This window comes from Pelomonas sp. Root1217 (genome assembly GCF_001425705.1).
Classification (GTDB): domain Bacteria; phylum Pseudomonadota; class Gammaproteobacteria; order Burkholderiales; family Burkholderiaceae_C; genus Pelomonas.
Genome location: NZ_LMDC01000027.1, coordinates 59888 through 116432, shown reverse-complemented (window position 1 = coordinate 116432; position 56545 = coordinate 59888). Strand labels below are relative to the sequence as shown.

The 56545-nt window shown below is 68.0% G+C and carries 51 protein-coding genes, 1 tRNA gene and 1 pseudogene (2 of these 53 cut by a window edge); 21 read left to right on the top strand and 32 right to left on the bottom strand.

What is annotated here, in order from left to right; genetic code table 11:
* Positions 1 to 1860, bottom strand: partial view of a DNA internalization-related competence protein ComEC/Rec2 gene (locus ASC95_RS18275; protein ID WP_235537968.1) — the 5' portion only. 546 nt of this gene lie to the left of the window's left edge; only the first 1860 of its 2406 coding nucleotides appear in the window; its start codon is at positions 1858 to 1860; its stop codon lies off the left edge, out of view.
* Between the two features lie 81 nt (positions 1861 to 1941).
* Between ASC95_RS18275 and ASC95_RS18270 the strand changes: the two genes are divergently transcribed.
* Entirely contained in the window at positions 1942 to 2409 is a 468-nt protein-coding gene (locus tag ASC95_RS18270) for a RidA family protein (protein WP_057299151.1), read from the top strand.
* Complete coding sequence (locus ASC95_RS18265) at positions 2409 to 2903, top strand: disulfide bond formation protein B (protein ID WP_057299150.1); 495 nt, start codon at positions 2409 to 2411, stop codon at positions 2901 to 2903. Before ASC95_RS18270 ends, ASC95_RS18265 begins: the two co-directional genes overlap by 1 nt.
* Here ASC95_RS18265 and paoC read toward each other — a convergent pair.
* The 8 genes from paoC to ASC95_RS18225 form a co-directional block, all read right to left on the bottom strand.
* Positions 2886 to 5078 carry an aldehyde oxidoreductase molybdenum-binding subunit PaoC gene (gene paoC / locus ASC95_RS18260; RefSeq protein WP_057299149.1) on the bottom strand — a complete coding sequence of 731 codons (2193 nt, stop codon included), beginning with the start codon at positions 5076 to 5078 and terminating at the stop codon, positions 2886 to 2888. The two genes, ASC95_RS18265 and paoC, sit on opposite strands and share 18 nt — an antisense overlap.
* A 173-nt stretch (positions 5079 to 5251) precedes the next feature.
* Positions 5252 to 6202 carry a xanthine dehydrogenase family protein subunit M gene (locus tag ASC95_RS18255; protein ID WP_057299148.1) on the bottom strand — a complete coding sequence of 317 codons (951 nt, stop codon included), beginning with the start codon at positions 6200 to 6202 and terminating at the stop codon, positions 5252 to 5254.
* Positions 6199 to 6828: an aldehyde dehydrogenase iron-sulfur subunit PaoA gene (gene paoA, locus ASC95_RS18250; protein ID WP_057299147.1), complete on the bottom strand. Its 630-nt coding sequence runs from the start codon at positions 6826 to 6828 to the stop codon at positions 6199 to 6201. The genes ASC95_RS18255 and paoA overlap by 4 nt, the downstream gene beginning before the upstream one ends.
* A 90-nt stretch (positions 6829 to 6918) precedes the next feature.
* Positions 6919 to 8679 carry a gamma-glutamyltransferase family protein gene (locus tag ASC95_RS18245; RefSeq protein ID WP_057299487.1) on the bottom strand — a complete coding sequence of 587 codons (1761 nt, stop codon included), beginning with the start codon at positions 8677 to 8679 and terminating at the stop codon, positions 6919 to 6921.
* Positions 8680 to 8707: 28 nt separating this feature from the next.
* Complete coding sequence (locus ASC95_RS18240; RefSeq protein WP_057299486.1) at positions 8708 to 10084, bottom strand: DUF1501 domain-containing protein; 1377 nt, start codon at positions 10082 to 10084, stop codon at positions 8708 to 8710.
* 10 nt (positions 10085 to 10094) lie between these two features.
* The gene (locus tag ASC95_RS18235; protein ID WP_082567907.1) at positions 10095 to 11816 is read right to left on the bottom strand and encodes a DUF1800 family protein; all 1722 of its coding nucleotides are present in this window, start codon (positions 11814 to 11816) and stop codon (positions 10095 to 10097) included.
* A gap of 153 nt (positions 11817 to 11969) precedes the next feature.
* The gene (locus ASC95_RS18230) at positions 11970 to 12608 is read right to left on the bottom strand and encodes a 3-oxoacid CoA-transferase subunit B (RefSeq protein ID WP_057299146.1); all 639 of its coding nucleotides are present in this window, start codon (positions 12606 to 12608) and stop codon (positions 11970 to 11972) included.
* 1 nt (position 12609) lies between these two features.
* Positions 12610 to 13317, bottom strand: coding sequence for a CoA transferase subunit A (locus ASC95_RS18225; protein ID WP_057299145.1), 708 nt, complete (start codon positions 13315 to 13317; stop codon positions 12610 to 12612).
* Between the two features lie 78 nt (positions 13318 to 13395).
* Here ASC95_RS18225 and ASC95_RS18220 point away from each other — a divergent pair, with 78 nt between their 5' ends.
* Both ASC95_RS18220 and ASC95_RS18215 read left to right on the top strand, forming a co-directional pair.
* On the top strand, positions 13396 to 13950 hold the full coding sequence (locus ASC95_RS18220; protein ID WP_057299144.1) for a LuxR C-terminal-related transcriptional regulator: 555 nt from the start codon (positions 13396 to 13398) through the stop codon (positions 13948 to 13950).
* Positions 13947 to 14906 carry a DUF3667 domain-containing protein gene (locus ASC95_RS18215; protein ID WP_057299143.1) on the top strand — a complete coding sequence of 320 codons (960 nt, stop codon included), beginning with the start codon at positions 13947 to 13949 and terminating at the stop codon, positions 14904 to 14906. The genes ASC95_RS18220 and ASC95_RS18215 overlap by 4 nt, the downstream gene beginning before the upstream one ends.
* On the opposite strand, the gene ASC95_RS18210 is transcribed toward ASC95_RS18215, so the two are convergent.
* Both ASC95_RS18210 and yaaA read right to left on the bottom strand, forming a co-directional pair.
* The gene (locus ASC95_RS18210) at positions 14907 to 15749 is read right to left on the bottom strand and encodes a 2OG-Fe(II) oxygenase (RefSeq protein ID WP_057299142.1); all 843 of its coding nucleotides are present in this window, start codon (positions 15747 to 15749) and stop codon (positions 14907 to 14909) included.
* Positions 15746 to 16525 (bottom strand): peroxide stress protein YaaA, encoded by a 780-nt coding sequence (gene yaaA / locus ASC95_RS18205; RefSeq protein WP_057299141.1) that lies wholly within the window; start codon positions 16523 to 16525, stop codon positions 15746 to 15748. Before yaaA ends, ASC95_RS18210 begins: the two co-directional genes overlap by 4 nt.
* Before the next feature lie 24 nt (positions 16526 to 16549).
* On the opposite strand from yaaA, the gene ASC95_RS18200 reads away from it, so the two are divergent.
* Positions 16550 to 17347: an MBL fold metallo-hydrolase gene (locus ASC95_RS18200; RefSeq protein WP_082567906.1), complete on the top strand. Its 798-nt coding sequence runs from the start codon at positions 16550 to 16552 to the stop codon at positions 17345 to 17347.
* Here the strand turns inward: ASC95_RS18200 and yedA are convergent.
* A complete protein-coding gene (gene yedA, locus ASC95_RS18195; RefSeq protein WP_057299140.1) occupies positions 17344 to 18246 on the bottom strand; it encodes a drug/metabolite exporter YedA in 903 nt (300 codons plus the stop codon). The genes ASC95_RS18200 and yedA overlap by 4 nt on opposite strands.
* A gap of 108 nt (positions 18247 to 18354) precedes the next feature.
* On the opposite strand from yedA, the gene ASC95_RS18190 reads away from it, so the two are divergent.
* Positions 18355 to 18870, top strand: coding sequence for an Lrp/AsnC family transcriptional regulator (locus ASC95_RS18190; RefSeq protein WP_057299139.1), 516 nt, complete (start codon positions 18355 to 18357; stop codon positions 18868 to 18870).
* A 24-nt stretch (positions 18871 to 18894) separates the two neighbouring features.
* On the opposite strand, the gene ASC95_RS18185 is transcribed toward ASC95_RS18190, so the two are convergent.
* From ASC95_RS18185 to ASC95_RS18175, 3 genes are all read right to left on the bottom strand, one after another.
* Complete coding sequence (locus ASC95_RS18185; protein WP_057299138.1) at positions 18895 to 20241, bottom strand: TolC family outer membrane protein; 1347 nt, start codon at positions 20239 to 20241, stop codon at positions 18895 to 18897.
* 143 nt (positions 20242 to 20384) lie between these two features.
* On the bottom strand, positions 20385 to 21038 hold the full coding sequence (locus ASC95_RS18180; protein ID WP_057299483.1) for a protein-L-isoaspartate O-methyltransferase: 654 nt from the start codon (positions 21036 to 21038) through the stop codon (positions 20385 to 20387).
* Between the two features lie 47 nt (positions 21039 to 21085).
* A complete protein-coding gene (locus ASC95_RS18175; protein ID WP_235537967.1) occupies positions 21086 to 21721 on the bottom strand; it encodes a TetR/AcrR family transcriptional regulator in 636 nt (211 codons plus the stop codon).
* Between the two features lie 117 nt (positions 21722 to 21838).
* On the opposite strand from ASC95_RS18175, the gene ASC95_RS18170 reads away from it, so the two are divergent.
* From ASC95_RS18170 to ASC95_RS18145, 6 genes are all read left to right on the top strand, one after another.
* Complete coding sequence (locus ASC95_RS18170; RefSeq protein WP_057299137.1) at positions 21839 to 22663, top strand: undecaprenyl-diphosphate phosphatase; 825 nt, start codon at positions 21839 to 21841, stop codon at positions 22661 to 22663.
* 12 nt (positions 22664 to 22675) lie between these two features.
* Complete coding sequence (gene map, locus ASC95_RS18165; RefSeq protein ID WP_057299136.1) at positions 22676 to 23497, top strand: type I methionyl aminopeptidase; 822 nt, start codon at positions 22676 to 22678, stop codon at positions 23495 to 23497.
* Positions 23498 to 23500: 3 nt separating this feature from the next.
* Positions 23501 to 26089, top strand: coding sequence for a [protein-PII] uridylyltransferase (locus tag ASC95_RS18160; protein ID WP_057299135.1), 2589 nt, complete (start codon positions 23501 to 23503; stop codon positions 26087 to 26089).
* Between the two features lie 103 nt (positions 26090 to 26192).
* Positions 26193 to 26987 carry a DUF2189 domain-containing protein gene (locus ASC95_RS18155; RefSeq protein ID WP_057299134.1) on the top strand — a complete coding sequence of 265 codons (795 nt, stop codon included), beginning with the start codon at positions 26193 to 26195 and terminating at the stop codon, positions 26985 to 26987.
* Between the two features lie 3 nt (positions 26988 to 26990).
* A complete protein-coding gene (locus ASC95_RS18150; protein ID WP_056193383.1) occupies positions 26991 to 27209 on the top strand; it encodes a DUF2788 domain-containing protein in 219 nt (72 codons plus the stop codon).
* A complete protein-coding gene (locus ASC95_RS18145) occupies positions 27206 to 27826 on the top strand; it encodes a YitT family protein (RefSeq protein ID WP_057299133.1) in 621 nt (206 codons plus the stop codon). Before ASC95_RS18150 ends, ASC95_RS18145 begins: the two co-directional genes overlap by 4 nt.
* Positions 27827 to 27876: 50 nt before the next feature.
* Here ASC95_RS18145 and ASC95_RS18140 read toward each other — a convergent pair whose 3' ends face one another.
* Complete coding sequence (locus tag ASC95_RS18140) at positions 27877 to 28767, bottom strand: alpha/beta hydrolase (RefSeq protein WP_200960164.1); 891 nt, start codon at positions 28765 to 28767, stop codon at positions 27877 to 27879.
* A gap of 61 nt (positions 28768 to 28828) precedes the next feature.
* Here ASC95_RS18140 and ASC95_RS18135 point away from each other — a divergent pair.
* From ASC95_RS18135 to ASC95_RS18105, 7 genes and pseudogenes are all read left to right on the top strand, one after another.
* Positions 28829 to 28904 (top strand) — tRNA-Ala (locus tag ASC95_RS18135).
* 147 nt (positions 28905 to 29051) lie between these two features.
* A pseudogene (locus tag ASC95_RS18130) lies at positions 29052 to 29432 on the top strand (IS1595-like element ISPels1 family transposase); the annotation flags it as partial.
* Between the two features lie 106 nt (positions 29433 to 29538).
* Entirely contained in the window at positions 29539 to 29808 is a 270-nt protein-coding gene (locus ASC95_RS18125) for a hypothetical protein (protein ID WP_162250801.1), read from the top strand.
* Complete coding sequence (locus ASC95_RS18120; RefSeq protein WP_235537966.1) at positions 29786 to 30766, top strand: hypothetical protein; 981 nt, start codon at positions 29786 to 29788, stop codon at positions 30764 to 30766. Before ASC95_RS18125 ends, ASC95_RS18120 begins: the two co-directional genes overlap by 23 nt.
* A gap of 985 nt (positions 30767 to 31751) precedes the next feature.
* A complete protein-coding gene (locus ASC95_RS18115) occupies positions 31752 to 32411 on the top strand; it encodes a sigma-70 family RNA polymerase sigma factor (protein ID WP_057299130.1) in 660 nt (219 codons plus the stop codon).
* A gap of 43 nt (positions 32412 to 32454) precedes the next feature.
* Positions 32455 to 34977, top strand: coding sequence for a serine/threonine-protein kinase (locus ASC95_RS18110; protein ID WP_057299129.1), 2523 nt, complete (start codon positions 32455 to 32457; stop codon positions 34975 to 34977).
* A gap of 198 nt (positions 34978 to 35175) precedes the next feature.
* Positions 35176 to 35955, top strand: coding sequence for a LuxR family transcriptional regulator (locus ASC95_RS18105; protein ID WP_057299128.1), 780 nt, complete (start codon positions 35176 to 35178; stop codon positions 35953 to 35955).
* 85 nt (positions 35956 to 36040) lie between these two features.
* On the opposite strand, the gene ASC95_RS18100 is transcribed toward ASC95_RS18105, so the two are convergent.
* The 14 genes from ASC95_RS18100 to sctV form a co-directional block, all read right to left on the bottom strand.
* Complete coding sequence (locus tag ASC95_RS18100) at positions 36041 to 41002, bottom strand: hypothetical protein (RefSeq protein WP_057299127.1); 4962 nt, start codon at positions 41000 to 41002, stop codon at positions 36041 to 36043.
* Between the two features lie 107 nt (positions 41003 to 41109).
* Positions 41110 to 42141, bottom strand: a complete 1032-nt coding sequence (locus ASC95_RS18095) for an EscU/YscU/HrcU family type III secretion system export apparatus switch protein (protein WP_057299126.1) — start codon at positions 42139 to 42141, stop codon at positions 41110 to 41112.
* On the bottom strand, positions 42134 to 42928 hold the full coding sequence (gene sctT / locus ASC95_RS18090) for a type III secretion system export apparatus subunit SctT (protein WP_057299479.1): 795 nt from the start codon (positions 42926 to 42928) through the stop codon (positions 42134 to 42136). The genes ASC95_RS18095 and sctT overlap by 8 nt, the downstream gene beginning before the upstream one ends.
* Positions 42928 to 43413 carry a hypothetical protein gene (locus tag ASC95_RS18085; RefSeq protein WP_057299125.1) on the bottom strand — a complete coding sequence of 162 codons (486 nt, stop codon included), beginning with the start codon at positions 43411 to 43413 and terminating at the stop codon, positions 42928 to 42930. The genes sctT and ASC95_RS18085 overlap by 1 nt, the downstream gene beginning before the upstream one ends.
* A gap of 1 nt (position 43414) precedes the next feature.
* Entirely contained in the window at positions 43415 to 44743 is a 1329-nt protein-coding gene (gene sctN / locus ASC95_RS18080) for a type III secretion system ATPase SctN (RefSeq protein WP_057299124.1), read from the bottom strand.
* Entirely contained in the window at positions 44743 to 45378 is a 636-nt protein-coding gene (gene sctL / locus ASC95_RS18075; protein ID WP_057299123.1) for a type III secretion system stator protein SctL, read from the bottom strand. Before sctL ends, sctN begins: the two co-directional genes overlap by 1 nt.
* A complete protein-coding gene (locus tag ASC95_RS18070) occupies positions 45360 to 46061 on the bottom strand; it encodes a SctK family type III secretion system sorting platform protein (protein WP_057299122.1) in 702 nt (233 codons plus the stop codon). Before ASC95_RS18070 ends, sctL begins: the two co-directional genes overlap by 19 nt.
* The gene (sctJ, locus tag ASC95_RS18065; protein WP_057299121.1) at positions 46061 to 46831 is read right to left on the bottom strand and encodes a type III secretion system inner membrane ring lipoprotein SctJ; all 771 of its coding nucleotides are present in this window, start codon (positions 46829 to 46831) and stop codon (positions 46061 to 46063) included. The genes ASC95_RS18070 and sctJ overlap by 1 nt, the downstream gene beginning before the upstream one ends.
* On the bottom strand, positions 46824 to 47213 hold the full coding sequence (locus tag ASC95_RS18060; RefSeq protein ID WP_057299120.1) for a hypothetical protein: 390 nt from the start codon (positions 47211 to 47213) through the stop codon (positions 46824 to 46826). Before ASC95_RS18060 ends, sctJ begins: the two co-directional genes overlap by 8 nt.
* Positions 47214 to 47287: 74 nt before the next feature.
* The gene (locus tag ASC95_RS18055) at positions 47288 to 47482 is read right to left on the bottom strand and encodes a hypothetical protein (protein WP_056193332.1); all 195 of its coding nucleotides are present in this window, start codon (positions 47480 to 47482) and stop codon (positions 47288 to 47290) included.
* Positions 47483 to 47593: 111 nt separating this feature from the next.
* Positions 47594 to 48733 (bottom strand): FHA domain-containing protein, encoded by a 1140-nt coding sequence (locus ASC95_RS18050; protein WP_057299119.1) that lies wholly within the window; start codon positions 48731 to 48733, stop codon positions 47594 to 47596.
* Positions 48730 to 50457: a type III secretion system outer membrane ring subunit SctC gene (sctC, locus tag ASC95_RS18045; protein ID WP_057299118.1), complete on the bottom strand. Its 1728-nt coding sequence runs from the start codon at positions 50455 to 50457 to the stop codon at positions 48730 to 48732. The genes ASC95_RS18050 and sctC overlap by 4 nt, the downstream gene beginning before the upstream one ends.
* The gene (gene sctS / locus ASC95_RS18040; RefSeq protein WP_057299117.1) at positions 50457 to 50723 is read right to left on the bottom strand and encodes a type III secretion system export apparatus subunit SctS; all 267 of its coding nucleotides are present in this window, start codon (positions 50721 to 50723) and stop codon (positions 50457 to 50459) included. The genes sctC and sctS overlap by 1 nt, the downstream gene beginning before the upstream one ends.
* A complete protein-coding gene (gene sctV, locus ASC95_RS18035) occupies positions 50720 to 52834 on the bottom strand; it encodes a type III secretion system export apparatus subunit SctV (RefSeq protein ID WP_057299116.1) in 2115 nt (704 codons plus the stop codon). Before sctV ends, sctS begins: the two co-directional genes overlap by 4 nt.
* Positions 52835 to 52965: 131 nt before the next feature.
* On the opposite strand from sctV, the gene sctQ reads away from it, so the two are divergent.
* Together sctQ and sctR are read left to right on the top strand one after the other, a co-directional pair.
* On the top strand, positions 52966 to 54042 hold the full coding sequence (sctQ, locus tag ASC95_RS18030) for a type III secretion system cytoplasmic ring protein SctQ (RefSeq protein ID WP_057299115.1): 1077 nt from the start codon (positions 52966 to 52968) through the stop codon (positions 54040 to 54042).
* A gap of 142 nt (positions 54043 to 54184) precedes the next feature.
* A complete protein-coding gene (gene sctR, locus ASC95_RS18025) occupies positions 54185 to 54847 on the top strand; it encodes a type III secretion system export apparatus subunit SctR (RefSeq protein WP_057299114.1) in 663 nt (220 codons plus the stop codon).
* Here sctR and ASC95_RS18020 read toward each other — a convergent pair.
* The gene (locus ASC95_RS18020; RefSeq protein ID WP_057299113.1) at positions 54838 to 55803 is read right to left on the bottom strand and encodes an ABC transporter permease; all 966 of its coding nucleotides are present in this window, start codon (positions 55801 to 55803) and stop codon (positions 54838 to 54840) included. The genes sctR and ASC95_RS18020 overlap by 10 nt on opposite strands.
* A protein-coding gene (locus tag ASC95_RS18015) for an ABC transporter permease (RefSeq protein WP_057299112.1) crosses the window boundary here: on the bottom strand, positions 55800 to 56545 show its 3' portion. Its footprint extends 217 nt past the window's final position; 746 of the gene's 963 nt are visible here — the last part of the coding sequence; its start codon lies off the right edge, out of view — the gene reads right to left on this strand; its stop codon occupies positions 55800 to 55802. The genes ASC95_RS18020 and ASC95_RS18015 overlap by 4 nt, the downstream gene beginning before the upstream one ends.

The window sequence follows — 56545 nt, the reverse complement described above, 5'->3', positions numbered from 1 at the left end:
GCGCTTCGCGGGCATCGGGGTGCGCAGCAGCGGGTGGCCCGGCTCCAGTGAACTGCGCAGCTCGGACACGGGCAGGGCCTGCATCAAGGTGGCGGCGCCACCGACGTGATCAACGTCGCGATGGCTGAGCACCAGCATGTCCACGCGGTGCACGCCCAGGCGACGCAGCAGCGGCAACAGGACGCGTTCGCCGGCATCCGAGCCGGGCGCGTACACCGGGCCGGTATCGAAGAGCAGGGCATGCCCATGCGTGCGGATCAGCACCGCGTTGCCCTGGCCGATGTCCGGGGCCAGCAGTTCGAACTCGCCCGCCGGCGGGTGCGGCACGGCCGGCCACAGCAGCGGCAACGTCATCAGCAGCCCGGCAGCGCGCAGCCGCCAGGGCAGCCTCAGCGCAACCAGCACGGCGCCCAGCAAGGCCAGGCCCTGGGACCACAGCGGCGCCGCCGGCAGCCACCACACCGCCGCCGGCCAGGCGATCAGCAGCTTCAGCCAGGCCATCAGGGCCTGCGTCAGCAAGGCGGCCAGCGCCCACAACGGCGTGAACAGGCCGCCCATCAGCGCCAGCGGCGTGATGACGAAGGTGATCAGCGGGATAGCGACGAGGTTGGCCAGCAGCCCGACGAGGGACAGCTGCGAGAAGCAGATCAGGCTCAGCGGCGCGAGGCCCACGGTGGCAATGGCCTGGGTTCGCAGCGCCGCCTTCAGGCGTGCCCGCCAGCCTTCTGCGTGCTCGCCACCGGCGGCCATCAACAGACCGACAGCGCCGAAGGACAACCAGAAGCCCGGCTGCATCAGCGCCCAGGGGTCCACCGCCGTGACGATGACGGCCGCCGCCAGCAGCACCAGCGGCCAGGGCCAGCGCAGGCCAACGCTGCGCAGACCGGCCAGCGCGGCCAGCATGACGACCGTGCGCTGCGCCGGCACGCCCCAGCCCGAGAACAGCGCATAGGCGAAGGCCACCGCCACGCCCACCCAACGTGCCGCAGTGGGCGCCGGCAGGCGCAGGCAGAGCCAGCGGCTGCGGCGCCACAGCGGCGACACGAGCGCGGCGGCCATCCAGCCGAGCAGGACGACGTGACTTCCTGATACCGACAAGAGATGACTCACGCCTGTGTCACGGAACAGGTTCCAGTCACTATGAGCAATGGCGTTCTGGTCGCCCAGGCTCAACGCCGCCAGCACGCCAGCCATGCCGGGGTCGGCCACGCGTTCACGGATGGCCGTGCGCAGGCGCTGGCGCGCGGCGTCCAGGGACCACCAGGACGCCGCTTGCAGGCGCTCGGCCGTGCGCACGACACCGCTCGCGCGCAGCCCCTGCTCGAACAACCACAGTTCGACATCGAAGCCGCCCGGATTGGCCAGGCCATGGGCGCGCTTGAGGCGGGCGGTGAAGCGCCAGCGCTCGCCGGCTGTGATGGGCTGCGCACTGTCGTAGGCGAGCAGCATCACCCGCCGCGGCACTTCGGGCGGCAAGGCCGTGCCGGCTGGTCCCACCGATTCGACGGCAAACTCGAAGCGCCAGCCGGGCATGCCGCCCTGCCCCGTGATGGCGATGGGCAGCGAATCGACCCGACCGCTCAGCACCAGGTCGCGGCCTTCCCAGGCTGGATGCAGTTCGGGCTTCATGCGCATCTCGGCGCGAAGCCCGGCCTGCACGAAAGCGAACACCGCAACCGCTGCAGCCAACGCCAGCCAGTGGCGGCGGTGCAGCAGCAGGAGCAGCACGAACAGCAAGCCCAGCAGCGCATATTCCGTCGCCGTTGGCAGTCGCTCGCAGCATTGCAGCAGGGCCACGCCGGCCAGCCAGGCCAAGCCGGTTGCCACCAGTTCGCGCACGCCCCACGGCCGCTGAGCCAATGCCCCTCCCCTGTCCCGCCTTATTGGGACGCGGGGTGTAGCATGCCGCGGTTTTTCGCTTGCGCCACCGCGCTTTTACGCATGAGCTCCTCCGCCATCCAAGCCAAGCTCGCCGAACTCGGCATCACCCTGCCGCCGCTGGCCATTCCCGCTGCCGCCTACCTGCCGTTCACGCGCACCGGCAACCTGCTGTTCCTGTCCGGCCACATCGCCAAGAAGGACGGCAAGCCCTGGGTCGGCCAGCTGGGCAAGGATGTCGACACCGCCACCGGTCAGGCCGCGGCACGCGCCGTCGCCATCGACCTGCTCGGCACGCTGCAGGCTGCCACGGGCGACCTGGGCAAGATCGTTCGCATCGTCAAGGTCATGAGCCTGGTGAACAGCACGCCTGACTTCACCGAGCAGCACCTTGTCACCAACGGCTGCTCCGAGCTGTTCGCCGCGGTGCTGGGCGAAGCTGGCAAGCATGCCCGCAGCGCCTTCGGCGTGGCCCAGATCCCGCTCGGCGCCTGCGTCGAGATCGAGCTCATCGCCGAGATCAAAGATTGATGTTCACCGCCCCTTCCAAGCTGCCGGCCCGCGCGCTGGCCGGCATGGCCGTGGCGAGCTTCGCCGCCGTCGGCATCGCCTTGATCGCCCAGCACCAGTTCGACGTCAAGCCCTGCCCCTGGTGCGTGCTGCAGCGGGCCATCTTCCTGGTGATCGGCGCCGTCTCGCTGCTGGGCTGGCTGGTGAGCGCCAAGCGCGCGCTGCGCCAGGCGGCCCTGGTCGTCGTGCTGATGCTGTGTGCAGCGGGCCTCACGGCGGCCGTTTTCCAGCATGAGGTGGCCTCGCAGAGCGCCAGCTGCGCCATGGGCCTGGCCGACAAGGTCGTCACGGCGCTCGGGCTGGAGGAGCTGTGGCCCTCCGTCTTCATGATCACGGCCAACTGCGCCGAAGCGGCGGGCTACCGGCTGCTCGGCCTGCCCTACGAGATCTGGAGCGGCCTGCTGTTCGCCGCGCTGGCCGCCCTGGGGCTCGTGGTTTTAAACCAGCGCAGGTAGACCGGCCAGCAGCTTGTCCAGCGTCAGCGGGTAGTCGCGCACTCGCACGCCGGTGGCGTTGTAGACGGCGTTGGCTACCGCAGCGGCAGCGCCGCAGATGCCCAGCTCGCCCACGCCCTTGGCCTTCATCGGCGACGAGATCGGGTCGGTCTCGTCCAGGAAGATGACGTCCTGGTGCGGGATGTCGGCATGCACCGGCACCTCGTAGCCGGCCAGGTCGTGGTTGACGAAGAAGCCGCGGCGGTGGTCCACCTTCAGGTCTTCCATCAATGCCGCACCCACACCCATGGTCATGGCGCCGATGACCTGGCTCCGCGCTGAGGTGGGGTTCAGGATGCGCCCCGCCGCGCACACGGCCAGCATGCGGCGCACGCGCACTTCGCCGGTGACCGCGTCCACCGCCACTTCCGCGAAATGCCCGCCAAAAGTGGACTGCTGGTAGCGCTTGTCGAGGTCGCCGTATTCGATGCCGTCCTCGGCCACCAGGCCGGCGAATGATTTCAACGGCGCGGCCTTGCCGCCGCCACGCACCTCGCCGCCAACGAACTCCGCGTCGGCCATGCCCGCCTTCTGGGCGACCATGCCGCGCAGCTTCATGCAGGCCGCATAGACGCCGGCGGTCGAGTTGTTGCCGCCCCATTGCCCACCTGAACCGCAGGACACCGGAAAGCTCGAATCGCACAGGCGCACGACGACCTTGTCCAGCGCGACACCCATGGTTTCGGCGGCCGTCTGCGCAATGATGGTGTAGCTGCCGGTGCCGATGTCGGTCATGTCGGTCTCGACGATGACGCGCTCGCCTTCCAGCCGCACGCGCGCCTTGGACTTCATCAGCAGGTTGTTGCGGAAGGCCGCCGCCATGCCCATGCCGATCAGCCAGCCGCCCTCGCGCACCTGCGCCGGCTTGGGTGACCGCCGATTCCAGCCGAAGCGCTCCGCGCCTTGCCTCATGCAGTCCACCAGGCGGCGCTGCGAGAAGGGACGCTGCGGCTTCTCGGGGTCGACCTGCGTGTCGTTGCGCACGCGGAACTCGATGGGGTCCAGACCGAGCTTCTCGGCCATCTCGTCCATCGCGATCTCCAGCGCCATCAGGCCCGGCGCCTCGCCAGGCGCGCGCATCGCGTTGCCCTCGGGCAGATCCAGCACAGCCAGGCGCATGGCGGTGTAGCGATGCTCGCCGGCATAGAGCAGCCGCGTCTGCCCCGTGGCCGTCTCTGGGCCGCCGCCCGGCAGGTTGCCGGACCAGCTCTCGTGTGAGATGGCCTGGATGCGGCCGTCCTTGTTGGCGCCGATGCGGATGCGCTGGATGGTGGCCGGCCGGTGCGTTGTGTTGTTGAACATCAGCGGGCGTGTCAGCGCGATCTTGACGGGCCGGCCGGCGGCCTTCGCCCCCAAGGCGGCAAGCACGACGTCGGCGCGCAGGAACAGCTTGCCGCCGAAACCGCCGCCGACGAAGGGCGAACGCACGCGCACGTCCAGCTTGGGAATGCCCAGCGTCTTGGCAAGGTCGCCGACGGCCCAGTCCACCATCTGGTTGGACGTCCACACCGACAGCTTCTTGCCCTCCCACCAGCCGATGGTGGCGTGCGGCTCCATCATGGCGTGGCCCTGGTCGGGCGTCGTGTAGCTCGCATCCAGTTGTACCGGCGCCTTGGCGAATGCGGCTTCGAAGTCGCCATGCTTGGTCTCGGCCTCGCCACCGAAGCCATCGCTCTTGGCCACCGGCGCATGCGGTTTCTCGGCGGCAAGGTCGAAGCGCCCCTTGGCGGCCTCGTAGCGGATGTCGATCAACGCCGCGGCGGCGCGCGCTTGTTCGAAGCTCTCGGCGACGACCACGGCCAGCGCCTGGTGGTAGTGGTCGATCTGCGGCCCGCCGAGCAGCTTGGCGGTGTTCTTGCTGCCCTTGCCGAGTTTGCCGGCGTTCTGAGCCGTGACGATGGCCAGCACGCCCGGCGCCGCGCGGGCTGCACGCAGGTCCATGGCGGCCACGCGGCCCTTGGCAATGCCGGCACCGACGACATAGCCGACGGCCGGCGTCGGCTTCAGGTCGTGGTGCTCGTAGGCATAAGGCGCCGTGCCGGTGGTCTTCAGCGGGCCATCGATGCGCGGCGTGGGGCGGCCGATGACCTTGCCCTGGTCGACGGGGTTGGTGGTGGCGGGCTGGTCGAAACGCATCTCATTGACTCCATCGGGCTGCGAGCAACCCAGATCTCACTGACTTTGCGGGCCGAGCGCCGGGCCGCTCCCAAGCAGGCCCGGCCTGGCGATGTGCTTGCCGGTCGATCCGGCAAGCATCGCCGTCCCCTCGGGGGACCGGCCAAGGGACTCCTTGGACGAGGGGCTCCACTTCATGCTCTCCGGTCAGGGTGGAGCACGTCGACAAGCAGCCGCTCGGCCAGCTTGAGCTTGAAGGCGTTGTCCTGCTGCGGCGAAGCACCCTTGAAGGCCTGGCTGAAGTAGGTGTGAACGCCACGCGAGAGTTGCGGCTCCGCGCTTTCGATGCGCCAGGGCTTGTGGGCCACGCCGCCAAACGCCAGCCGCGCGCTGCCGTCTCGCTGCACGATGGCGGCCAGCGACACCAGGGCGAAGGCGTACGACGCGCGGTCACGCACCTTGCGGTAGACCTGGGTACCTCCCACGGGCGGCGGCAGCAGCACCGAGGTGATCAGCTCGCCATGGGCCAAGGCGTGGTCGATGTGGGGCGTATCGCCGGGCAGTTTGTGGAAGTCGGCGATGGGGATGCGGCGCACCTGTCCGTCGGGTTTGACCGTCTCGACCTGGGCATCCAGCACGCGCATGGCGACGGCCATGTCGCTCGGATGGTTGGCGATGCAGGCAGGGCTGGTGCCGATGACGGCCAGCGAGCGCGTGACGCCGCCGATGGCCGAGCAACCGCTGCCGGGCTGGCGCTTGTTGCAGGGCTGGGCCGTGTCGTAGAAGTAGGGGCAACGGGTGCGCTGCAGCAGGTTACCGGCCGTCGTCGCGCGGTTGCGCAGCTGGCCCGAGGCACCGGCCAGCAGCGCGCGCGACAGCACCGGGTAGTCCTTGCGCACACGGGCATCGCTGGCAAGGTCGGCGTTGCGTACCAGGGCACCAATGCGCAGCCCGCCTTCCGCGGCCTCGATGCGGTCCAGGGCCAGCGGATTGACGTCGACCAGGTGGCCAGGCGCCTCGATCTGCAGCTTCATCAGGTCCAGCAGATTGGTGCCGCCGGCGATGAACTTGGCGTCGGGCCGGCCAGCGACGGCCGCTGCTGCCTCAGCCGGCGTGCGCGCTCGCTCGAAGCTGAATGCTTTCATGCGGCCTCCTTGGCGACGCTGGTGATCGCCTCGGCAATGTTGGAGTAGGCGCCACAGCGGCAGATGTTGCCGCTCATGCGCTCGCGCAGCTCGTCGGCGCTCAGCAGCGGCTTGGCGGCCAGATCGGCGGTCACATGGCTGGGCACGCCGTGCTTGAGCTCGTCCAACATGCCCACGGCCGAACAGATCTGCCCGGGCGTGCAGTAGCCGCATTGGTAGCCGTCATGCGCGACGAAGGCGGCCTGCAGCGGGTGCAGCTTCTGCGGTGTGCCCAGGCCCTCGATGGTGGTGACCTTGGCGCCCGGCGCCATGACGGCCAGCATCAGGCAGCTGTTGATGCGCCGGCCGTCCAGCAGCACGGTGCAGGCGCCGCACTGGCCGTGGTCGCAGCCCTTCTTGGTACCGGTCAGGTGCAGCTGCTCGCGCAGCAGGTCGAGCAGCGTCGTGCGGGTGTCGACGTCGACGGTGTGCGCCTGGCCGTTGACGTCCAGCGTCAGGCGGCTCGTCGTGGCGTTGGACATGGCGGGCTCCCGGTCTGCGGCCTCGACGACCGTGGCGGCTGCCGTGCCCGCGCCGGCGATCAACACGTCCCGGCGTGAAAGAGAACATCCTGGCACATCGTCCATCGCTGACTCCGCGGCTCACAAGCTAACCAGCCTAGTGGGCGGCAGGTGGGAAGTGGTGTCAGACAAGATGCCGCGGCGCGGCAGGACGAATTACTCCCCGCGCACGACACCCTCGCGGCGCGGATCGGCGCCGCCGACCCAGCCCTCCTTCACGCGCATCAGCACCTGCAGGCCGCTGGTCAGATCGGTCTCGTTGACCTGATGGCCGCGGGCGCGCAGGTCAGCCAGTTGTTCGGCCGTCAGTGCACCTCGCTCGACGAAGAGGGCACCACTGTTGAAGTGACCGTAGTTCGGCAAGTCCACCGCCTGCTGCACCGGCAGGCCCCAGGCAAGGGCGCCCGTGATCACCTTGGCGACGTAGTGGATGATGACCGGGCCGCCGGGCGAGCCGGCCACCATGACGAGCTTGCCGTCGCGGTCGAAGACCAGGGTTGGCGCCATGCTGGAACGCGGCCGCTTGCCCGCTTCGACGCGGTTGGCCACCGGCTTGCCGTCGGCACCCACCGGGTTCAGCGAGAAGTCGGTCAGCGTGTTGTTCAGCATGAAGCCGCCGGCCAGGCCCGTGCCGCCGTCACTCATGACGCGGTTGCCGAAGGCGGCCTCGACGCTGGTCGTCATCGCTACGGCATGGCCTTCGGCGTCGACGACGCTGACCTGGCTGGTGCCGTATTCCAACTGCTCAGCCTGCGGCGCCAGGGCCTGCCTGACCTGCCCCGGCTGGCCGGCCGTCGCCACACCGCTGGCCTTGGGCCCGATCAGCGCACCGCGCTGCTTCAGATAGGCCGGCGCGATAAGGTTCTGCCAGTCACCGCCTGGCGCGGCGACATAGGCCGGATCGCCGATGAACTGGGCACGGTCGGCAAAGGCCAGCTTGGCGGACTCGGCGTAGGCATGCATCCAGTCCGCCGTGATGCCTTTGGCCGCCAATGCCGCCGGCTGGGTGTCAAGGAGGCCGAGGATCTGCATCAGCGTCAGATGGCCCGAGGTGGGCGGGCCAAAGCCGCAGACGCGGTAGCTGCGCCAGTCGTTGCACAGCGGGGGGCGGGCCAAGGCTTTGTAGCTGGCCAGGTCGGCCGTGCTCAGCAGGCCCGAGCGGGCATGCCCTTTCACGCGGCGCACGATGTCCTCCGCCACGGCGCCCTCGTAGAAGGCTTTCGGCCCTTTGCTGGCGATGCCGCGCAGCACCGCGGCATAGGCGGGGTTCTTCAGCACGGTGCCGACCGGCTTGGCAGCGCCAGTGGCATCAAAGAAGTAGGGCCCCGCCTGCGGGTCGCTTCGCAACTGCGCCTCGGCCGAGGCCAGCTCAAACAGCCGCGGGCTGATCGCGAAGCCCCGCTCGGCCAGGCGGATGGCCGGCTCGAAGAGGCGGCTCCAGGGCAGCTTGCCGTGCTGGCGGTGCGCCTCGGCCAGCATGGCCAGCACGCCCGGCACGCCGGTGGACAGGCCGCTCATGATGGCCTCGCGCATGGGCAGGGGCTTGCCGTCGGCCTTCAGGAAAAGCTCGGGCGTGGCTGCGGCCGGCGCGGATTCGCGGCCGTCCAACGTCTGCACCTGGTGGCCATCCCAGTGCATCAGGAAGGCACCGCCGGCGATGCCGCTGGACTGGGGTTCGACGAGGCCGAGCACGGCCTGCACGGCAACGGTCGCATCGACCGCCGAGCCGCCGGCATTCAGTATCTCGATGCCCGCATCCACGGCCAGCGGATTGGCGGCCGTCACGGCAAAGCGCTTGGCCGGGACCGTCAGGCTGCCCTGCTTGGCGGTGCGGGTGGTGGCGGCCTCGGGCTGGTCGAGGGCGTGGGCCGGCGCCAGCAGGCTGGCCAGCAGAAGAGGCGTCAGGAGGCGGAGCATGGCGGCCATCTTAGGCACGCTCCGACGTTCAGAAGTAGCCCATGTCCTTCTGGCTGTAGTTGACGATCTGCGGCACCACGCGCGGCAGGTCGGCAGTGCTGACGCCCATCCAGGTGGCCAGCGTTGCGCCGAGCTGGTCCACGCCCGTGGTCGGCAGCAAGCGGCCCTGGCCGACGTCGTCCGGCCCGTTGATGCTGACCGAGGGCAACGTGCCCCAGTATTTGCCGCCTTGCACCGCTCCGCCCAGCACGAAATGGTGGCTGCCCCAGCCGTGGTCGGAGCCATCGCCATTGCTGGTCAGCGAACGGCCGAAGTCGCTGGCCGTGAAGGTGGTGACCTGGTTGGCCACGCCCAGCTCGACCGTGGCCGCGTAGAAGCTGGCCAGCGCGTCGTTGACGGTGGTCAGCAGGCCCGGGTGCTCGTCGAGCAGGAAGTCGTGGGTGTCGAACCCCCCCAACGACACGAAGAAGACCTGGCGCGTGGCGCCCAGGGCCTGCCGCGCGCCGATGAGCCGGGCCACCATCAGCAGCTGGCTGGACAGGGAGCTGGCAGTGTCGAAGGGCGTCTGCAGCGCCGGCACGCCGGCCAGGCCGGATGTGACGACACCCTGGGCGCTGACCGAACGCGCGACAACCTTGTTCAGCTCGGCCTCCATCCAGTGCGTGCGGTCGGCTGTGATGAGGCCCCGCAGTGCGTCGGCACAGGCCTGGGAGCCATACAGCGGCTTCAGGATGCCGTTGATGGGTACGGCGCCGCTGGTGGACACCTGGTACTGCACCGCCTGCTTGCCGGCCATGAAGACGGCATTGCCTGCAGCATTGATGCAGGTGAAGGTCGCCGTGCCGTTGTCGCCCAGGAAGAGGTCGCCCATGCGGCCACCCCAGCCCGAGGTGGCGCCCTCGGGCGAGCTGCTTTGCCAGACGGATTGCTGGTCGTTGTGCGAGAACAGCTTGGGCGGCAACGGCACGCTTCTGGCGTTGTACTGGGCCAGCGTCGTCGGCTGGATCAGCGTGCCGACATTGAGCTGGATGCCCAGCCGCCCGCTGTCCCACAGGCCCTTGAGCTTGCCGAGTTGCGGCGCCAGTGCCATCTGGCGGCCGCCGACATTGATGCCGAGTACGGTTGCGGCGAGTTGCTCGCGCGGCGTGGCCAGGGTCTGGCGGATGCCGGCATAGGCGTCGTAGCTGGCCTGGTCATAGGGCACCAGCGTGTTGCCATGGTCATTGCCGCCGTAGAGGAAGACGCAGACAAGGGCCTTGTAGTCGCCCGGCGCGGTGGCTGCAGCGGCTTCGCCGAGGGCGGCGAGGTTCAGTGCCCAGGGCGCGGCGGTGCCCGCGATGCCCAGGGCGCCGGCGCGGCGCAAGAACTCGCGGCGCTGCAGTTCGGGGAGTCGGTTGAGCTTCATCGTCATCCCCTCATTTCTGGATCTGGTATTCCGGGCAGGCCATCAGCATCAGGATGGCGGCCTGCACACGGTTGGCCTTGCCGGTGTCGCTGGCGGCGGAGATGCTTGCCACCGCGGTGCTGATGGTGGCCTGCGTGGCGGCCGAGATGCCGCCGCCGCCCAGCCGGGTGGCCAGGCTCGCGACCAGGCCCGGCGCGTCCCCCGCCAACGCGAGCTCGACGGTGTAGCCGGGCTTCACATCGTTGATGCCGTCGGCAATGGCCTTCTGCATGTAGTTGATGTAGCCAGCCACCGTGCTCTCGTTGCAGAGCTGGAACTCGGGCGCCGTGACGTCGTTCGTGCCCAGTTGCGAGTTGGGCGGCACATAGCCGGGGCGGAAGAAGTTGAAGACCGAGGGGCTGCGCAGCGGGCTCTGGCCGAGACGCGTGCCGGCGTCGCTGGTATTGCCGATGTTCCACAGGCCGTTCGGTGAGGTGACAGCGAAAGACCGGCCCCACTGGATGAAGCGCTGCAGCGGTTCGCGCAGCTTGCCGGCGCCGGGCGCCATGGACGGGGTGCGCGCTTCGGTGTCCAGCAGGATGGCCTTGATGACGGCCTTCAGGTCACCGCGCGCACCGCTGCCGTTGTCAGCCCAGACCGCCGAGATGCGGCCGATGTAGGCCGCACTCGGGTTGCTGGCGACGAGGCGCTGGATGAGCTGGCGGCCGATGAAGGGGCCGACGTTGGGATGGCTGGCGAGCGTGTCCAGCGCAACCTTCAGCGCGGCCGGGCCATCGGCCGACGCTGGGATGTCCACGTCCAGCACCTTCTTCGCGCCGCTAGAGAAGCGCGACGCGATGTTGACCATGGGCTTCTTCATGAAGCTGGGGTCGCTGCCGCTGTAGCCGTCGAAATCCCAGCCGGTGAAGACGCGGGCCAGGTCGGTGATGTTGGCCTGGGTGTAGGTCTCGATGGGCTTGCCGTTGCCGTCGAGCTTGAGCGTGCCGTCAGCATTGAGCTGGTAGAGGCCGATGCTGAACAGCTGCATGACCTCGCGGGCGTAGTTCTCGTCGGGCACGCGGCCGGTGTTCACGTCCTCCTTCAGGTTGCCCCGTGTGGCGAGGTAGACGCCCATGCCGTTGGACAGCGTGACGGCGTTGAGCAGCTCGCGGTAATTGCCAAAGCAGCGCTGCTCCAGCATGTCCACGTAGCAAGCGATGGCGAAGCCACGCCAGGGCATGGGCAGGCCGCTCATGGAGATGACGAAAATCTCACTGAGCGCCAGCACGACGCGCTGGCGCAATGAGTCCGGCGCGGACAGCAGCTTGCGCCACAGCGTGTTGTCGGCGCCGCCGAAGTCGTTGCGGTGGTCGACGATGGCATAGCCGTTGGCGACCATCCAATCGAAGTGACCGTCGCTGACGGGCAGCGCGAACTGCGCGTCCAGCCAGCCGGCATAGCCATTGGCCTTGACGGTGGCAATGTCGGCCGTGCTGGCCGCAAAGCCGGCCTGGGCGAGGAAGCGGGCGGCTTCGGCGTCGGTGATGCCGGGGGGTGGCGGAGGCGGAGGCGGAGGTGGTGGAGGCGGTGGTGAGGGCGATGGGGTCGGCGCGTCGCCTCCCCCTCCTCCACCGCAGGCAGCCAGCAAAGCGGCTGCCGCAGCGGCTGCCGCAATGCCGCCGGGGTTCAGATCTGCACTTGTCTCGAGTGCGGGGGCGATGGTCTCGACTTCAGGCGTCGGTGGTGCGCGCATGGTGGCCTCGCTGTTGTTCGAAGAACGGGCCTAATAACCCCACGGCAATGGGGCGCATTGCCGTGGGGTTATTAGGCCCCCCGCAACGAAAACGGGCCAGCTTGCGCTGACCCGTGGAGGCCCATGAACTGGGGGTGTGAGGCTTGATTTACCTCAGAGCAACGGAACCCCTGTCTTGCTTTGCGCAAATTCACGCGTGACGCCCTCGGCCAGCTCGACGACGCTGATGCCGTGGGGCGTGACGTCGAAGACGCCGAGGTCCGTGATGATGCGGTCGACGACGCCCACACCCGTCAACGGCAGCGTGCAGCTGGGGATGATCTTCATGTCCTCGGTGCCGTCCTTCTTCTTGGCCACGTGCTCCATCAGCACGATGACGCGCTTGACGCCGGCGACGAGGTCCATGGCGCCGCCCATGCCCTTGACCATCTTGCCGGGGATCATCCAGTTGGCCAGGTCGCCATTGGCGCTGACCTGCATGGCGCCAAGGATGGACAGGTTGATCTTGCCGGCGCGGATCATCGCGAAACTGTCGTGGCTGCCGAAGATGCTGCTGCCAGGCAAGGTGGTGACGGTCTGCTTGCCGGCATTGATGAGATCGGCATCGACTTCGTCCTCGGTCGGAAAGGGGCCGATGCCCAGCATGCCGTTTTCGCTCTGCAGCCAGACTTCCTTGTCCGCCGGCACATGGTTGGCCACCAGCGTCGGGATGCCGATGCCGAGGTTCACATAGAAGCCGTCTTCCAGCTCCTGGGCCGCGCGGGCAGCCATCTGATCTTGGGTCCAGGGCATGTCAGGCCTCCTTCTTCGGGGACAAGGTCATCTTCTCAATCCGCTTTTCCGGATTGGCATTGACGACGATGCGGTGCACGTAGATGCCCGGCAGATGCACGTCGTCCGGGTCGATGTCGCCGGTCTCGACGAGGTGTTCGACCTCGACGACCGTCAGCTTGCCGGCCATCGCCGCGGCCGGATTGAAGTTGCGCGCGGTGCGGCGGAAGACCAAGTTGCCGCTCTTGTCGGCTTTGTAGGCCTTCACCAGCGACACGTCCGGCACCAGGGCCTTCTCCAGGATGTAGGTCTCGCCGTCGAACTCACGGCTTTCCTTGCCCTCGGCGATCAGCGTACCCACGCCGGTACGTACAAAGAAGGCCGGGATACCGGCGCCACCGGCGCGCATCTTCTCGGCCAGTGTCCCTTGCGGCGTGAACTCCAGCTCCAGTTCGCCCGCCAGGTACTGGCGCTCGAACTCCTTGTTCTCGCCGACATAGCTGGAGATCATCTTCTTGATCTGCCGCGTGACGAGCAGTGCGCCCAGGCCAAAGCCGTCGACGCCGGCGTTGTTGGAGATGACCGTCAGGTCCTTGACGCCGCTGTCGCGCAGGGCCGTGATCAGCGCCTCGGGGATGCCGCACAGGCCGAAGCCGCCGACTGCGAGCATCTGTCCGTCCTTCACGACGCCGCGCAGCGCTTCCTCAGCGCTCGGGTACACCTTGTTCATGCCGTCTCCTGCCTTTCGGGTGAAGCGCGAAGGGTACTATCGCGCGCCTTCCGAAGTCGATTAAGCGAATTCGCCTAAGTGGAACCCGCCGCCCTCGATTACCGCAGCGCCTTCCAGCTCGCCCCGATCGGCCTGGTGCTGTCCGCCCAGCGCCAGATCGTGGACTGCAACGAGCGCGTGCTGCAGATGTTCTCGGCCACGCGCGAGCAACTGCTGGGCAAAAGCTTTGCGGTCATGTACCCCAGCGCCATCGAGTTCGAACGCACCGGCGCACGCATCGTCGCCAGCCTGGACGCCCAGGGCCACTATGCCGACGACCGCGTCATGCGGCGCTTGGGGAGCAGCGAGCTGTTCTGGTGCCACGTGACTGGCCGCGCGCTGGACCCGGCCGACCCCCATGCCCGCGGCATCTGGAGCTTCGAGGATCTGTCGGCGCGGCGCCAGATCACGGCCGAGCTGACGCCGCGCGAGCGCGAGATCGCCGCCCTGCTCGTCGAGGGCCAGACCAGCAAGCTCATCGGCCGTCGCCTGGGCGTGAGCCCGCGCACGGTGGACATCTACCGCGGCCGGCTGATGAAGAAATACCAGGCGGGCAGCACGCCCGAGCTGATCAACAAACTGCTGTCTGCATGAGCCGTCATTCCCACTCCGGCGCGCCCGAGCTGCCCTACTGCCGCAACTGCCACTTCACGCTGGCAAGGCCGCGACCCGTCTATTGCGGCCACTGCGGCCAGGAGACCGACCTGCACCCTCCCTCGGTGCGCGAGATGTTCACCGAGTACCTGGGCCACTACGTCGCCTTCGACGGCCCGCTGTGGCGCACGCTGTGGGCGCTTGTCTGCCTGCCGGGCCATCTGACCAATGCCTATTTCCGTGGCCAGCGGCGCCGCTATGTGCTGCCGTTGCGGGTCTACCTGAGCGCCAGCTTCGTGTTCTTCGTCGGCTGGGCGCTGCTGCCCCAGGGGCCTGAGCAGATCGTGGAGACCGGGCCGGCGGCCGCTGCTGGCGAGGGGTCCGGCAAGTCGGCGCGGGTGCGCTTGAAACGCGACATGACACCCGCCCAAGCCGCTGCAGCGGCCGATGCCCTGGCCAAAGGGAGCAGCGAGCCGCAAGGCGTCAAGGTCAGTACCAAGCTCGGCGAGTGCGATCTGGCCCACCCCGAGACCTGCAGCCGCTCAGAACGTTGGCTGACCGGCCTGCTCAATAAAGCCGAGTCCATGACCTTCGAGCAGTGGAAGGCACGCAGCCGGGCGCTGGCGCCCTACGCGATGCTGGCCCTGCAGCCGATCTTCGCGGCGCTGCTGCTGGCGATGTTTGCCGGCAGCGGTCGGCGCTACGCCGAGCACTTCGTGTTCTCGCTGCACAGCCACAGCCTGTGGTTCCTGGCGCTGCTGGTCGCCATGGCGGCCGGGCTGGAGGGCTTGGTGATGTTCGCTGTCTTCGGCCATGGCCTGGCCGCGATGCGGCGTGTCTACAGGCTGAGCTGGTGGGGCGCGGTATGGCGTGGCAGCGTGCTCAGCTTCTTTTACTTCGTGTTGTTGGGCTGCGTGGCGCTGGCCTTGGTGGCATTGATCGCCGTCACGGCATGATCAGGTGAACACGCCCTGTCGCAGCCATTTCGTCGCCACCCATTTCGCCCCCTCCAGCACCGGCGAGCCGCCATGCAGGGTCTGCGTGGCGGGGTGGGGCCGGTCGTAGCTGAAGAAGACGGCGTTGCCCTTGACGGGTGCGACGTCCAGGCCGATGTCCGGGAAGATCGTGGAGCCGCCAGCGGTGGGTGTGTTCAGGTACATGACCAGCGTCGCCACCCGCTGGCCACCACGCTTGAGGATGGCCGGCGTGCTGACGTGAGCCGGGTCGAAGTAGTCGTAATGCGGCTGGTATTCGGCGCCCGGGCGGTAGTGCAGCACCTGCAGGCCCTCGCCGTGGTCCAGCGGCCAGCGCAGCAGCGTCGCGATGCGCGCCTCGACGGTGCGGATCAGTTCGGTCTCGCAGCGCTCGAAGAACATGCCGTCGCTGGTGCGTGCGGCATTCACTTCGCTGCCCTCGCCGCCGGTGGCCACGGTCTCGGAGCGCGCCAGGCGTTTGGTCGCCAGCGCGACGATGCCGTCGCACTCCTCTTCCGACAGCAGATCGCCAAACACGATGACGCGCGGCTGCCGCAAGGCCATCAAGACCTTGACCTGGCGGTCGCCGGCATCGATGACGGGCGAGAAGCGGCTCAGCTCGGGTTCGGGCAGCCCGACCGTTGCGCCGGGTGGCGGCGTCAGCGTGGCCGACTGGCCCAACGTGCGCGCCAGCGCCTGGCGGGCAACGGTTTCATCCCAGCCACTGCCCAGCATCGCGGCCAGGATGCTTTCTGACGCGTGGCCGGCACGGCTCTGCTCGCTGATCCATTCACACAGCTCGGGGGTGATGACTTGTTGGCTCATGACTTGCGGCGGAAGACGAGTCGGTCGGGGGAAGACACCTCAGGGGCCAGACGATAACCGTCCAGGTTGAAGCCTTTCAACGCCTCGGGCGTCTCCAGGCGATGCTGGATGGCATAGCGCGCCATCAGGCCACGGGCACGCTTGGCAAAGAAGCTGATGATCTTGTACTCGCCGTTCTTCCAGTCCTCGAACTGGCAGTCGACGACCCGGGGCTTGAGCGCCTTGCGGTCCGCAGCGCGGAAGTATTCCTGCGAGGCCAGGTTGACGATGACCGGCGCCTTCTCGCCCCGTGCCAGTTTGTTGAGGTGCAGGGCCAGGCGGTCGCCCCAGTAGTCGTAGAGGCTGGCGCCATGGTCGCCGGCCAGTCGAGTGCCCATCTCCAGGCGGTAGGGCTGCATGCGGTCCAGCGGCCGCAGGATGCCGTACAGGCCCGACAGCATGCGCACGTGCTGCTGCGCCCAGGCCAGGTCATCGGTGCTCAGCGTCCTGGCATCCAGGCCGTCGTAGACATCGCCGTTGAAGGCCAGCACGGCCGGCTTGCTGTTGTGCTCGGTAAAGCGCGGCCGCCAAGCGGCGTAACGGTCGACATTGAGCTGGGCCAGCGGCTCGGACAGGTCCATCAGCCCACGCACGTCGTCCACGCTCTTGGTGCGCAGGATGTCGATGAGGGCGGCCGTGTCGTCGAGGAACTGAGGGCGGGTCAGCACCGGCGCCAGTTCAGCGGGCGTCGGCGTGTCGTAATCGAGGGACTTGGCGGGCGAGAGCAGAAACAGCATGGGCGCGGATTTTGTCCTAGGAGAATGCGCCTCATGCCAATCGCCATCGAGGGCTTCCACGACCCCATCACCGGCACGGTCAGCTACGTGGTGCACGACCCGGCCACCCGCCAGGCCGTCGTCATCGACCCGGTGCTGGACTACGACCTCACCGCCCAACGCGCCAGCACGGCCAGCGCCGATGCGCTGCTCGCCTATCTGAGCGCGCATAGCCTCAACCTGCAATGGATCCTGGAGACCCACGTCCACGCCGACCACGTCTCCGCCGCTCGGTACCTGCGCGCCCAAGCCGGCGGGATGATCGCCATCGGCGAGCACATCCGCGAGGTGCAGGCGACGCTCGGCCGCCTGCACGGCTGGCCGTCCGAAGACGACGGCTTCGACCGCTTGCTGCGCGACGGCGAGTCATTTCCCGTCGGCAGCATCGAGGCCACCGCCCTGCTCGTGCCCGGCCACACGCCGGCCGACCTGGCCTACCGCATCGAGGGCGCCGTCTTCATCGGCGACACGCTGTTCATGCCCGACGGCGGCAGCGCCCGTGCCGACTTTCCGGGCGGTGACGCCGCCGCGCTCTACCGCTCGATTCGCCGCCTGCTGGCGCTGCCGCCCGAAACCCGCCTCTTCGTCTGCCACGACTACCCGGCGGGCCGCGAGGCACGCTGGGAAACGACCGTGGCCGAGCAGCTCGCGGCCAACATCCATGCGCACGACGGCGTCAGCGAGGCTGAGTTCGTCGCGATGCGCCGTGCACGCGATGCGACGTTGGCCGCACCACGGCTGATGAAGCCAGCCCTGCAGGCCAATATCCGCGGCGGCGGTTAACGGTTCCTGGCCCGCCCCATCAACAGCAGCACGACGCCCACGAGCACGACGCCCGCGGCCAGCCACTCGTGCCCGCTGATCTGCTCGCCAGCCAGCGTGACGCCGAGCAGCATCGCGATGACGGGATTCACGAAGGAATAACTCGACGCCAGCCCCGCCGAGGCTTGCGCCAGCAGCACCATGTAGGCGTTGAAAGCCACCAGCGAGCCGAACACAACCAGATAGGCCCAGGCCCACAGCGCCTGCGGCTCGATGTGGCCGGGCAAGGTCTCGCCGCTGACCAGGCTCAGGCCCATCAGCAGCAGGCCACCGGCCAGCATCTCGCTGGCAAAACCCATGGGCCCCGGCGCCAGCGGCAGGCTGCGCTGCGACAGCACGCTGCCCACGGCCCAGCTCGCGCAGGCGACGCTGATGGCCACGAGGCCGGCGGGCGATGCGCCAAAGCCCTGGCCCTGCGTCAGCAGCAGCACGCCCAACAGGCCGAGGGCGATGCCCGCCGATTCCAGCCGCGTCGGTTTCTCGCCCCACAGCAGGTTGAGGCCAGCAATCATCAGCGGCATCACGGCGATGAAGGCGACGACGAGGCCCGAGCCGACGGTCTGCTCAGCGGTGGCCGTGCCACCCATGCCGCCACCCAGCATCAGCCCGCCGATGACAAGAGCATGCAGCCACTGGCGCCGGCTTGGCCAAGGCGCGCCGCGCCAGCGCATCCAGCCCGCCAGCAGCACCCCGGCGACGAGGAAGCGGCTGCCCATCTGGAAGAAGGGCGGCAGGCTGACCAGCGCGATCTTGATGGCCAGATAGGTCGAGCCCCAGACCAGCCAGGTGGCGGCCAGGCAGAGCAACAGCAAAGGGCTCAGACCGGGGGCGTTCTTGAGGGGCAGCGTCGTCGTGTTCATGGCCGGCATGGTAGGAATTTCGGCTCACCGGCGACATGGGCACTTGAAGGTTGAATCACGCCTTCGCCTTAATATTCAAGAACCTTCCAGCAAGTTGAAGAGATTTCCATGGCCACCGAGCTTGATCAGCATGACCATCGCATCCTGGCCGAACTGCAGGCCGACGCTCGCCTGACGATGGCGGAGCTGGGGCGGCGCGTGCATCTGAGCCAGCCGGCCGTGACCGAGCGGGTGCGCAAGCTGGAGGACGGCGGTGTCATCCGCGGCTACCGCGCCGTCGTCGACGCAAGCAAGCTGGGCTATGGCATCCGTTCCATCATCCGCATCGGCAATCTCGACGAGGGCGAACTGATGCGAGCCCTGGAGTGCAGCCCGGAGGTGACTACGGCCTATGGCGTGACCGGCGAGGACAGCTGGATCCTCGAGATCGCCGTGCGCGACGTGGCGCATCTGAGGGCGACGCTGTCACGCTTTTGCCAGCAGGTGCCGACATCGACCGCCATCATCCTGAATGCCGTCCGCGAACACGCGCCGATCAAGCCGTTGCCAACCACCGCCGAGCCTGAACCCACGCCCGTACTGGTCGCCGCCGCCAAGAAAAAGCCCCGCCAGAGCAGGGCTTGAGGTGGCTTGACCGGAGCGCTGAACTCAGCGAGCCAGCAGCGCGTTGGCCGCGGCCACGTCCTCAGGACGCAGCTGGCCCGAAGCCTGGCGCAGCCTGAGGCTGTTGACGACGACGTCGTAGCGTGCCTTGGCCAGGTCACGCTGGGTCGTGTAGAGCTGGGTCTGGGCGTTCAGCACGTCCAGGTTCACCCGCACGCCGACCTTGTAGCCCAGCTGCGTGGCTTCCAGGGCCAGCTTGGTGGACGACTCGGCCGCCTCGTAGGCGCCAACCTGGGCCTTCAGCGACTGCACGCCGAAGAAGGCGCGGCGCGTGTCCTCGGCAACCTTGCGACGCGCAAAGTCAAAGTCATTGCGGGCCCTCTCCTCCAGCACCAGGGTTTCCTTGATGCGGTTCTGCGTCGCGCCACCGGTGTAGAGCGGATAGCTCAAGGTCAGGCCGATGCTGGCATTCTTGGAGGTGCCGGCTCCGGCCTGCGCAGCGGCGAGGCCACCCAAGCTGTTGTGCTGGTTCTGGCCACCCAGGGTGGCGCTGGCGTCCAGCGTCGGCTTTTCGCCGGCCCGGGCGATCTGCGTATCGAGCTGTGCCATTTCCAGGCCCAACCGCGCCTTGCGCACGCCGGGATGCTGGTCATCGGCCGTCGCGACCCAGGTGTCGACGTTCTCGCTGGGCAGTGCCGGCAGCGCGACCGGCACGGCCAGGCCCTTGGGCTCGACGCCGACGCGGCCAACGAACTGGTCCAGCGTCACGCGCTTGACGCGCAGGTCGTTGTCGGCCGCCAGCTCCTGCGCCACGGCAAGGTCATAGCGGGCCTGAGCTTCACGCGTGTCGGTGATCGTGGCGGTGCCGACTTCGAAGTTGCGTTTCGCGGACGCGAGTTGCTCGGCGATGCCGGTCTTGTTGGCCCGCGAGGTCGTCAACGCATCCTTGGCGGCCAGCACATCGAAATAGGCCGTGGCCAGCCGGACGATGAGATCCTGCTCGGCGAGGTCCAGATCGGCCTGGGCCACCGCATAGGCTCGGCGGGCCTTGTCAATGGTCGGAATGTTGCTCGCGTTGTAGACGGAGTATTTTCCCTGCAGGCCAGCCGTCAATGTCCTCGTATTGAAGCTCGCAGACGAAGGCGGGTCGGTTTGCGCCACGGTGCCCGAGCCGGACAGGTAGAGCGACGGCCGGATCAGCGCCTCGGCCTGGGCGGCGCGCGCCGCAGCCGCATCGGCGCTGTTGCGCGTCGCCAGATAAGTCGCGTCGTAGCCCCTCGCAGCGTCATAGAGCTCCTGCAGGCTCTGGGCCTGGGCCACGCCGGCGAGCAGGAGGCTGGCGGCGAGGGCCAGCGGTTGCAGGATCAGGCGGGGTGCTGTGACGAAGGGCATGGAATTCCTTGACTTGGGCAATGTAGTGAGCGCGGCCGGGTTTATAGAGGCAAAGCCCGCCGGTGACTGAAGCCATGTGACGACCTGCGCCCAAACGGGGAGCAACGGTCGTTTTACGGCGACGGGCTGCATCTGGTCCGGCTTCAGAAACTGAAGGCCGGCGCTTCGGCGAAACCCGGAAGGCGCCCGGCCACCGTGTCGAACAGCTCGACGGTGCGGAAGTCGCTGGCACCTGTGCGCGTGACGAGCACGGCACGCATGACCGGCTCCTCGCCGACGATGGCCGCGAGGCGCCCGCCGACCTTGAGCTGGTTCAGCAAGGCCTGGGGCACCGACGCGACCGAGCCGGACAGCAGGATCACGTCAAAGGGTTCCTCGGCCGGCAGCCCCGCGGCGCCGTCCTGGTTCAGCACCGTGGCGTTCAGCACGCCAGCGCGCTTCAGGTTGGCCGTGGCGGCAGCGGCCAGGCCGGCATCCGCTTCCAGTGCGATGACGCGCTGCGCCTTGTGGCCCAGCAGCGCGGCCAGGTGACCCGTGGCGGCGCCGATCTCCAGCACCTTCTCATGCCGCTGCACCTTGAGTTCCTGCAGCAGCCGGGCCTCGACCTTGGGCGCCAGCATGCGGCGCGTGGCGGTCAGCGGCAGCTCGGTGTCGACGAAGGCCTGGAGCTTGTGAGCCTCGGGCACGAAGTCCTCGCGGTGCACGACGCGCAACAGCTCCAGCACGCTGGGGTCGAGCACATCCCAGGGGCGGATCTGCTGCTCGATCATGTTGAAGCGGACTTGTTCGAGGTTCATCTTGTTCTCCGGGGCGCGGTCGACGGCAAAAAGCAAAATTCTAGAGGTCAGCCCGGCGAGGCGAGCAAGCCATGCAGCAGCAGCGACATCTGGGCGTCCAGCAACTCCTCGGCGCCCATGGTCTGGTGGCAGATGTCGTGCTCGCCAAAGGAGTGCTCGTGCAGCAGCATGTGCAGCATGGGCGCGATCAACATGTGCACCGTGGCTTCGACGGGCACCGCGCGGAACTCACCGGCGTGGATGCCACGCTCGATGAGGCCGCCGATCAGCGCCTGTGACGGCCGGATGACCTCCTCCACATAGAAGCGCGCCAGCTCGGGGAAGTTGCGCGCCTCGACCATCATGATCTTGCAGACCACGCCGGCATTGCCATGGCCGACCTTGGCCCACCAGGCCTGCATCATCTGGCTGAGCAACTCGGCGATGGAGCCCTGGTACAGCGCCGCCTGGGCAGCCGATTCGGCGATGTGCACGGACAGGTTGTCGCGCACCATGGCCTTGAAGAGCTCGTCCTTGCTGGGGTAGTAGCGGTAGAGCGTGCCCTTGGCCACGCCGGCGCGCGCCGCGATTTCCTCGCTGCGCGTGGCGGCGAAGCCCTTCTCGACGAAAAGCGCCAGGGCGGCGTCCAGCAACTCTTGCGGGCGGGCGTCCTTGCGGCGTTGGCGGGGGGTGGCGGTGGCCAAGATGGCGAAGTTAATGACCGGAGGGTCAGTAATGTAGCCCGCCGGGCCAGGCAGCGGCAAGGGCACGCCCTGCCCGCTGGCTACACTGCGCGGCTTTGTTCGCCCCGGAGCCGCTACGTGGATGTCATCCTGCTGATCAAAGCCGCCGTCATGGGCATCGTCGAGGGACTGACCGAGTTCCTGCCCGTCTCGTCCACGGGCCATCTGATCCTGACCGGCAGCCTGCTGGGCATGACGGACGCCAAGTCCAAGGTGTTCGACATCGCCATCCAGAGCGGCGCCATCCTGGCGGTGCTGATCGTCTACTGGGCGCGCATCCGCGAGGCCCTGGGCGGCATCACCAACAGCGCCAAGCAGCAGCGCTTCGTGCTGAACATCGCCATCGGCTTCCTGCCCGCCGGCATCGTCGGCCTGACGGTCTACAAGGCCATCAAGGCCCACCTCTTCAATGCGCCGGTCGTGGCCGGCGCCTTCATCGTTGGCGCGCTGATTATCCTGTGGGCCGAGAAGCGCGCCGAGCCGGTCGCCCGCGTGCAGACGGTGGACGACATGACGGCGCTGGACGCGCTCAAGGTCGGTCTCGTGCAATGCGTGGGCATGATCCCCGGCACCAGCCGCTCGGGCGCCACCATCATCGGCGGCATGCTGCTGGGCCTGTCGCGCAAGGCGGCGACCGACTTCTCCTTCTTCCTGGCCATCCCGACGTTGATCTCGGCCGGCGGCTACAGCCTGTGGAAGGAGCGGCACGCGCTGTCGATGGCCGACCTGCCGATGTTCGCGGTCGGCTTCATCGTCAGCTTCCTGGCCGCCTGGGCCTGCGTGCGCTGGCTGCTGCGCTACGTGGCAACCCACAACTTCGTGCCGTTTGCCTGGTATCGCATTGCTTTCGGCATCGTCGTGCTGGCAACCTGGGTCACGGGTACGGTCATCTGGGCGGACTGAGATAATTCAGGCATGGCCATCACGATCAAGACCGCTGCCGATGTCGAAGGCATGCGCATCGCCGGGCGCCTGGCGTCCGAAGTGCTCGACATGCTCACGCCGCACGTCAAGCCGGGCATCACGACCAATGAGCTGGACAAGCTCGCGCACGACCACATCGTCAACGTGCAGCAGGGCATTCCGGCGCCGCTGAACTACTGCCCGCCCGGCTACATCCCCTACCCCAAGTCGATCTGCACGTCGGTCAACCAGCAGGTCTGCCACGGCATCCCCAACGACAAGCCGCTGAAGAACGGCGACATCGTCAATATCGACGTCACCGTCATCAAGGACGGCTGGCATGGCGACACCAGCCGCATGTTCGTCGTCGGCGAGGGCTCCATCGCAGCCAAGCGGCTGTGCGCCTTCACCTACGAAGCCATGTGGAAGGGCATCGCCAAGGTCAAGCCCGGCGCGCACCTGGGCGACATCGGCCACGCCATCCAGACCTTTGCCGAGAATGCCGGCTTCTCCATCGTGCGCGAGTTCTGCGGCCATGGCATCGGCCAGGTCTTCCATGAGGAGCCGCAGGTGCTGCACTACGGCCGCCCCGGCACGCTGGACGAACTGGTGCCGGGCATGATGTTCACCATCGAGCCCATGATCAACGCCGGCCGCCGCGAGATCCGCGAGCTGGGCGATGGCTGGACCATCGTCACCAAGGACCGGTCCCTCTCGGCCCAGTGGGAGCACACCATCCTCGTCACCGATACCGGCTACGAGGTCATGACGCTGTCGGCCGGCAGCCCGCCGCCGCCCGCCTTCATCACGCAGGCCGCTGCGGCGACCGCGTAAACCGTGGCCACGCTTGCCGAGCTCCGCCAGCAGTTCAAGGCGGGCAAGCAGTCGCTGATTGACGACTTCCTGGCCGCGCGCCCGACGCAGGCCGGCGCGCAGACGCTGCTGCGCCGCCTGGCCCGCCATGTCGACGACACGCTGCGCACGCTTTGGGACGGCGCCGGCATGCCCGCGGGCTCCTGCCTCGCGGCCGTCGGCGGTTATGGTCGCGGTGAGCTCTACCCGCATTCCGACGTCGACGTGCTCGTGCTGCTGCCCGACGGCATTGAGGCCCATGTGCCGGGGCCGGTCAAGTCGGCCATCGAAAGCTTCATCACGGCCTGCTGGGACCTGGGGCTGGAGATCGGCTCCTCCGTGCGCACGCTCGGTGAGTGCCTGTCCGAGTCCCAGGGCGATGTGACCATCCAGACGGCCCTGCTCGAGGCCCGGCCGCTGGCCGGCGACGCCAAGCTGTTCAAGCTGATGGCCAAGCGCTTCATGGCGGCCATGGACGCCAAGGCGTTCTTTCGTGCCAAGACCCTGGAGAGCCTGCAGCGCCACACCAAGTTCGACGACACGCCCTACGCGCTGGAGCCCAACTGCAAGGAAAGCCCCGGCGGCCTGCGCGACCTGCAGATGCTGATCTGGATCGCTCGTGCGGCGGGCCTGGGCAAGACCTGGAAGGCCCTGAGCGCACGCGGTCTCATCACCCCTTTCGAGAGCCGCCAGCTGCAGCGCAACGAGGGTCAATTGACGCTGATCCGCGCGCGCCTGCATGCCGTCGCCGGCCGGCGCGAGGACCGCCTGGTGTTCGACCTGCAGACGGCCGTCGCACAGAGCTTCGGCTTCGAGAGCACGGCCTCGCAGCGTGCCTCCGAGGTGTTGATGCGACGCTACTACTGGGCAGCCAAGGCCGTCACGCAGCTGCACCAGATCCTGCTGCTGAACCTGGAGGAGCAGATCAATGGCTCCCAGCAGGGCTTGCTGCGGCCCATCGACGGCCACCCGGACTTCCTTGACCGCGGCCGCATGCTGGAGGTCGCCAGCGACGACCTCTACCAACGCGACCCGCACGCCATCCTGCGCACCTTCCTGATCTACCAGCAGACGCCAGGGATCAAGGGCCTGTCGGCGCGCACGCTGCGAGCGCTCTACAACGCCCGCGGCCTGATGGACGCGGCCTGGCGTCGCGACCCGGTCAACCGGGCCACCTTCATGACCATGCTGCGGGAGCCCGAGGGCCAGACGCATGCCTTCCGGCTCATGAACCAGACCTCGGTGCTCGGCCGCTACCTGTGGGTGTTCCGGGCCATCGTCGGCCAGATGCAGCACGACCTCTTCCACGTCTATACCGTGGATCAGCACATCCTGATGGTGCTGCGCAACGTGCGGCGCTTCTTCGTGCCGGAGCATGCCCACGAGTACCCGTTCTGCTCACAGCTGGCCGCGCAGTTCGACCAGCCCGAGCTGCTCTATATCGCCGCCCTCTTCCACGACGTGGCCAAGGGCCGCGGCGGCGACCACTCCGAGCTCGGCGCCACCGAGGTGCGGCGCTTCTGCCGCCAGCACGGGCTGAGTGCCGAAGACACGGCCATGTGCGTCTTCCTCGTCGAGCACCACTTGACGATGTCGCGCGTGGCGCAGAAGGAAGACCTGTCCGACCCTGGGGTCATCGCCGCCTTCGCCGCCAAGGTGGCCGACGCGCGCCAGCTGACGGCCCTGTATCTGCTGACCGTCGCGGACATCCGCGGCACCAGCCCCAAGGTCTGGAATGCCTGGAAGGGCAAGCTGCTGGAGGACCTCTACCGCATCACGCTGCGGGCGCTGGGCGGTGCCAAGATCAACCTCGACGCCGAGATCGAGGCCCGCAAGGCCGAGGCTCGCCAGGACCTGGCGTTGCACTCGCAGCTGCCCGGCACCGAGGAGCCGCTGTGGAAGACGCTGGCCATCAGCTATTTCGCACGCCATGAAGGCGCCGAGCTGGCCTGGCACGCGCGCTCGCTGTGGCGCCATGTCGAGACCCAGGTGCCCGTCGTGCGCGCCCGCCCCTCGCCCATCGGCGAGGGTTTGCAGGTGCTGGTCTACGCGCCCGACCAGCAGGATCTGTTCGCCCGCATCTGCGGCTACTTCGACAGTGCCGGCTTCAGTATCCTCGACGCCAAGGTGCACACGACGCGCAAGGGCTATGCGCTGGACACCTTCCAGGTCATCCGCCCCGAGGCCGATGTGCACCACCGCGACCTGGTACCGCTGGTGGAGCAGAAGCTCGGCGTGGCGCTGCAGGCCGGCGGCCCTCTGCCCGAGCCGCGCCGCGGGCGCCTCTCGCGCCGCGTCAAGAGCTTCCCCTACACGCCGCGCATCTCACTGCGCCCGGACGAGCGCGCGACGGCCTGGTTGCTGACCATCTCCACCAGCGACCGCGCCGGCCTGCTCTACGCCATCGCCCGTGTGCTGGCGCGACACGGCATCAACCTGCAGCTGGCCAAGATCTCGACGCTGGGCGAGCGCGTGGAAGACACGTTCTTGCTCGACGGCCCGGCACTCCAGCAGAACAAGGCCCAGCTGCAGATCGAGAGCGAGCTGCTGGACGCGGTGTCGCTGCCGGCCTGACAAGCCCACCCCTACCGGCTTCGCTGCCGTGGCCGCCCAACGCAGCACGGCTTGAGCCGCATCAAGGCAGCCGGCGGCCGAGCACGCCACACTTGGCACCGCCATGCCCAACCGCTACAGCGAAAAGGCCCTGAGGGAGTCCCAGGGCTTCGGCGTCCGTGCCATTCCCGTGCTGCGCCCTCTGGGCTGGCTCGCGCGCGGCTGGCAGGACCTGTGGCAGGCCCCGCTGGCCTCGCTCGCCCACGGCCTGGTCATGGCCACGTTCGGCGCCCTGCTCTTCGCGCTGGCGCGAGACCGCTTCTGGCTGCTGGCAGGCGCCTTCACCGGCTTCCTCATCGTCGCGCCCATCCTGGCCACCGGCCTGTACGCGCTCAGCCGCGAGCTGGACCGGGGCGGGCAACCCAGCTGGCGCACGGTGCGCGACGCCTGGCGCCCGCGCGACGGCCGGCTTATCGTCTTCGGCGTGTTGCTGGCCTTCGCCGGCACGGGCTGGGTGCTGTGCTCCGCGGCCTTCGTGACCGGCTTCGCCACCGACCCTGTCCACAGCCCGCGCGACTTCCTGCTCAAGGTCGTGCTGAACGACGAATCCCGGCTCTTCGCGACCTGGCTCATGCTGGGTGCGGTGCTCGCCGCACCGGTGTTCGCGTCCACAGTCGTGGCCATCCCGGCGCTGGTGGACCTGCCCCCGCACAAGCTGGGCGTGCTCGGCGCGGTGTTCACGAGCTGGAAGGTCGTGCTGGCGCACCCCGCCCCGATCGCGCTCTGGGCCGCCCTCATCCTCGCGCTGACGCTCGTCGGCATGGCCACCGCGCTGCTGGGCCTGATCCTCGTCGTGCCTTGGCTGGGCCATGCGAGCTGGCACGCCTACCGCGACCTTGTCACCCGCCGCCCGGACTGAACCATGTGGGGCTACACAGAAGCCGAGATCGCGCAGTTCGGCCTGACCTTCGGGGTTGGCGCCTTCATGCTCTACATGGTGTTCATCATCCTGCAGCTGGCGCGCGAGTCCAAGGCGGGGCGCTTCGGTACCTTTGTGCTGCTGCTCGGCCTGGGCTTTGGTCTCGTCGGATTCGCGGCCAAGGGCGTCATCAAATACTTCCTGTCCGGAGCCATCGGATGAAGCCGCCATCGACGGCAAGCCGCACCCTGAAGCACAGCCATTTCGAGGACGCCCAGGCGCTACTCACCGGCACGCTGTTCGCCGCGCTGGGCGTGGCCCTGTTCAAGCAGGCCGGCCTGCTCAGCGGTGGCACGGTCGGCATCGCCTTCCTGCTGCACTACGCCTTCGGCTGGTCGTTCGGCCTGCTGTTCTTTGCCATCAACCTGCCGTTCTATGCGCTGGCCTGGCGTCGCATGGGGCCGGCGTTCACGGTGAAGAGCCTGCTGGCCGTCGCGTTGCTGGCGGCGCTCGCCGAGGCCTTGCCCGGCTGGCTGAGCATCAGCCAGCTCAACCCCTGGTTTGGCGCTGTCGGCGGCGGGCTGCTCGTGGGCGCGGGGCTGATCATCCTGTTCCGCCACCGGGCGTCCCTCGGTGGGCTCAACGTGCTGGTGCTGTGGCTGCAGGAAACGCGCGGCTGGCGTGCCGGCTATCTGCAGGCAGGCCTGGACACGGCCATCCTGCTCGCCGCCCTGCCCCTGGTGCCGCTGGATCGCATCGGCCTGTCGCTGCTGGGCATGGCGGCCATCAACGCGGCCCTGGCCATCAACCACCGGCCCGGCCGCTACGTGGCGACCTGAGCGTCAAGTCGCAGCCCAGCTCACGTTCGCACCGCCTTGCTTCAATGCACTCATAGCAGACCGCTGTACCAGCGCAAGCCAAGCAGCTGGCGCGCGAGCTGGTGGGAGCGCCCCTGCGGGTCGGCCAGGTCGTGCAGCACAGTGAAATGGTTGCAGCCTGGCAGCTCTTCGCAAACCGGTACCGCACGAGCGCCCCAGGCCTGGCGGATCAGCTGGTTCTGGCGCCGGTATTCCTCGCTCTCCTGGGCACCGACGACGGCGAACAGCGTCTGCGGCGAGCGTGGCGGCGGAAAGTGGATGGGGCTGAGGCGGCGCGTGGCGGCGGCATCCAGGCGCAGGTCGGCCTGCAGAAAGGGTACGCGGCGCAGCGGCGCGAGATCGTGCAGACCCGACACCGACATCGCGCCCTGCACGAGGCGCCGCGGCAGGTCCTTGCCGACACGCTTCCAGTCGCAACAGCTCAGCATCGCCGCCAGATGACCCCCGGCCGAATGGCCGACGAGGACGATGCGGCTGGGGTCGCCACCATGCTCTGCCGCGTGCCGCCAGGCCCAGGCCACGGCTGAAGTGAGCTGCATCGCGATGCGCTCGATGCCGACGCCGGGGCACAGGTCGTAGTTCGGCACGACGACGAGGGCGCCTTCGTCCGTGAAGCCTGCGGCCAGGAAGGAATAGTCCGACTTGTCCAGGGATCGCCAGTAGCCGCCATGGACGACGACCAGAACCGGCGCGAAACCGCCGGCGAATGCCGGATCGGGCGTGAAGACATCCAGCGTCTGCTTGGGATCAGGCCCGTAGCGCAGGTCCAGATGGCAGTTGGACCGCTCGCGCACCAGTGCAGACGCCAAGGCCCAGCGCTCGAGGATGTCGGCACTGTCGGTCACGCGCTGGCGGTTGTTGTACTGAGCCTCAAACCAGGCCATCGACTTGCGGGGCGTCATGGGCGAAGACGATAGCAGCCGACCGCAGCCTTGAGGCGGGGCTATACTTTTTCGGTCGCGTGGGGGGGTAGCTCAGCTGGGAGAGCGCCGCGTTCGCAATGCGGAGGTCGGGAGTTCGATCCTCCTCCTCTCCACCACAGACACCCGGGGGGGGTTACACCGCAAGGTCGCAACCCCTTGTTTTTGGCTCTTTGCGCATTGATTCGTGATGGCTCACGTGTTGAGCCTGTGGGAAGGGATATTGGCTCGCACGGCCCCGGAGTCTGGGGCGACGGGAGTCACAGATGCGCAGCCGAGAACTCAAGAGGATGCTGGCCGAGGTATCGAAGCTGACGCCGGGGCAGCGGCAGGAGTTGATGCAGGCCTTGAGCGGCGCCGACGAGGTCGTGCAGGTCGTACAGACGGTGCAATCTCGTCCGCTGGCCTGTCCGCACTGCCAAGGTGAGCGCGTGGTTCGCAATGGACACGCCAGCGGGTTGCAGCGCTACAAATGCCGCAGCTGCACCAGGACCTTCAACTCGCTGACCGAGACGCCGCTGGCTCGGCTGCGGCACAAGGGGAAATGGGAGCGCCAAGCCCAAGTGCTGCGCCAGGGCTTGAGCGTGCATCAGGCCGCGGACACCCTGTCGGTGGCTCCCAGCACGGCCTTCCGCTGGCGTCACCGCTTACCACCGAGCGAACGTCGAAGCGGCGCAGCGTGACGAAGGGGCTTGGATCGCTACGCCGGAGCCCTCCACGGTGCCCGCGGTGGTGCCCCAACCCTGTGAGGACTTGCCGCCGCAGGACAAGCCGGCCGAGGCGCTGCGGCTGCGCGACGTGTTCACCCTCTGGTCCACCAAGAGCAAGAAGCCGTCGACCAAGGCCATCGACACCGCGCGCCGGGTCGTAGAGGCCTTCGAGCAGGTCTGCGGCGACCCGCCGCTCGCGCAGTTGACCCGCAAGCACGGGTTGATGTTGCGGGATCACTTCCTCACCCAAGGCATGTCCGCCAGGACCACCCGCGACCGTATCGAGCTGGGTGACCACGCTGCTGCGCTATGAGATGGCCGAGGGACAGCGCATCACCTCTGACCCCTGGACGAACATCCGTGTGGAGGGGGCCACTGAGCCCGTCATCGAGCGCAAGGCCGTGACAGCGGCACAGCTCCGCCCGCTCTTCGCCCGCGAGCCCTTCCAGACCTACACCCTCCCGACGGCGCGCAACGCGGGCCGGGATGCAGCCTACTGGCTCCCCATCCTCGGGCCCAGTACTTGTCCGATACCCCCTCGAAAATTTGCGGTGAACATCCGGGATGATTGGGTGCCCCTACAACTGAGCGCATCCATGAACCTCTCCAGTCTCGTGACACGGGTCGATGAAATCCTGGCGATGGGTCATGCCACTGCGGCGACGTGTCGGGCGAGCGGGGGCCACTTCAGCGAGAACGTGGTGGCATCGGACAAGATGGCTGGCTTCCGTTCCGCGGGCCTTTCGTTCATCGAGAGGGTGTTTTCGAGCGAGCAGTCTCACTACGTTCAGTTCAAGGCGAAGACCGGCCGTGACTTGCTGGAACATGCACAGGCCGGCATTGCGATCCTGGGAGCGATACGACAGGAGATAGCCGGCGGCTGGCTGTTCACTGTGAAAGGTCTTGTAGCGGCTGAACTGTTCGCCGACTTCATGTCGATGGCCGAGCACCTGCTGGAAACAGGCTACAAGGACCCAGCGGCTGTGATGGCCGGGTCGGTCCTCGAAGAGCACCTGCGTCAGCTATGCGGGAAGCATGGCGTGGACGTGGAGGAAGAACGAGACGGAAAGCTTGTGCCTTTGAAGGCCGACCGGCTGAATGCTGAGCTGGTCAAGAAGGGCGGCTACAACAAGCTCGACCAGAAGCTCGTCACCGCCTGGCTTGAAGTTCGGAACAACGCAGCACATGGCAAGTACGAGCTATACACCAGGGACCATGTCGCACAGATGATCCCGGGCGTCCTTGGGTTCATGAGCCGCGTTCCGCTCTGAAGTTGCGTCGGGCTCTGACCGGAACTGACCCTTTCGGCCGCCAACGGGCCTGCAGGTGCACCCCACGTTGCAGGACGGGATGGAGCCCGCGATGGCGTCAAGGTCGAGCCGCTGTTGGCCCTGACCGAGAAGTGGTAGCGATAGGGTGGCCCAGATGACGAGGTCCTCGCCGGCCACTCTCAACGTAGGTGCGGCCTAAACCCCAAACCCTGATTACGCTGTCGCCGGCCCAGCCGCTGCGCGGCGCCTTGATGACGGAGCCAATGCTCGGTCGTAAGAGCGACAACGCTGCCGTTCCAGATCGTGAACAGGTGCAGCGCTGACCACAACAGCCTGCACCTGGTCCCGGCGTCCTCGGTCATAGCGACTCCCGGTAGAAAAGTTGGCGCCGAGTTGTCCAAGGTTCATAGCGCTGACCTTCAGCATCCGCATTGCTTTGCAATTGGCAGCGGGCACGCCGCGATGTAGGCCGCATCGGCAATGTCATCAGATGTAAACCCAAATGACATCGATAACATTCCTCTGCACAGTATGGACCACGACAGTCCGGCGGACGGCCGCGCCGGCTCTCGAAAACGCCCATAACGACCCGGGGAGACAACCCATGCACTGCGACCGAGCCACATCCCTCAACGGTGATTGCCCCAGCGACGACCTCTTCCGCCAGCACGCTCAGGCCGAAGCGGCGCGCATGACACTCAGGGCCCTTCCGCCCGGACGCCAGCTTCAGAAGCGATGGCCGAGTTAGCAATGGCGCTTCATCACTGATTGCAGGCATGCCGCCGCTGGGTCTTCAGTCCAGCGCAGAGCGGCGAAGAATGTCTGGGTCGAGAGAGCCAGGTCACTGCGCAGTTGCACACCACCGGCGTGTAAGCGATTTCAATGTCCCTGAAATGAGGCTGCTGCCAAAAAACGGTGCATCGATCGCCGTTTACAGACGTAGGCTGCGCACCCCGATCAGTTTGAGCAAGGAGCAAGTTGCATCATGACGAGCGGACCCGTTGACGAGATGGCCCACGGCCCGGTAACGCAGTTGCTTCGACAGTGGTCCGACGGCGACGGCCAGGCATTCGAGCGCCTGATTCCGCTTGTGTATGACGATCTGCGTCATCTCGCGCGCCGCCATCTGCGGGGCGAGCGCTCGGGCCACACCCTGCAAGGCACCGGCCTGGTCCACGAGGCCTTTCTGCGCTTGGCCAAGGAACGGGAAGTGCAGTGGAAGTCGCGCTCGCAGCTGTTTGCGCTGGTCTCCAAGCTGATGCGCCACATCCTGGTCGACCATGCCCGTGCACGCCAGACAGGCAAGCGAGGCGGCGGCCAGATCGCCGTGAGCCTCGAGGAACTTCACGAGTTGCCCACGGATTGGGACCAATCGATCCAGGCGGGCGAGCTGGCACTGAACATCCTGACGCTCGACCAGTGCCTGCAGCGGCTGGAGCGCCTCGACCCGCAGCAGAACCAGGTCGTTGAACTGCGCTACTTCGGCGGGCTCAGCATCGACGAGACCGCCGAGGCGCTGGGGATTTCTCCGGCCACGGTCAAGCGGGAATGGGTGACGGCGCGCGCCTGGCTGCTGCGTGAAATGGCGCGGCCTGCTGCGGGCGCCTCGCGCCGGCCGGTTCTTTCCGCTGTAGCGCCGGCATGAGCCTGCATCGCCGTCTCGGGAGGCCACGCCATTGAGCGCATCAATGGAAGCCGAGCTGTGGCAACGGGCCAAGGCAGTCGTGGCCGACGCCATGGAGCGTCCGGCGAACGAGCGCAAGGCTTTCGTGCGGCACGCCAGCGCCAGCGACTCGACGTTGCTGCGCGAGGTCGAGGACCTGCTTGAAGCGGCCAGCGTTGTGGCGAGCCCCCTGGACGCACCACCCGCCGAATTCATGCTCGAGGCGCTGGAGCAGCGCGCGACCGGAGCATGGGTTGGGCGGACACTGGGTGCCTACCGGCTCGTGTCGCTGATTGCCCGCGGGGGCATGGGCGAGGTCTACCTCGGTGAACGCGCTGACGGCCAGTACGAGCAGCAGGTGGCGGTCAAGGTGATGAGGGCGGATGCCGACCAAGCCGTTGCCCTGGAACCGTTCTGGGCCGAGCGGCGCATCCTGGCCTCGCTCGACCATCCCAACCTCGCCAAGCTGATCGACGCCGGCGTCACGGGCGACGGCGCGCCGTGGTTTGTCATGGAACTCGTTCAAGGCGACGCCATCGACACCTACTGCGACGACCGCGGGCTTGGCGTGGAAGATCGGCTGCGGCTTTTTGTCACCGTCTGCCAGGTGATGGGGTATCTGCATGGACGCGGCGTGGTGCACCGCGATCTGAAGCCGAGCAACATCCATGTGCGCGGCGACGGCACGGTCAAATTGCTGGACTTCGGCATCGCCGAGCAGCTGCATCCGGCGCAGGCCGACAACCAGCACACGGATGGCATCTACCGCATCCTGACGCCCGAATACGCCAGCCCCGAGCAGATCCGCGGCGAGCCGGTCACGCCGGCCAGCGACATCTACTCGCTGGGCGTGGTGCTGTACCGGCTGCTCGCCCGGACCAGCCCCTATGGTCGCGACGCCAGCGACGGCTCGCCAGGCCAGGCCATCCTCGAAGTCGACCCGCCCTGGCCCAGCCGGGCCGTCAGCGCCAGCCTGGCCGGTGCCGGCGCACTCAAGCGGCAGTTGCGCGGCGGCCTGGATGCGGTGGTGATGAAAGCCCTGCACAAGTCGCCGGCACAGCGCTACGCCAGCGCGGCGGAACTGGCCGACGATCTCTCCCGGCACCTGCAAGGCCTCGCAGTGCAGGCCCGGCCCCATGCCTGGCGCTACCGCATCGGCCGCTTCCTGCGGCGCCACCGTGGGGCGCTCTGTGCGTCTCTGCTGATTCTCGTGGCCGCCTCCACCGTGGCGGCCTATGAGGCCTACGAAGCGCGCCGGCAGAAGGCCCGTGCGGAGCAGCACTTCGCCGACGTCCGCAAGCTGGCCACCCTCATGCTGCGCGACCTTCAGAAGGCCATCGCGCCGCTGCCAGGGGGCACGGCGGCGCGGCGCATGGTCGTGCAGAACGCGCTCGACTCGCTGCGCCATTTGAGCGCCGAAGCCGCGGGGGACGCCGAGCTGCAGATCGAGCTGGCCGGCGGCTACCGCAGCATCGGCGACATCCAGGGCCGCCCGTATTCGGCCAACCTCGGCGACCCGAAGAGCGCGCGGGAGAGCTACGACCGGGGCATCGCGCTGGTGAAGGACCTCGTCGGCAACCCGCGGGTCGCCGAGCCGAGCCAGGCTCACGCCGCGGCCGCGCTCGCCCAGTTGTATCAGCGCAAGGGGACGCTGCTGGCCTCCCAGGATGACGACGCCGCGGCGGAGTCGCTGGTGGCTCAGGGGGTGGAGCTGATGGACAGGTTGGCCGCACGTGGGCAACTGGATCCCGATCTGCAGACCACCCACGCCGCCATGCATTCCCAACTCGCGCAGGTCCAGCGTTTCGTTGACAAGGCGGAGCCCTTCTTCAAGAGCCTCGCAACCGCACGGCGCCTGTACCTTGCCATCCTGGCCGGCCATCCTGGCGATGAAACGGCCACGTCCGGGCTGGCCACCACCTACCTGGAAGAAGGCACCTATTTCTTCGAGCGTGATGAGGAAGTTGCGACGGTGCAGCAGGCCATCGCGGCATTCCGGCGCGCCCTCGAGCTGCAAGGGCCGGTCGTGCAAAAACATGGCGACGACGCTCGCCTGCAGCGCAATTTCGCGGCCCACCACGCCAACCTGGCCGCGGCACTCATGCGTGCGAAGCAGCCACACGACGCGGCAGACGCCTACCGCCAGGCTGTCCAGATCCTATCCGATCTGAGCGGCCGGGACCCCAGCAACGCACAACTGCGCGCCGAGGTGGCCATCGTCACAGGTTCGATGAGCCGGGCGCTGCTGGCCAACGGCGATGCGGCCGCCGCCGTAGCAGCGGCGCAGCAGGCGGTAGAAGGCTATAACAGCCTGCCTGAGGGCTCGTTGCGCGACCTGAATACCCGCTACAAGCAGGGCGTGGCCCATTACCTGCTGGGCCAGGCGCTTGCCGCCGGCCACCAGAACGCGCGAGCCTGCGCCGCGTGGCGACGCAGCCTGGTCATCCTGCGCGACGTGCAGAGCCATAACGGCATTGGCCGGACCGACACCACGCCGGCCATCGTGTCGCAGTCACTGCAACGCTGCGGTCCGCCCACTTCAGACTAAAGCGTATCCAGCTGAAACGCCATGAGCCGGTCGCTCCGCGTTTCTCGCCTTATGCGGTATCTGGAACTGATGCGCAGCCGAGGTGTTTGCATGGGAATGTTGATGTCTTTGGGAGCGGCGTTCGGCCGTGGCGACCCTCCTCTTCCGCTGGGAACGAACGGCAGCACGCCGGTATTGCTGCACGATGAGCCGCCAGGGTTGCAACGAGACCTGACCCAGCTGCGGCTGCAGCCGGCGCTGCTCGTCGCGCTGATGGCGGCCGAGACGCCCGAACTGCGCCAGCGCACGGTCAAGACGCTGCTGCAGTCGCTCGGCTTTGAATGGCTGGGCTATGGCTGTTTCAGCCAGGCGGGAGACCGCCCCGTGCCACGATCATTCTGCACGACCTATGCCGACGCCGCCTGGACGGAACGCTATTTCACCGAGTCCTACCACCTGGTCGATCCGCGGCTGCAGCGCGTGCCCGAATCCGGCCTGCCGGTCATGTGGACGCTGGACGAGCTGCAAGCCGAGGCCCAGGCGCCTTCCTACCTGCAGGGCCTGCGCCAGCGCTTCTTCAGCGACCTGCGAGCCACCGGTGCCGGCAGCGGCGTGATGATGGGCCTGCCGAGCTTGCCGGGCCGTGATCGGCACATCGTCAGCCTGATCTCGAAGCAACCGGGCCGCGACTGGATGACCGATGCGGTGCTGGGCCAGGTCCTGACCCTGGCCCTGTGCCTGCACGAGTTCTACAGCCGCTATACGCTGGCACCGCAAGCGGACGGCCTGCGCAGCGCCGCCGGCGCGCTGACGCCGCTGCAGAACGAGATCCTGGCGCGGCTGGCGCGCGGCCTGCCCGACAAGCTCATCGCTGCGCAGCTCGACCTGTCGCTGCACAACGTCGACTACCACATGCGCCAGTTGCGCAAGCGCTTCGGCGTGCGCAACCGCCTGCAGCTGATGCAGGCCGCCCTGGGGCCGGCGCCTCACGCCGCCTGAGCCCTGACGGCGGCCCGCACGGGGCCGTTGCGCCGACGGCTGAACGCGGTGGCGCAACGCCGTGCCGAAGCGGCACGGGCGCACATCACGCCTTCGGTGCGTGATACCCATCGGGAAGCACCAGCACATCGCCCACTTCGATGTAGTTGGGGTTCTGGCCGCCGCGCGCGTTGATGGGGCGCTTGTCGCTTTCCATGCGGTCGTTGAGCCACAGGTTGTGGCCATAGATCCACTCCACGACCTTGGGATCATTGCCGGCGATGCTCCAGACGCTCTCGTCCGCCTTCACGGTGTAGGTGTTGCTGCGCGCGGTCTTCGACGTGTCCACCGGTGCGGGCGGCGTGTCATCGGGCTTGGGCAGGGGCGGCGGCGCCATGCCATGCGCCTGCAGCCAGTTCTTCAAGCCCTCACCCCCACGGGCAGACAGCCGGATGTTGACGTCGGCCATGCAATGGATCTCGCGCGACTTCGGGTTGTAGTCGATGAAGTAGTGCGCCTTGTTGGGGTCGTTGACCTTGGCGGCGCCGGGTGCGGCCGCAATGTCCTTGTCGTAGACCCAGCTGCCACCGCGGTAGTAGGTCTGCGTCATCGGGTCCTCGAAGCGCTTCTTGCTGCCGTTGTAGGCCACGCTCGAATAGGACAGGTCCACCTTGGTCGGGTCCTCGGGCAGGGCCAGGAAGGCCTCGTAGTGCTCCGGCGCCTGCTTGTCGGTGTCGTATTCGGACGCCTGGCGTACCTGCTCCAGCCGACCCGTGCGCTGCAGCTCGTTGACCCAGTCCACGAACTTGTCGGGGTCGCCCTTGGCATCGCTGTAGGCATCCAGCAGCCCCTCGGCCAGCGACTCGCCGCTGAGCCAACGGTTGAAGTTGGCCTTCAGCAGGTCCCGGTCGGCAAGATTGTCTGCAGCGCCCGGCAACATGTCGGCTGCGGTGAGGAAGTCGCGATCCACCGACTCCAGCTCCTTGTGGATCTTCTGCTCGTTGCCATACCAGTTGACCAGGTCGGTCGCCGTCCAGGCCATGGTGGCCAGCCAGCCGGCAGGACCGGCCTCCATGAAGGGGAGCTTCTTGGCCATGAACTTGCCGACGGCCTCGTAGATATTCGCCGGCGTCATCACCGCCTTCAAGCCGAAGCGGCCGAGCGCGTATTTGTTGACGGCGCCCTCGATGGCCAGCTGCGCCGCCTTGATCGGCCCATCGCGCGTCACAGCGGCGCCACCCTGTGCGGCGATCCGCTTGGCCTCCTCGGTGGTGACCAGCGGGTCCTTCAGCAGGTTCCAGGCCCCCTTGAACTCGAGGGTCGAGATCGCGACGTCGTTGGACAGGTTGACGGTGGCGGTCCAGAAGTTGCGCTGGTCCACCGGCTTGCCGTCGACGAAGTTGTTGATCTCGCTGTTCACCCGGCTCGCGTCCCACACCGCAGCGTCGGCATGCAGCAGGCCGAAGAAGCCGATGGACTTCCATTCGGCGGTGCGGGTGAACTCGCTGCCGCGCTCGATCGTGCTGAGGCTCGGCAGACCCCTGGTGTCGTTGAGAACCCTCTGCATGCTCGGCGGCAACGCTTGGGCGCCCTTGTGCGCCAGCGCGGCGCCGGCCTCGAGCACCTTGATGCCCGCGAAGCCCCCCACCAGCCCCAGCAGCACCGGCTTGCGCCAGGACTCGCTCGAGTCGAACTTGAGGTTGTGATAGAGGTAGTCGGTGAACCACAGCTGCGTGACGCCCACTGCGCCCCAGCTCGCCGCCGCCGCCGGGCCATGGTTGCCCAGCCGCCCATAGCCAGCGCCGTAGACACCCTTGAGCTTGTTGTTCTCGATGGCGTTCTCGGCGAAGTCGCCGGTCCACTGCAGGTACAGGTTCACCGGCACCACTCCTGCAGCCGCAGGCGGTGTGATGCCGGCGTCGCGCATCCAGTTCAGCGACGAATGCACCGCCTGCTCCTTGATGCGGGTCGAGGCGGCATCGCTGCCCATCAGCATGGTCTTGGTGTAGTCGTCGTCCAGCAGCGCCTTGCGCTTGTCGTCCACCTGGCTGTAGCCGTCCTGCTTGCCCAGCCTGTCGTCCTGGCCATAGAAAGTGACCATCTCGGTGTCGCGCAGCAGCTGGTAGCCGCGCGCGTCCAGGGTGCGCTTGCCGTCCTCGAAGGCCTTGGCGAAGTCGGGGTGCTGCTTGATCACGGCCTGCAGCGCTTTCTGCTGCTGCTCCTCGGTCATCAGTTTGCCGAAGCGCAGCTGCGGCACTTCAAGCGCGGCCATGTCCTTGTGCTTGTTTTCGAACAGCTGGCGCGAGTTTTTCTTCAGGTCGTCCAGCCCCTTGGCGGTGCTTTGCAGGGTTTCCTTCGCGAGGTCGACCTCATGCCCGCCGGCCGGGCCCCAATCCATCTTGAACTGGAAGTCCTTTTCCTGCCTGGCCGTCTCCAGAGCCAGCGTCGCCCCTGAACCGTTGGCGATGGCGCGCTGGAAGCCGCCATTGAGACGCCCCTGCTGCGGCCCCCAGTTCTCGACGATGTTCATCGTGAAGGACTGCCCCGCCGACTCGACGGCCTTCTGAACCTCGCTCGATTCCCAGGCCATCACCGGCTTGCCGTCCGCGCTGTTGCCAGTCGGATGCGAGCCGGCCGCGGCGCGGTCGATGACCGTGCTGACGCCGCCGATGATCTCGTCGAAGTCCTTCAGGCCGTAACCCATCAGCATGTCGTTGTCCATGCCGCGGAAGGACTTGAAACCCTCAGGCGTGCCGTCGATCGTCACCAGCTCCGCGGAGTGGTCGCCATGCAGCGAGACGTCGTCGATCACCTTGTCCAGGGTGCCGTTGCCGTCCGGACCGAACAGCTTGTTGACGATGCGCGCCGTGATCTCGGGGGTGAGTTCGGGGTGCTTGGCCGGGTCGGTCAGCTCCATCAACTTGCGCGTGGCCGCCGTGGCGGGCGCCGCATAGTTCTTGTCCCGCCGGTAGGTGTCCCCGTACTCGTCCTTGTAGTCCTTGACGCCCTTGTCGTAGGCGTCGGTGACGGCCTGGGCCGATTCGTTCACATAGCTGTCGACGAGCTTCTTCACGCCCGGGTCCGACATCACCAGCTCGCGGATCTGCAGGCTGGTGTCGGCCGGCATCGCCTTGCCGAGGGCGAGCATCTGGTTGGTCGTGCCGCTGGCGCTCTCGGTGTGGCTGATGATGCGCGCCGCTGCGGTCATGCGGGTCAGGTCTTCGTCACCCAGGTAGCGGTCGACCAGGCTCATCGCGGCGTCGTCGATCGCCTTGTCGCGCGCGGCGCCGTCCGGCTCCCCGGCCGTGGCCAACGAGATCTCGTGTCCCAAGGCCTCCATCACGGCATTGCGCTTGGTCTCGTAGTCAGCCAGGGCCGTCTTGTAGGCGCCCTCATCGGTGTGGCCGGTCGCGTTGAGCTGCGCCTGCAGCGTCGTGACCTGGTCGGTCGCGCGGTGGAACTCATAGAGCTTGTTGCCGGTGTCGCGCTGCTGGGCGTTCTCGGTCTTGACCGTCTTCAATGCGGCGTCGACCACCATCTGCGCCTCGGGGTCGTCGCGGAAGCGCTTGGCGATCTCGTGCGCCGCATCCTCGGTGGCCACCGCGTTCTTCGGGTCGGCCTTGTAGGTCTGGCGCAGCTCCGCCGCGATGGCCTGCTCGCTCTTGGCGCGTTCCCGGATCGTCAGGTTGGCGGCGCTGCGGTAGGCCTGGGCCGCCTTCTCGTAGTCCTCGCTGCCGGGTTTGTACTTGGCGAGCTCCGCTTCCTTCTTGCGCGCGTCCAGCAGCAGCTCGTGGGACAGGTCGATCTCGTCGTCCGTGTAGGTCTTCATCGCCGCCAGATCGGTGGGCGACGCACCTGCCACACCCGCCGGCTCCGGCACGCCAGCGATCAGCCGCACCGTGGACGCGAGCGTGTCGGGCGATGCCGCCAGCACCGAGCCCGTCGGCGCGCTCTGCGGCGATTGCAAGGCAAACAGCACCGCGTCGTGCAGCGCTCCCTTGCCGACGTTGTGCGCGCGCAGGGCATCGCCGAACAGGTCGAGCCCGTCGGCACCACCGCCTGGCTTGGCTGGTGCGGCGAGGTGATCCAGCAACGTGCGCGCGAGTTGCCGCGCCTGCGCCGGGTCGCCGGCGGCATCGGCCGCCGTGGCCAGGTCGTCGACCAACGCGTGGTATTCCGCCTTGTCGTCGATGCCCGTGGTCTTGCCGGCCTGGCCGTCGGCCGGCAGGTCGGTGTGGCGCGCCTCCTGGCCCGCCGTCTCGGCAAGCTTGCTGACCACCGGCTGGGCCTTGGCCATCAGCTGCTTGCGCTGCTCGGGGCTCAGGCTCGTGTCTCCCATCGCCTGCGCGAGCTGTTGGGCAGCGGTGGCGGCGCCCGACTGGGCGTAGACGTCCTGGATCTGCTGGGCATAGCCGTCGACGTCATGCTTGGCGACCGGCACGCCCTGCATGGGCTGCAGGAACGGTGGCGGATTGCCGCCCAGGGTTGGCTTTGGCTGCAAGGGCCCCAGCCCGGGCGACAGCGGGTTGTTGCCACCGAGCGGAGGCGTGGCGCGCAGCGGCCCCAGGCCGTTGACGAAGGGCGAACCGCTGTTGAAGAGGGGCGCGGCTGCCAATGGATCGTAGAAGGCGTAGGTCGCCCTGGCCTTGTCGACCTGCTTCTGCGCTTCCTGGGTGGCGGCCGAAGGCGCGGCCGGCGCGCGGTTGTCCTGCGCGTCCTTCAGCCTGGCCTTGGCGAGACCGTGTTCCTTCTCCTTGAACACGGCCTGGGCTTCGGCCTTGAGCGCATCGGCCCGCTTGGCCTTGAGATCCGCCTTGGCCTCGGCAGCCTTGTCCTTGTCCGCCTGGGCCTGGGTCTGTTGTGCCTTGGCCTCGGCTTCCTCGGCAGCCTTGCGCGCGGCTTCGGCCTGACGCTTGGCTTCTTCGGCGCGGCGACGGGCTTCCTCGGCGCGCCGACGCGCTTCTTCGGCGGCGCGACGTGCGGCCTCCTCGGCACGGCGACGCGCTTCTTCGGCCTGTGCGGCGTCGTCCCGGCCGACGAAAGAACTGGACCCTACGGCGTCAAGCATTCACTCTCTCCTTGTCTGTGGCTGATGGGCCTGATGAACATCCCTGCCTGGCGATCAACAGTAGTTGCAGGGGTGTCGCCCTCGCAACTACGAGTCCGCGTAGAAACTCAGTTATCCCCCTGGGCCCACTGCAGCAGCCGGGCCACCGGCGCATACAGCGAGCGCGGAATCGGCTGGTCCTGCGGCACCTCGTCGTACAGCAGCTCGGCGAGCGATGGGTCGAAGGCCATCGGGATCAGCGCTTCGCTGGCCACGCGGCGGATCTGCGCGGCCAGCTCGGCCTCGCCGCGCACCAGCACGCGCGGAAGGTCGTGCTCGCCGAGGTACTGCAAGGCCACCGCCACACGCTGCGAATGGATGACGGCCGAGGCCATGCGCACGCGGTCCGCCAGACTCGCGTACACGGCCTCGAAGTGGGCGCTGCGGCGGCGCGAGCGGTTCAGCGGGTCGCCCTCGGCGTCCTTGTGCTCGCGCCTCACCTCGTCGATGGACATGCGCAGGCCCTTGATGAACTCGTAGCGTGTGTGCGCATAGTCCACGCCCGCCATCAGCGCGTAAACGAGCCCCGCCCAGGCGAAGCTCTGCAGCACGAGGCTGGCGCCGGCGCTCATCGCCGCCGACGGCGTCGCATAGCCGAGCTTCAGCGCGGTATCGAGGCAACCGCGGATCACCAGCCACATCACCGATGCGAGCAGCGCCGTCTTGACCATCATCTTCAGCAGGTTGATGAGGTTGCGCGTCGAGAAGATCTTCTGGAAACCCTGCGCCGGGTTGAGCCGGTTCACGTCGGGCTTGATGCGCTCCCAGGCCAGCAGCCCACCCACCTGCGCAAACGAACCGACGAAGCCGCCTGCCGCCGCCATCGCGCCCAGGCCCAGCATCGTGGCCATCAGCACGCGCCGGGCGTGCAGCAGCAGCGCCGGCACACCGTCGTCCGGTGCGATGAACAGGCGCTCGCTGGTGGCGTGCAGCCACAGCCCACGCCACAGGCCAAAGATGCTGGCGCCGGCCAGCCACAACGCCAGCACGACGAGCAGGAAGACGACGCTGGACGCCACGTCATGGCTGAACACCACTTCGCCGCGCTTGCGTGCATCGCGCAGCTTCTTGGCCGTCGGGGCCTGGTCCTTTTCAGCCACTGCGGGGCCTCATCGAGGAGCGCAGGAACTCCAGCACGCCGTTGTCGGGCTTCAGGAACTGCTGCAGTGAGTCCCACAGCACGTACATGAACAGCATCATCATCAGCGCGGCCAGCAGCCCTTTGAGCGACTGCGTGCTCTGGAACACGTTCAGCTGCGGTGCCACGCGCTGCAGCAGCCCGGCGCCCAGTTCCACCAGCATCAGCACCAGGATGACCGGCGCGGCCAGCTTGACGATCCAGGTGAACAGGGTGTCGCCCTGGCGGATGGCGAAGGCCTCGATGACGTGGCTCAGATCCGGGAAGAAGTCGGCCACCGGCCACAGCCGGTAGGAGTCCACCACCGCGCCCACCAATGCAAGCATGCCGCCGGCCGACACAAAGAGGTTGATGACGACCCAGCCGAGGAATTCGCCGGTGGGGCCGTTGTCATGCCCCGCGACGGGGTCGAAGAAGGCGGCGTTGCTGGTGCCGGTCTGGAAGTCGATCAGGTCGCCCACGCTCTGGATGGCCCAGAAGAATATGCCGAAGCCCAGGCCCAGCATCACGCCGATCAGGGCCTCCTTGGCGGCGATGGCGACCCACATCGTCACCGACAGCGCCGGCATGTCGCCCGCCAGCGGCGACATGAACAGCGCCAGCATCAACATCAGCGAATTGCGCGACATGCCGGTGATGACGTTGGGCGACAAAAAGGGTGTAACGGCAAACACGGCGAACAGCCGCGGCATCGTCAGCGCGATCGATGCGAGCAGCTGCTCGGGATGGGTGAAGGCGGTGGGGTCCATCACGCCCGCCGCGCCGCCGACCACAGCTGCACCGAGGCTTCCTCGGTCGCCTCGTCCTGCCGCCGCTCCTGCTGCGCACGTTGCTCTGCCAAGGCGCGCTGCTGCATCTGCCTGGCCTTCTCCAGCTCCGCGCTGGCGCGGCGCAGCTGCGCGCGGCTCGCGTCGAGCAGCCCTGCAGCCTGCGCCACCACAACCTGAGCCTGTACGGCGGCCGCGCCGGCCGTCACGATGCGTCCATCGAGCGCGCGGCTCCAGGCTCCCGCCTGGCGCATCTGCGCCACGCTGCAGCCGCCCTCGCCCACTGCCGCCACAGTGGACTGCCAGTGCTGCGCCTTGGCCTGGTGCTGCTGCAGCCATTGCTGCTCGGCCTCTTGCGCCCTCGCCTCGCAGGCCTGCAGCGCCCGCTGGTCACGCCCCACCACCTGCAGTGCGCTGCGCTGGTGGCGCTCGCGCACGTCGGCCAGCAGCTTCCAGGCGATGGCCATGTCACACGCCCTCGGCGAGCCGCCGCAGCGCCGCCAGTGTCTGCTCGAAGGCCTGGCGGTCGCCAGGCTTCTGCGCGAGGAACTGCTGCGTCGCCGCCCGGCGTTGCACCGCCAGGTCGGCCAACGCTTCGGCGCCCTGGCGGTACTCGCCGATCTGGATCAGCAGCTCCAGCTCCTGGTATTTGGCCATCAGGGAGCGCAGGCGCCCGGCCGCCTGCGCATGCTCGGGCGACGCCACGCCCGACATCACGCGGCTGACGCTGGCGAGCACATCGATGGCGGGGTAGTGGTTGGCCGCGGCGAGCTTGCGCGACAGCACGATGTGGCCGTCCAGGATGGAACGCACCTCCTCGGCGATGGGGTCGCTATCGTCCTCGCCCTCGGTCAGCACCGAGTACACGGCCGTGATGGAGCCCCGCTCGCCCTGCCCTGCGCGCTCCAGCAGCTGCGGCAGCATGGAGAAGATCGACGGCGGATAGCTGCGCCGCGTCGGCGGCTCGCCGCTGGCCAGACCGATCTCGCGCTGGGCGCGCGCAAAGCGGGTCAGCGAGTCCACCAGCAACAGCACCTTCTGCCCCTGGTCGCGGAAATGCTCTGCGATGGTGGTGGCCACATAGGCCGACTTGATGCGCTCCATCGGCGGCCGGTCTGAGGTGGAGACCACCATAACCGTGCGGGCCATGCCATCGGTGCCAAGGCTGCGCTCGATGAACTCCTTCACCTCGCGGCCACGCTCGCCGATCAGCGCCACCACGTTGACGTCGGCCGTGGAGCCGCGCGCCAGCATGCCCAGCAGCGTGCTCTTGCCCACGCCGGGCGGCGAGAACACACCCACGCGCTGGCCCTCGCCGAGGGTCAGCAGGCCGTCGATGGCACGGATGCCGGTGGCCAGCGGCTCGGCCACCATGCGGCGCGCCAGCGGGTTCACCGGCTGACGCTGCACCGGCACGCGCGCCATTGCCTTCAGCGAGCCCTTGCCATCCATGGGCTCGCCCATGGCGTCGAGCACCCGGCCGAGCAAGCCCGGCCCGACGGGGCAGACATGGCCACGGCCTGAAGGCACCACCTCGGTCAGCGCGGAGATGCCGGTGGTCGGTCCCAGCGGCGTCAGGATGGCCACCTGCTTCTGGAAGCCCACCACCTCCGCCAGCAGCGGCGGCTCGCCAGGCGTGCGCAGCTCGCAGAGTTCGCCCACATGAGCCTGGATGCCGGTCGCGTCGATCAGCATGCCCACGGCCTTGCTGACGCGGCCGCGCACGCCCACGGTAGGCAGGTGGCCGAAGGCGCGCGACAGGTCGTCGACGATGCTTTGCGTGGCCAGCTCGTCCATCAGCCCTGCTCCGCTGGCTGCAGCAACCCGCTGCGCTCCACTGCGGCGCGAAACGCGTCGAGCTGCGCATCAACACCGATTTGCAGCGTGCCCGAGGGCGTGTGCAGCACGCAGGCCTGGGCCGGCAGGGCCGGGTCGGCCACGACGGCCAGCGCCTGGGCCCAGGGCAGCTCGCCACCGAGCTGCCGCAGCGCCGTGCGCACATGCTCTTCCTGCGCGGGCGCCACGCGCAGCATCACGAAGGGCTCGTGGCGTACCAGGGTGTCGACGCGGCGCAGCGCGGTCTCCAGCAGCGCCGCCGGATCGGCCTCGCCGAGGAACTGCCGCACGGCCTGGGCGACGATCTGCGCCATCGCCGCGCGCAGTGCCTGCAGCTGACGCTGTGCGGCCAGGGCCTCGCCCACCAGCTGCTGGGCGTATTCGGCGCGCGCCGCCTCCAGCCCCTGCTCGTGACCCTGGCGGCGGCTGTCCTCGGCCTGCTGCCGGGCCTGCTGCTCGATGCGGCGCGCCTCCTGCCGCGCAGCCTCCACCACGGCCGAGGCGTCCAGCAGCGCGGCGTACTCGGCCTCCTTCAGCACCTTGCGCTCGCTGAGCAGCTGCAGGTTGTCGGTCGTGATCAGAAAAGCCAGTCCCATTGCGGCAGTCTTTCCGGGACGATGCACAGCAGCATCAGCTCCCTGAGTTGTTCGAGCTGGCGCGGCTGCAACGGTGGCACGCGCAAGCGGCTCACGCGCTGCGGCAACTTGAGCCGGATGCGCTGCAGCACCGCAGGCCCCTCGGGCAACAGCGCGCCCGTCAGCAGCCGGTAGCCGCGCTGCACCATCACATGGCCGGCCGCATGCGGTTGCTCTTGCAGCCGCTGCATGTCGACGCGGATGTGGGTGAGCTGGGGCACGCGGTCGAGCACGAAGTCGACCGCGTCGTCGGCCACGCGCAGCGCCTGGCGCCGTACCTGGCTCCCCAGGCCACCCCGCAGGCCGAACAGCGGCTTGTGCGCCGCGAAGCCACAGTAGATGGCCAGCAGCCGCAGCGAGGCGGCGTCCATCAGGTCCACGCGCTTGAGCTGGGAATCGAACTGCAGGTCCACGGTCTCGTCGGCCAGGCCGCGGGCGCGCAGCAGTTGGCCAAGCACGGCGCGGCCGGCGGGGCCGAGGCGCGAGATGCTGCGGTGGCGCACCGGCCAGTCAGGCGGCAGCCAGCTGGGGTGCAGTCCGTCCTCTGGATGCAGGCCCTGGCGCAGCGCCAGGCGCAGCATGTCCAACGGGCCATGCTCAGGCGCCGCTGGCGCCGGTTCGCTGGGAGCTTGGACGGTTCGCATCAGCGCTTCAACAGCTGGCGCCGCGCCCAGGTGCGCCAGTCCAGGCCCTGGCGGCGCAGCAGGCTGGGCAGTGCGATCAGGCAGGCCACCGCGGCCAGCAGCAGCACGCCGAGCGTGACTGCCGTGCGGTCGAGCGACAGGCCTGCCACTTCGTAGCGCACTGGCAGATCGGCGGCCGCCGCCGCGCCGCTGGCACGCCGTGCCTCCACCAGCGACAGCGAGACCTGGTCGTGGGACAGGCCCTCGATGCTGTGCGCCACCATGTCCTTGACGGTCGGCGCCAGCAGCCGCAGGTCCACGTCCGCACGGTATTTGATGAAGACCGCGGCCGACGAAGGCTTGAGCTTGTCGCTCAGCGGGTCGTTGGCCGGGATCACCACATGCACGCGGGCAGCCACCACGCCGTCGATGGTGCGCAGCGTCTGCGACAGCTCCTGCGACACCGCATAGATGTAGCGCATGCGCTCTTCCGACGGCGTGGACACCAGGCCCTGCTTCTGGAAGACGTCGCCCATGCTGGCGTAGCGGTCGTGCGGCAGCCCTTGCGCGCGCAGCACGTCCAGGGCCGCGGGCAGGCGGCTTTCCTCGACCTTGAGCTGCCAGAGGCCGCCCTCGGCAGCCTCCTTCTCGGCGGGGATGCTCTCCGAGGTCAGCGCGGCCAACATCTCGTTGGCCTCACGCTCGTTGAGGTTGGAATAGAGGTCGACCTTGCAGGCGGAAAGTAGCAGGCACAGGGCCAGGGCCACGGCGGTGCAAAGTTGCCTAGCCATTGTTCTTCAGCAACGAGTTGAACTGGTTGCTGCAGGCGCTGGCCAGGGCCGTGCACATATGCATCTTGCTGAAGTAGGTCATGGAGTCGTTGCTGAACCTGACGATCTCCATCTGCGCGCGGCCGAATTCGACGGCAGCGGTCTGCGGGTCGCCCAGGTCGGCCGCCGGCACCATGCGGTGGGCCATCAACTCGCTGGCCCCGGGGCGCTGGCCGAAGAACTGGTCGGCGGCGCTGGACAGCGATTGCAGCGAACCGCTGCCGCCGGCCTGGGGGCGGACCATATAGCCGGCGAAATGCTGGGCTTCGGCCGGATCGATCGCAGCCGGCGCCGTGGCGCTGGCCTGGACCGCAACGGCCATGGCATCAACGGGTTGGACCATGATGACCTCGCTGGGTGAAAGGGATGGACGAGGAATGCCGCCCCGGGGCCCCGGGGCGGCGACAAGCCGGAAGGTCAGACCTTCTGCGACTGCTGGCGAACGTCGCTGGCCGCCTGCAGAACCGTGTTGGTCTGCTGGGCGTTGGCCGACGTGATGGCCGCGGTGCGCTGGGCGCTTTGCGACGTCACGGTGCTGAAGATGGTCAGCTGCTTGTTCTGTTCCAGGATTGCCTTGCTGTCCAGTCCGGACTCGGGTGCGGCTACGGCCATGGTTTGACTCCTAACGTCAAAGGTTGATGACATGACAAAAATCGCCCCCGTCCTCGTGGACGGAGGCATTCCGCACGAAGGCCGGGCCTCCGGTGCGAAATCCCGTGGCGCTCATCGCGATGCCTCCCTGCCTGGTGACACCACCAGGCCATCGGTTTCGATGCGCTTGAGTTCGGCGCCCGACTTGAGCACCGCCCCTTCGTAATAGCGGTTGCCATTGGCGAGCTGGATGTAGCTCATGCCACTGGCGTCCTGCGTGATGCTGACCATGCGCGACGGCAGCACGTTCTGCCACGCGTCCCACTGCGCGCGCTGCTGCTCGCCCGCGCGGTCAGCCTGGGGCCGCGGCCGCAACTTCACCTGGTCGGACACCAGCACCGCCGGGTGCAGGTCGTCGGCCAGGCGGCGGATCTTCTGGCGCACCGATTCGTCCTCGGTGGCGCCGGCCACCACCAGCCGGCCCTGGCCCGCGTAGCTCATCGAGATGCCGGGGTCGCTCACATAGCGGCGCGCCTGCTCGACGATGTCCTCCGCCGCGTGCACACTGGTGCTGACCTGCCGGCCGAAGGGTGCCATGGCCTCGGCCAACGCCTGCTTGCGCTGGCGCGATTCGACGTAGCCGCGCACGTTGAAGCGGCCGCCGGCCACCGCCACCACTTCCACTTCGGGAAAGGGCTTCAAGGCCTTCTCCACCTCGGCCAGGTCGACGGTTGCGGCGCGGGTCGAGCTGCCCGCGTTGCCGGCCCAGGCCAGCACGCCGGCCGCACCGCCGATCGCGAGCACCACCACCGCCACGCTCAGCCATGGCGAGCCCCGGCGAGCGGGCGCCTGCAGCAAGGCGGCGGGAGGCGCGTCACCGGGCATGATGCTTTCGGCCCACTCGGACGCCGGGTCGCCGTGCTCGTGCTCGGGCGCGGGATAGCTGCGGTCGACCTGGAAGTCGATGCTGCCGACCGACACCACGTCGCCCGCCACCACGCCCTTGCGCTGGGCCTGCACGTCCTGGCCATTGAGCTTCACAGCGGCCGCGCCGACCTTCTGCAGCGACATCGCCAGTTCGCCCACCGTAAACACCAGGTGGCGCGGCAGCACGTCGCTGCCAGGCAGCATGACCTCGCACTCGCCCGAAGCGCCCAGCGTGTTGACGCCAGGCTTGAGCGCAATGGTGCGACCCTTGACCGCGCCACTGAGAAAGCGCAGGCACCAGCCCGGCACGGCGGCCGTGGTGGTGGTGTGGGCCCGCGCGTTCATTGCGTTGGCTCCTGCTGGACCGGCAGCGGCGGCTTGCTGCCGGGCGTGACGAGGCGCGGCGTCAGCAGGTAGAAGCGCTCCATGTTGTTCTGCTTCTTCTCGCTGTACTGGAACAGCTTGCCCAGCACCGGGATGCTGGACAGCAGCGGCACGCCCGAGGTCGCGTTGGCCTTCTCCTCCGAGGTGTAGCCGGCGATCAGCAGGCTCGTGCCTTCGTCCACCAGCGCCTGGGTGTTCACGGTGCGCCGCCGCACGACGGGGATGCGGTCGACGGTGGTGCTGCTGACGTCGCCGTCCTCGATGTCGATGGACATCAGCACGCCGCGGCCCTCCTTGTCGTCGACGATCAAGGGAGTCACGCGCACCGCGGTGCCGGCCGTGACGCTGTACAGGCTCGAATCCTGGAAACCGTCGACCCGCACGTAGAACTCGCTGAGGTTCTCCAGCACCGCCTCGTTGTTGTCCAGCGTCAGCACCTTGGGCCGCGCAATGAAGTTGGCATTGCCCTTCTGGGCCAGCGCGCTGACGCGGGTCAGCAGGTAGTTGCGCAGGTCGTTGCCGATCGAAGCGGTGAACAGCGCACCCAGCGGCGTGCTGGGGTTGCCCTGCGGGTTGACGGTGACGACCTGGCCGGCCTCGGAGTTGGCGTTGCCGAAGGTCAGCGGCGGCAGGTTGCCGCGGCCGATCTGCAGGTCGCCGTGGCGGGCGTGCAGCCGCCAGTCCACGCCCAGGCTGTCCAGCGTGTTGGTGCTGATGTCCATGATCGTGACCTCGATCTCGATCAGGCGCGGCCGCACGTCCATGGTCTGGATGAGCTTCTCGTAGCGCGCCATGCGCTCGGGCGTGTCGCGCACCAGCACCGCATTGAGCCGTGTGTCGGGCTGGAACTGCGGCAGTTCGCCGCTGGAGAACTCGGCGCCGCCGTCGCTATCGTCTTCAGAGGCGCTGCTCCCTTCGCTGGACAACTTGGCGACGCCGGAGCCGGCGCCGGCGCTGACGCCGAGCTTGGTACGCCGCACCGGCCCTGTCACGGCCGAAGGGGCCGATGCCCGCCCGCCCCCGGTACGGCCGTAGAGATTGCGCAGCACCGCCGCCACGCCGGGGATGGACACCTGCTTGCCGGCGCGGTTGATCTTGAAATCGGCGGCCCAGGCATAGCGCAGCGGGAACACCTGCACCTCGGCACGGTCGTCGCGCGCCGCGCGCTGGTCGATCAGCCGCACCGTCTGGCGCACCAGCTCCACATAGCGCTTGGGGCCCGAGACATAGACGTTGCCATCGGCCTCGCTGATCTGCAGCGGATAGCGGGCGTCGGCAATCTTGAGCCGGGCCAGCGTGTCGGCGATGCGCGGCGCGTTCTTGCCGGCGATGGTGAACACCTCGCTGCGCGTGTCGGCGGCCGGGTCGATGAACAGGAAGGCGCCGTCGTAATACCAGGTCAGCCCGTTGGCCGCGCAGATGTTGCTCAGCACCATCTGCACCGCGCCGGGCTGCGCACCGGTGATGGCGAAGCGCCCGCTGATGGTGCCGCTGACCTTCCCGTCGATGACCGCCGTGACGCCCTGCGACGCCGCCAGCTCGCGCAGGAAGTCGCCCACCGGCTTCTCGTTGGCTTCCATGCGAAAGGGCCGGCCGTTGCGCGGCAGGTCGGCTGCCGTGGCGGGGCTGGCCAGCAGCGCCGCGACCAGGCCAGCGCAAAAGAGGAGGTAGACGGAGCGCAGCATCAGCTCAAGGAAGCCAGGGTTTGGAAAGCGCGCTCGGCGAAGCGCAACACATCGCGGCCGAGCCAGCCGGCAGTCACCACCAGGGCGATCAGCACCACGATGAGCCGCACCGACTGGCCGATGCTCTGGTCCTGGATCTGCGTGACCGCCTGCAGCACGGCCACCACCAGCGAGGTCAGCGTGGACACCAGCACCATGGGCAGCGAGACCATCAGCACGATCAACAGTCCTTCGCGCGTGATGTCGAGGATGTTCTGCGGTGTCATGCCGCCTCCGCGATCGGAGGCAGGGCCTGGGGCTGCGGGTTGCTGACCCAGCCGACCGGTTGCAGCGCGACGTCCTCGTCGACCTCCTGGTAGGACAGCACCGCCAGCTGCGGCGCCACCGGCTCGATCAGCGTCTTGATGTAGCGCCGCGTGTCGGACGACACGATGGCCACCACGCGCTGCTGGGCGCCACCGAGGATGCGGCGCACCTGCTCGCGCACGTCCTGCGCCACCGCGGGGTCGAGCAGCAACAGGTTGCCGCGCGGCGAGCGCTCGATGGCGGCCTTCACGCGGTCGATCAGGCTGGACTCGAACAGGATGGCATGCAACTCGCGCCGTGCGCCGACATGGCGGCTGGTGATGAAGCGGCCGAGATCGATGCGCACCAGCTCCGTCAGCGCGACGACGTCGGGCTCGGTCGGCGCCCAGATCGCCAGGCTCTCGAAGATGGCATGCAGGTTGCGGATGGGCACGTTCTCCTGCAGCAGCCGGCGCAGCACCTCGGCCAGACGCTGCAGCGGGACGGCCCGGGCCACCTCCGCCGCCAGCTCGGGCACCTCGCGTTGCGCCGCGTGCAGCAGGCGCTGCACCTCCTGCAGGCCGATCAGCTGGGCGATGTGGCGGCGCACCGCATGGTCCACATGCAGGCCCAGGACCTCCTCGCAAGTCCATCCACGGCCCGCAGCTGGCGCGGCATCGACCCACACGACCCGCGAGAAAGGACCGAAGGGCTCCGCCACCTCGGCGCCCGCTGGCGGCGTGACGGCATCAGCCGCGTCGAGCAGCCAGCTGCCCGGCCGCAGCGCGCCCTGCGACACCACCACGTCCTGCACCAGCACCTGGTACTGGTTGTCGCCCAGGCCGCTGCCCCAGCCGACCTGCACGCGCGGGAACACCGGCCCCAGGTCGCTCTCGACGCGGGCCTTGGCCGCGGCCATGCGCAGATCCAGCGCGGGGCGGTCCAGGCGCCCGCGCAGGCCGGTGGACAGGCGCAGCTCCAGCGGCGCGGCGATGGCGCCCTGAACCACGCCCCCACCGTCATCGTCCGCGTCGCGGTAGGACATCCAGGCCGGCGTGCGGCGGCTGTCGAGCAACCGGCGCGTCAGCAGCCCGGCACCGAGCACCACGAGCGCCAGCGTGCCGAACACCCATTTCGGAAAGCCGGGCACCAGCAGGAAGCTGGCGGTGGCCAGGCCCGCGATCACCAGCGCACGGGGATGGGCCATCAACTGGCGGGCGATCTGGCTGGCCAATTGATCGCTGTGCGGCTCGCCGTCGGCCGACACGCGGGTGATGACCACGCCCGAGGCGATGGACACCAGCAGCGACGGGATCTGCGACACCATGCCGTCACCCACGGTGAGGATGGCGTAGCGCTGCAGCGCGCCGCCGATGCTCATGTCATGCATCAGCGTGCCGATGGCCAGGCCGGCGAGGATGTTGACCAGCGCGATGACGATGCCGGCGATGGCGTCGCCCTTGACGAACTTCATCGCGCCGTCCATTGCGCCGTGCAACGAGCATTCCTGCTCCAGCTGCTGGCGGCGCTTTTGCGCCTGCACCGACGACAGCACGCCGGCGCGCACGTCGGCGTCGATGCTCATCTGCTTGCCGGGCATGGCGTCCAGCGCGAAGCGCGCCGCCACCTCGGCCACGCGTTCGGAGCCTTTGGCGACGACGATGAACTGCACGATGGCGATGATCAGGAAGACCACGCCGCCGACCACGACGTTGTTGCCGACGATCAGCTTGCCGAAGGTGTCGATGATGTGACCCGCATTGGCGTGCAGCAGGATCAGCTTGGTCGACGCGATGTTCAACGCCAGCCGGAACAGCGTCGTGAACAGCAGCAGTGACGGGAAGGTGGACAGCGACAGCGCCGACGGCACATACATCGCCACGATGAGCAGGGTCAGGCTCATCGACAGGTTGGCAGCGATCAGGAAGTCCAGCAGCGGCGTGGGCAGCGGCAGCACGAACAGCGCGACGATGGCCACCAGCATGCCGGCCAGCAACAGGTCGTTGTGGCGGCCCGCGCTGGCAAGCAGATCTTTCAACCCGCTGCGTTGCGGCAGGTGTCTTTGCAGTGCATTCGGTGCGGGGTCGGCCATGCGAAGCACTCTATGGCGTGACTTTTTTACGCACCACTACGAGTCCCCGTAGCGCCCCGCCTTTGCACGCGGTGCTACGAATTCACGTAGTTCCTCCCAGCCCCGCGGATGGCTACGCTCGCCGCGTGTTGATGCCTACCGCCGTGATCGATCTGAGCGAGGTGAGCGCGTTGACGCGCTTGCCGGCGCCCGCCTGCCAAGCCCTCAACCGCCTCTACGACCGCCGTTCGCCTGCCATCGAACTGATGCTGCTGGGCGAGAAGCATCGCCTGCAGTGGCGCTTCGGCGGCACCCCGGATGTCGCTGATTTCTGGCGTTATCGATTTCGCATCGGCCCACACACGGGCTGGCTGGCGCTGGACCTTGCCGCGCAGGCGGCACTGCTGCAGGAGCGCAGCCACGCCCTGCTGCCGGTTGAGTTGCGCTATGTGCTGCTGGCCGACGCGCTGCAGCCCGTCATCGCTGCACTGGAGGCGGCCCTGCGCCTGCATTTCGAATGGTCGCCAGGTGAGCCCGATGAAGACGTCGACTCACTGACGCCGCTGGAAGCCGCTGCCCGCTTCACCGTGGCCGCCGACGGCCAGGCCTGGCCCTGGCAGGGCTTCGTGCTGTTCCGTGACCCGTCGGCGCTCGACAAATTGGTACTGCCCTTGCCCGCCGCCTCAGCCGGCCCCGTCGGCAGCGGCTTCGACGGCCTGCGCGTGCCGCTGGCATTCCGCATCGGTGACAGCGTGCTGAGCCTGGCCGAAGTGCGCGGCATCCGGCCGGGCGACATCGTCAGTGTCGAACACTGGACCGCTGCTGGCGCAGGCCTGGTCGTGCAGGCCGAACTGGGTGGCTCTGCAGGCCGGCAGCTCATCGCGCGGGCCGAGGGCTCGCGCATCACCGTCACGCAATGGAAAGACCTTCCGATGAACCGAGATGAACTTGCCCCCGCCTCTGAGGGCGATGACGCGACGGGTCTGCCGCTGGATCGGCTCGATGCGCTGGAAGTGGCGCTGCGCTTCGAGGTGGGTCATCTGAGCCTGTCGCTCGGCGAGCTGCGCAACATCGGCCCCGGCCATGTGTTCGACCTCACGCAGCCGCTGAACCGCAGCCCGGTTCGCATCCTGGCCCATGGCAACGTGCTGGGCAAAGGCTTCCTGGTGGCGGTGGGCGAACGCCTGGGCGTGCGCGTCTCCGAGTTCGCGCCCACAGAGCTGAAGTGAAATTCAAAGGCAACCACAGAGGCACAGAGGCACAGAGAAATTCGTTCTCTGTGCGGCCTCTGTGCCTCCGTGCCTCTGTGGTTGCATTTCCGCATTCGTTTCATGCGTCGCGTGCACCGCGAACGCGGAATGGACAACTGAGATGAACACTTCCGGCATGCCCGAGCCGATGACGCTCGTGGCGCTGATCCTCGCCTTCGGGGTGGCGCCCTTCGTCGCGATGATGGTGACAAGCTATACCAAGCTGGTCATCGTCTTTGGATTGCTGCGCACCGCGCTCGGACTGCAGCAGACGCCGCCGAACATGGTGCTCAACGGCATCGCCATCATCCTGTCGGTCTACATCATGGCGCCGGTGGGCATGGAAGTGGCCGACGCGCTGCGACATCGCCAGGCCGGTGCCAGGAGCGAGGGCTGGAGCGACGTGGTGACGGTGCTGGACGCCGGCAAGGCGCCGCTCAAGGCCTTCCTGCAAAAGCACACGCATGAGCGTGAGCGCCAGTTTTTCCTGAAGTCGGCCGCCGCCATCTGGCCCAAGGAACAGGCCGACAGGCTGCAGGCCGACGACTTTCTGGTGATGGTGCCCAGCTTCACGCTCAGCGAGCTGACGCGGGCCTTCCAGATCGGTTTTGTCCTCTACCTGGTGTTTGTCGTGGTCGATCTGATCGTGGCGACGGTGCTGCTGGCGCTGGGCATGTCGATGATCTCGCCGACCACCATTTCGCTGCCATTCAAGCTGCTGCTGTTCGTCATGCTCGACGGCTGGGCCCGGCTGATTCATGGGCTGGTGCTTTCCTACCGATAGCCCTCCCCCGCTCTTCGTCTCGCGCGCGGCAGCACCATGACGCAGATGAGCAATCCGCCAACGACTGTCGTCATCACCATGCCGGAGACGTTCAACATGCCGAGCGCGAAGGTGAAGCCGCCCAGCAGCACCGCTGCCAACAGCACGCCCACGATGCTGCCGCGGCCGCCTTCGATGGCCACGCCGCCAAGGATCACGATGGTGATGGCGTCCAGTTCCCAGCCCAGCGCCAGGTTGGGGCGCGTGCTGCCGATGCGGCCGGTCAGCTGCACGGCCGCCAGCGCCGCCATCAGGCCCGCGACGGTGAAGAGCAGCAGCCGGTAGCGCTGCACCGCAATGCCCGAGAAGCGCGCAGCCACGGAGTTGGCGCCAATGGCGTAGATGCGGCGGCCGTGGACCGTGCGGTGTTGCACCAGGACGAACACCACCGCCATGGCCAACATCACTGCGCACTCGATCGGGACGATCAGCCAAGGCCAGCCCAGCAGGTCGCCAAGCGTGCCGTTGCCCCACTGGCTCAACCACTCGGGGTAGCCAGTGATCGCCTGGTCGCCCAGCAGCACCAGCGCGAGACCGCGGTAGAGCGACAAGGTGCCGATGGTGACGACGATGGAAGGCAGCTGCCAGCGCGTCACCAGCCAGCCGTTGAACGCGCCACAGGCCATGCCGCAGCCCAGGGCGGCGGCGAGCATGCCGGCGGCGCCCGCGCCAGCCTGCATCGCGTAGCCCATGGCCAGCGAGCACAGGGCCATCGTCGCGGCGATGGACAGGTCGATCTCACCGGCAATGATGAGCAGCGCCATGGCCATGGCGATCAAGGCCTTTTCCGACATATTGGTCGTGCTGTCCGCGATCGCATAGGGCGAAGCAAAACCGTCGATGGCGAAACCGAAGCCGACGTAGACGGCGACGATCAGTGCCGCCAGCACCCACTCCCAGGAGCCCCAGGCTTTCATGAGGATGGCCTTTGCAGGATGGGCTGACCCGGCTGGCGCTGCGCTTGCGAATTCAAGATCACCGAGACCAGGATGACGGCGCCGGCAATCGCCTGCTGCCAGAACGGCGAGACGTGGATCACCGGCAGGGCCGCATTGATGACGCCGATGAACAGCACGCCCAGCAGCGCGCCGCCGACCGTGCCGACGCCCCCTGCGATGCTGATGCCGCCAATGACGCAGGCCGCAATGACCGTCAGCTCGAAGCCGGCCGCCAGCTCGGTGAAGGCGATGGCGTAGCGGCCGACCCACAGCAGGCCGGCCAGCCCTGCCAAGGCGCCTGACAGCATGTAGGCCATGCGGATGCGCTGCGGCACCGGGATGCCGACGACCCGCGCCGCAGCGGGGTTGCCGCCGCAGGCGTAGAGGTCACGCCCTTCCCGGCGCCAGCGCAGCAACCACCAGCCCAGCGCCGCGACGACGGCGGCAAACCACACCAGCAGCGGCAGACCCAGCAGCTCCGCGCGCGGCAGCGCCTTGATCGCCGCGTGGATGTCCTGGTCGTTGACCCAGGCACCGCCGCTGACAAGATGGATGGCGCCGCGATAGACCGACATCGTCCCCAGCGTGACGACGATGGGCGGCAGATCGAAGCGCGTGATCAGCCAGCCGTTGAGGGCGCCCTGCGCCGCTCCAAGGGCCAGCGCCAGCACGATCAGCACCGGCGCGCCGGCGCCTGGCCAGAGCTCGCCCACCAGCGCCA

Coding starts and splice junctions, on each gene's coding strand:
- ASC95_RS18085 (WP_057299125.1), bottom strand. CDS start 43,413: ATGGCCATCGCCTGGAAGCTGCTGGCCGACGTGCGCGAGCGCCACCAG.
- sctJ (WP_057299121.1), bottom strand. CDS start 46,831: ATGGCTAGGCAACTTTGCACCGCCGTGGCCCTGGCCCTGTGCCTGCTA.
- ASC95_RS18225 (WP_057299145.1), bottom strand. CDS start 13,317: ATGAACAAGGTGTACCCGAGCGCTGAGGAAGCGCTGCGCGGCGTCGTG.
- ASC95_RS18020 (WP_057299113.1), bottom strand. CDS start 55,803: ATGAAAGCCTGGGGCTCCTGGGAGTGGGTGCTGGCGGCACTGATCGTC.
- ASC95_RS18100 (WP_057299127.1), bottom strand. CDS start 41,002: ATGCTTGACGCCGTAGGGTCCAGTTCTTTCGTCGGCCGGGACGACGCC.
- sctV (WP_057299116.1), bottom strand. CDS start 52,834: ATGGCCGACCCCGCACCGAATGCACTGCAAAGACACCTGCCGCAACGC.
- ASC95_RS18190 (WP_057299139.1), top strand. CDS start 18,355: ATGGCCACCGAGCTTGATCAGCATGACCATCGCATCCTGGCCGAACTG.
- ASC95_RS18200 (WP_082567906.1), top strand. CDS start 16,550: ATGCGCCTCATGCCAATCGCCATCGAGGGCTTCCACGACCCCATCACC.
- ASC95_RS18255 (WP_057299148.1), bottom strand. CDS start 6,202: ATGAAAGCATTCAGCTTCGAGCGAGCGCGCACGCCGGCTGAGGCAGCA.
- ASC95_RS18240 (WP_057299486.1), bottom strand. CDS start 10,084: ATGAAGCTCAACCGACTCCCCGAACTGCAGCGCCGCGAGTTCTTGCGC.
- sctN (WP_057299124.1), bottom strand. CDS start 44,743: ATGGACGAGCTGGCCACGCAAAGCATCGTCGACGACCTGTCGCGCGCC.
- paoA (WP_057299147.1), bottom strand. CDS start 6,828: ATGGACGATGTGCCAGGATGTTCTCTTTCACGCCGGGACGTGTTGATC.
- ASC95_RS18270 (WP_057299151.1), top strand. CDS start 1,942: ATGAGCTCCTCCGCCATCCAAGCCAAGCTCGCCGAACTCGGCATCACC.
- ASC95_RS18115 (WP_057299130.1), top strand. CDS start 31,752: ATGACGAGCGGACCCGTTGACGAGATGGCCCACGGCCCGGTAACGCAG.
- ASC95_RS18055 (WP_056193332.1), bottom strand. CDS start 47,482: ATGGCCGTAGCCGCACCCGAGTCCGGACTGGACAGCAAGGCAATCCTG.
- sctS (WP_057299117.1), bottom strand. CDS start 50,723: ATGACACCGCAGAACATCCTCGACATCACGCGCGAAGGACTGTTGATC.
- ASC95_RS18060 (WP_057299120.1), bottom strand. CDS start 47,213: ATGGTCCAACCCGTTGATGCCATGGCCGTTGCGGTCCAGGCCAGCGCC.
- ASC95_RS18185 (WP_057299138.1), bottom strand. CDS start 20,241: ATGCCCTTCGTCACAGCACCCCGCCTGATCCTGCAACCGCTGGCCCTC.
- sctL (WP_057299123.1), bottom strand. CDS start 45,378: ATGGGACTGGCTTTTCTGATCACGACCGACAACCTGCAGCTGCTCAGC.
- sctQ (WP_057299115.1), top strand. CDS start 52,966: ATGCCTACCGCCGTGATCGATCTGAGCGAGGTGAGCGCGTTGACGCGC.
- ASC95_RS18180 (WP_057299483.1), bottom strand. CDS start 21,038: ATGAACCTCGAACAAGTCCGCTTCAACATGATCGAGCAGCAGATCCGC.
- ASC95_RS18245 (WP_057299487.1), bottom strand. CDS start 8,679: ATGCTCCGCCTCCTGACGCCTCTTCTGCTGGCCAGCCTGCTGGCGCCG.
- paoC (WP_057299149.1), bottom strand. CDS start 5,078: ATGCGTTTCGACCAGCCCGCCACCACCAACCCCGTCGACCAGGGCAAG.
- ASC95_RS18235 (WP_082567907.1), bottom strand. CDS start 11,816: ATGCGCGCACCACCGACGCCTGAAGTCGAGACCATCGCCCCCGCACTC.
- ASC95_RS18215 (WP_057299143.1), top strand. CDS start 13,947: ATGAGCCGTCATTCCCACTCCGGCGCGCCCGAGCTGCCCTACTGCCGC.
- ASC95_RS18070 (WP_057299122.1), bottom strand. CDS start 46,061: ATGCGAACCGTCCAAGCTCCCAGCGAACCGGCGCCAGCGGCGCCTGAG.
- ASC95_RS18150 (WP_056193383.1), top strand. CDS start 26,991: ATGTGGGGCTACACAGAAGCCGAGATCGCGCAGTTCGGCCTGACCTTC.
- ASC95_RS18110 (WP_057299129.1), top strand. CDS start 32,455: ATGGAAGCCGAGCTGTGGCAACGGGCCAAGGCAGTCGTGGCCGACGCC.
- map (WP_057299136.1), top strand. CDS start 22,676: ATGGCCATCACGATCAAGACCGCTGCCGATGTCGAAGGCATGCGCATC.
- sctT (WP_057299479.1), bottom strand. CDS start 42,928: ATGGACCCCACCGCCTTCACCCATCCCGAGCAGCTGCTCGCATCGATC.
- ASC95_RS18140 (WP_200960164.1), bottom strand. CDS start 28,767: ATGACGCCCCGCAAGTCGATGGCCTGGTTTGAGGCTCAGTACAACAAC.
- ASC95_RS18050 (WP_057299119.1), bottom strand. CDS start 48,733: ATGAACGCGCGGGCCCACACCACCACCACGGCCGCCGTGCCGGGCTGG.
- ASC95_RS18155 (WP_057299134.1), top strand. CDS start 26,193: ATGCCCAACCGCTACAGCGAAAAGGCCCTGAGGGAGTCCCAGGGCTTC.
- sctR (WP_057299114.1), top strand. CDS start 54,185: ATGAACACTTCCGGCATGCCCGAGCCGATGACGCTCGTGGCGCTGATC.
- ASC95_RS18265 (WP_057299150.1), top strand. CDS start 2,409: ATGTTCACCGCCCCTTCCAAGCTGCCGGCCCGCGCGCTGGCCGGCATG.
- yaaA (WP_057299141.1), bottom strand. CDS start 16,525: ATGCTGTTTCTGCTCTCGCCCGCCAAGTCCCTCGATTACGACACGCCG.
- yedA (WP_057299140.1), bottom strand. CDS start 18,246: ATGAACACGACGACGCTGCCCCTCAAGAACGCCCCCGGTCTGAGCCCT.
- ASC95_RS18145 (WP_057299133.1), top strand. CDS start 27,206: ATGAAGCCGCCATCGACGGCAAGCCGCACCCTGAAGCACAGCCATTTC.
- sctC (WP_057299118.1), bottom strand. CDS start 50,457: ATGCTGCGCTCCGTCTACCTCCTCTTTTGCGCTGGCCTGGTCGCGGCG.
- ASC95_RS18230 (WP_057299146.1), bottom strand. CDS start 12,608: ATGCCCTGGACCCAAGATCAGATGGCTGCCCGCGCGGCCCAGGAGCTG.
- ASC95_RS18210 (WP_057299142.1), bottom strand. CDS start 15,749: ATGAGCCAACAAGTCATCACCCCCGAGCTGTGTGAATGGATCAGCGAG.